Origin of the sequence: Psychromonas arctica DSM 14288 (assembly GCF_000482725.1) — a bacterium.
Classification (GTDB): domain Bacteria; phylum Pseudomonadota; class Gammaproteobacteria; order Enterobacterales; family Psychromonadaceae; genus Psychromonas; species Psychromonas arctica.
In genome coordinates this window covers 57672-105827 of record NZ_AXWP01000026.1, presented here as the reverse complement: position 1 = coordinate 105827, position 48156 = coordinate 57672, and the positions used below count along the sequence as shown (strand labels likewise).

Here is a 48156-nt window from a genome sequence, read left to right as displayed (position 1 = left end):
CAGGGCAAAATCATACTTGTTCAATAATTAGCCGAATATGATTTTTTCTCTAACTTCATCAGACCACCCGGCTTGCTTAAGCTTGCCTTTAATACTATCTTTTATTGGACTTAATCGTGCTAAATTCATAGAAAATCGCCTGAAAGTTGCCATATTTTCAGGCGCGTCTCCCCGACGAATTCGTGATTCATCTTCCTTAAAAGTCATATCGAGTACCCAATGCGACGAATTTTCAATCGCCCAATGCCCTCTAATTACTCTAGATATCTGAGCTAAATCTACTTCCAGTGAGCTAATATAATAGGATATTTCAGTTGTCTCTTCTTCTTTGATTATTCGCGTTCTCTCAACTTCGATAACCGTATTGAGATTAGCCCAACCTTTTCGCTCTTCCATCCACTCAGTAACCGGAAGTTGGGTGTAACGCCTAGACTCAATGCGACCATGCCCATCATTTATTATGGTAACGCTATTTGCTTCTATCTGTTGCAGGTTATCTCGATACGTTTTGTGGAAGTAGGCCTTTATTTCTCTTGCTAATTTTCCTTGATTATTTTTAACTTGTAACGCGTAATCCCCACCTTTTTTATCGACTGCTGAAGCCACTTTCTTCAAACAATGCATCGCATCAGCCGTGATAATACTGCCCTTTAATTCCAGTATTTCAATCAACTCCATGACTGTAGAGACCTCATTCTTTTTACTTTTAGATTTACATTGAGCCAACACAAGACCTTGCTCAACAGCATAAGCTGATACGCTATGAAGTGCCGTTTTCCTCTCTCCATTAAAAGAATGACGAAGGGTTTTACCATCGAATGCGATTATCGACTGACCATTATCTTCTCGTATTTCATTAACCCAGCTCATAAAGCAAGTTAGTAATGAAGAGGGCTCGATAGCACTGATGATACGGGCGATTGTGTCATCAACAGGGATCCCATTTTCAAAGGGTCTAAATTTTCGTAACCAATTCAGCTTGCTATCCCCAAACTGTTTAATATCTTTCCATCCTTCTGCACCAGATAGAATAGCGACAACGGTAAGAAACATGACGTCGATTAATTCATGTTTTTTATTGATATGAGAGCGAGAATCTTCAAGAGAAGTAAAATGATCGATAAATGCCATTAGCTATAACCTAAAATCATCTATTAGATCATAACTAATAATTATCCGTCAATTAAAGTATGATCTTGCCCTGCTATCTGGTTAGACACTGGGTTTATTTTTGCAAATGAATTGCAGACACAACAATATTAATTGGCTCAGGTGTGTTAAATGCTAATGTATTACTACGATTAATCAGGCGTAACTTCCCCCCTACTTCGACACTGGCCCGTAAAACATAACGACCGTTTTTTTCAAGCTTTTTAGGGTCATAAGTTAATATAAATGGCCATGGTGACGGAGCGCTTAAATGAATGGTTTGCTGTGCGATGGTTACCGATACCACATCTTGTTTTGAGGTATCTTCTAGCTTAATAATTAACTGCGCGTTTTCTGCTAAAAATTGTGGCCCATGATCAATAACAGCCCCAGATATCGTTAATTCGGTATTATTTAAATCATCATTTATTTCAACTTTCTTTTTGTTTTTTGAATGCGAACTACAAGCACTAACAGCAATGAGGGCAAAAAAAAGTGTAACGATTTTCCAATTAAACATACTATTTACCTTTTAAACTTGATTCACAAACAATGGATATAAACAGGCATTAAAGAGGCTAACTAGTTACATTAGCTACATAATAAATACCTAGCTAACATCCATACCTTGCATCATAAGTTAACCAATCCACAAAAATAATGCTTCGCGGATTAGTTATAATTTATGTGGGTTAGCAATTAGCTGCCTAAGATCATCAGTGGTAATGATAATAATTTGTCGCCTGTTTTAGCAAAGTAAAAAATAATGCCAATTAATGCAGCAACGGTTAATAAATACCAAGCGGCTGAAAATACTTGACCGTAGCGATCTAATGGTAATAAGTGACTATTAAAACGTGCTTTCCATTCAAACACTATTTCTACACTGCCTATTAATAGCATAAAACCTAATAATGCTAAGCCCAATGCATAACTAATAAAGACACCTGCGGCGGCACCTAACACACACGCTAACAATCCCACTTTACTGTTCATTGAAAAACTAATACTTTTTAAAATATGTCCTCCATCAAGCGGCAGAATAGGTAATAAATTGAACAAATTTAACAGTGCATTGAACGCTGCTAATCCCGCAAAGAATTCACTATCTGTGAGCCAATAAATAATCACACAAACTATCGACATGATTAAACCAAAGGTGGGCCCCATGATTGAAATAACAACATCTTGCCAACGGGTATTAATTTTCTCATCGGAAACCGCAAGCCCGCCAACAAAAGGAATAAGATAGATGCCTTTAGTTTTCATGCCAAAGTATTGCATTGCACGAATATGACCATATTCATGGAAAACTAAACAAGCAATCAATGCCGCGGCAAATTGAAAAGAAAAGAACCAACTATAAGCAGCAATACTCGCTCCAGCGAGCACGACTTTAATCAATTTTACACTCTTAAATAACTTCAGTGCTAAAGAGCCTATTCCTATCAGACTTAATTTTTTAGGGTCAGCAACCACTTTAACCGGTGTTTGTTGCTCAATATCTTTTTCATTACGTGAAGCTTGAGCGACCAACTGTTGATCAACATAAAACGAATAACTCACTAAAAAAGGCTGCCAAACAACGTCAACATCTAACTGACAAATAATGATATGCACATTAGATTGCTCTAGGTCATTGTCTGATTGCGCATCATCGAATGTTTCGTTATTTGAACCCGCTTTATCCAAAGACAACCGATCTTGTACTGTTTCCTGAGGGACACTCTGTTGACGCATTTCAAATTGGTGAGAACGTTTACCCTGTGCAAATTCACTGGCACTAATTTGCGAAACAATTTGGTCGCCCCAATACAATTGTTGCCACCCTGCCATCGATGCTTCGAGTCTTAATGTTTTTCCAAAATGTGTTAATTGCAATAATTCCATGATTTTTCCTTTTAAAGTCAGCGCGATTATGCCAGAAATAAAAACAACAACCTATAGCCGTTAACCTTCATTGAACAAAAATAGACAAGCTAAGAGGGTAAAAAAACGTCACTATTTGTCACTATCAATTATTGACTTAACCCGTATACTAAGCGTTTTTAGTTTCACCATTTCATGATAAGAGAGAAGTACCATGACCGAAAACACAGCCGCATTAGAAAAATTCCAAGATGACGTTAAAGAAAGTCAACTTTTATGGGCACTGCAAGACAAAGCGAGTGGTGATTGGGTTGTGATGGACTCAATGAATTACGAAGAAACTGAAGTAATGCCACTGTGGTCTTCTGAAGCACTTGCAAAAATACATTGTATTGAAGAATGGGAAGATTATGTACCAGCTTCGATTCCACTAGCGGAGTGGTTCGAATTTTGGCTTGAAGACTTAGTTGAAGACGATGTGATTGTTGGTCTTAACTGGGTAGGTGATGAAGATGATATCGAGTTAGGTTTATCTGAATTTACAGAATCACTTGGTCAAATCGAAGCACTATAGTTTTTTGTATTGGATGTTTTAGCAGTTGCAAGCCGCATAAAATATTTAATATTGAACATTTAGTTTTAAGTCAAAAACATATGCAGTGCCTTATAATAAGCAAGCACGCTTAGACAAGACACTGCAATTTAAAATAAACCGAGACAGTCAATAACACTATTAAACTAGCAGTTTAATAGTCAAACAGACTATTGTTTCCGCTTATATCCCCATTTAACATGTTCAAATGTGACTACATAAAAGTTATGGTTATAAAGTTATGTCAGAAAATAAAACAGCGTCAGTAACATCGCCAACAGAGTCAACAGCGCGCACTATTATTGCCCTCACGAACCCCAAAAGTTCATCCAATGTTGGCGGCGCTATGCGCGCAGCAGGTTGTTATGACGCACAAAAAGTAGTTTATTCCGGTGATCGTTTTAATCGAGCAGTACGTTTAGCCGCAGATACGCAAAAAGTACATGAAATAGTTCCTTTAGTGCATTATGAAGATCTATTAACCGCGTTAGAACCAGGCATGAAGTTAGTTTGCGTGGATTTAATTGAAGGTGCAATCCCGTTACCGAACTTTGAACACCCAGAAAATGCGATGTATTTATTTGGCCCTGAAGATGGCACCATTAAACAACAGGTGATTAATAAAGCCGATGCAGTGGTTTATATTCCCACTATAGGCTGTATGAATTTAGCAGCCTCGGTCAATGTGGTCTTATACGATAAACTAGCCAAATCGCAGCAACATCAGTTAGATAACGATTTAATTAAAAAAAGTCGTGATAGAAACAATAAGATTAAAGTAAAAGAATTAAAGTATCAAAAGAATGCAATAAAGGAAGCAAAAAGGCTTGAGCTAGAAAAATTAAATGCCAGTAAATAGTACAGCTTAATACTTTTAACAAGTCATTTTCAAAATGATTGACAGGCTGATTGGCAAGCTCACCAATCATATAATGAGCAGAAGGTACTCCGCTATCAACTGCTTATCGTCCTTTACACTGAGTTCAACGATTAAGTGAAATCTAGTTACTCGAAATACTGCGATTAAAGGCTTAACAACTTCTAAGCACGTTTATACCTTTAAGTAATGTTTGATAGTTTAATTGCCTTGTTTCGTCTAATTCCTAATACTGAAATATACAACAGCCAAATACCAACTCTTCTAGAAAAAAGATTGCAATAAAATACATGTTATAGGTGACTAAGATCACATTAAGATTTAACATACGCGCTTTATTACATCATTACTTTTAACATTCTATCAATTGAGTTCACAAGCAGTGCTTCTATAAATTGATGAATGTCGTAAGTAAGCATCTCCGCAAGGATATTCATGACTTTTTCTAACACAACACAACCATTAAATCGAACTGCAATTATGTTCGTATTGGCGTTAGGCACCTTTATTTTAGGCTTAACCGAATTTTCTATGATGCCAATGCTGCCTTTAATCAGTGAAACCTTTAATGTGACCCCTACACAATCAGGATACGCCATAAGTGCTTATGCTATGGGTGTTGTAGTCGGAGCCCCTATCTTAATGCTAACCACTGCCAACATGCGCAAACGTAAAGCATTGCTTATTTTCTTAACATTAATGTTTATTGCCAACGGATTAAGCGCCCTATCAAACTCATTAAACCAACTAATAATTTTCCGTTTTCTCAGTGGTTTACCGCACGGTGCATATTTTGGCGCTGCGATACTATTAGCGGCCGATATTGCCCCAAAGGGGAAACGCGCTTCTTTTATGTCTAAAATATTTATGGGATTAACCATTGCAACTATAGTTGGCGTGCCATTAGTCACTTTAGTTGGACAAAACCTAAGCTGGCGATACTGCCTAGGTGGCGCATCCGTTTTATCACTGATTGCATTAGTGTTTGTTTATAAAGTAGTACCTAACATCGACAACAGTAAACCGTCTAACTTGATCAATGAATTCAGTGTATTAAAAGATAAATTAGTATGGTCAATTCTAGGCATTGTGATCATTGGTTTTGGGGGCGTATTTTGTATTTATACCTACATTGCTGACACTATCTTAGATGTTACTCAAACACCTGCTTACACTATTTCGATTGCCATGGTGATGTTCGGTATCGGTTGTACTTTAGGTAATTATTTCTTGGGTAAAGCGGCTGATGTTTCAGCTATCAAAGCCACTGGCTTAAGCTTAATTTGCGCGATTATTTTTGCCATTGCTTACGTCAACGCGAGCCATAATATTTGGCAGTTATACGCCATTATTTTCTTAATTGGTTGCAGTATTGGTTTAGCTACTTTGATTCAAACATTATTAATGGATGTATCACCCGATGGGCATGCCATGATTGGAGCACTAGTTCAATGTGCATTTAATGTGGCGAATGCTATCGGGCCTTGGGTAGGAGGAATGGCCATTGCACAGGGTGCGCAACCCAACCAAACTGGTTATGTTGCTGCAGGCTTATTTTTTGGTGGATTTATTATGTGGGCATTAAGTTACATGCAATTAAATACCAAAAACAAACTAACCGTTTCTATTTAGTCTTAATACTTCGGGCTATTTAGTATTAAGGTTTCGCAAAAACAGAGTTGGTTTATCTGCCGACTCTGTTTTTATGTAAACATTGCTTCTCTGTACTTTAGTTTTAATCTTGTCAAACATATCCCCGATCTTAATTGGCAAGAAAGTTATTAACAACAAAGCTATTAGCAACAAGACCTTTGGACTTAAGCTTTACTTACACTTGTTTTGAATTTTTTCAGCTATCGAATCATTTAATCAATTTTGAGATATAGGGAATATTACGACACTTATTCCGCCAAGGTAAGCCATACCCCACCAGCAAATCATCATTGTCCATTTCGACAGCGTAGTATTGTTCAATCGGAATCACAGCTCGCCCCGGTTTAACAAAAAGTGTAGCAATCGATAAAGAATTAAGTCTAAAATTATCCGTTAGAAACTGGCAGATTCGTTTCATGGTGCCACCAGATTCAATGGCATCATCAATCAATACAACATGTTGGTTTTGTAGATCAATATTATGATGAAATATAATCTCTGAGCTATTATTTCTATCTTCAGGTGTATGTAAACAGGAAATATAATCCATACTAATATCAAACTTTAATTCACGTACTAAGTCTGCAGTGAATAATATTCCCCCTGGTACCACGGTGATCACAACCACACTTTCATTATTAAATTTTTGGTTTAATTGCAACGCAACGTCACTCACGCCCCGTTTAATTTGTTCAGTATCAAGTATGCACTCACCAATATGTAATGTGTTCATTGTTTTTCCTTCACAATGCCTAAACAACTGTTTGTAATGACACTTAGCCATACAAATAGTAAATTTATAGAAAATATTAATTATGTTTGTATCATGTCATAAAATGTTTGAGTATTACTTTTATTTTGTTGTAACTGGTCGATCATATTACATTCCCCCTAAACAAATTTAATAAGTGATCATAGATCAACACAAAAGATAGGAAAGATTAAAAAGCTCAATTATAAATGGTGTAATAGGCCTTAGTATCATTCAGCTACAGGGCAATATTGTAAATATCTCACGAACAACATCAGTGCTGGTGCTATGAAAATCAACCTCAACTTATCGTTTAAAAACAGTGGCATAATTTGTTACTAAAATGGCTTATAAACTAACCTTTATGTCAAAAAAAAATGTAAACTGAGAAATGTATAATCAAATAATTGGCGTGAAATAAATAATCTAAAGTAACAGAAGATATCGTGACATCACCACAGCCAAAAACTTACCTAGTCGTTTTTTTATTTCTTGAATTCAAGTAATAATTTATAAATCAAACTGATAATGAGCAAACAATGATAACTTTTATTTACACACTAATTCCCATAATAGCGCTTATTATTCTTGGATTTGTTTTAAAGCGCACTAAGTTCTTACCTGAAGATACTTGGCCTGGTATAGAAAAGCTCACCTATTTTGTGCTGTTTCCCGCCCTACTGATTAGAACACTTGGGCAGCAATCTATTGCAGGTATGCCTTGGGTTCTAATGCTATTGGTTATATTTGGTACCTTAACCATCTCTGCCATTTTATTAATACTGTTGCGTCCTAAACTAACAAAAGACAATGCAAGTTTTACATCAATATTCCAAGGTGGCATTCGCTTCAACACCTACATAGCCTTTGCCATTGCGCAAAGTTTGTATGGCGCAACGGGCGTGGCAATGAGCTCTGTCGCCGCGGGGTTTATGATCGTATTGATTAATCTTTGGTGTATATCGATTTTTGTTATTTGGGGAAAATCCTCAATTACTGGCACATTACAATTTATAAAATCAATTATGTTTAATCCACTGATTATCGGTTGTACTATTGGTTGGTTTTTAAGTTTAAGTGGTATCGGCGTACCAAGTATTGCTGGAGATATCCTAGAGATAGTAGGACGTGCAGCCTTACCTTTTGGACTATTAGCTGTTGGAGCGGCCTTAAAACCAGAATCCATCAATGGCCACTTCAAAGCGATTGTATGCTCATCACTTATACAGTTTGGGTTAAAGCCATTAATCGCAGTCGCGCTCATAACCTATACTGGCCTTAATGGCGTTGCAGCAGCCGTTTTACTTATTGCGTTTATAACGCCTACCGCTCCCTCTTCTTATATATTAGCTAGACAATTAGGAGGAGATATCGAATCAATGGCTTCCATTATCACTATGCAAACCTTACTCGCGTTTATTCTCATGCCACTGTTAGGTATGCTGTTACTTTAAAATAGGCGATGTAGACAGGTTCATTGAAAGGGGCTCACTGAAGGCAAACGGAGAGACGTCTGTAACGAATGCCACTTCCTCTAAATTGGTATATTCACAACTAGCAAACCAGAGAATCTGTTAAATATCAAACTAAAACCTTAATCATGTGAATAAACAAAATAATTCCGTACCAAAATACGGAATTACATATTCTACATAACTAACGGTATGAAGAGCGTTGTTTATTATTACAAATGTTCTTCAGCAAACTCTGCTAAACGGCTACGGATCACACCATTAAGGTAGATATTTGCACTGCCTTCGAATTGTTTAAAACGCTCAACAATATAAGTTAAACCTGAAGTGACAGGGGTTAAATAATTGCTGTCGATTTGTGCTAAATTACCAGAGCATACAATTTTAGTGCCCTCTCCACAGCGAGTGATAATAGTTTTAAGTTGTGAGGCGGTTAGGTTTTGGCACTCATCAAGTAAAACAAAACTGTTTTGAATGCTTCGCCCACGCATAAAATTCACCGACTTAAACTGTATATTCGCTTTATCCATGATGTAGTTTACTGAACTTGCACTGCAATTATCATTTTTATGTAAGACTTCCAAAGTGTCGGTAACAGAAGCTAGCCATGGCATCATTTTTTCTTCTTCTGTACCAGGTAAAAAACCGATATTTTCAGCCACATCGGGGGTGTTGCGTGTTACAATTATTTTGTCATATTGCTTCTTTTCAATAACAAGTTCTAACGCAGCAGCCACCGCTAATAATGTTTTTCCACAGCCGGCAGGCCCAGTTAAAATCACCAAGTCTACGGTTGGATCTAAGAGTGCATTAAGCGCCATGCCTTGATAAATATTCTTAGGGCTAATTCCCCAAGCTTGCTGTCCCATTAAACGTTCAAAACCGATATCTAATAACTCAATATTATCTTTAAGATGATCCGTCACTTTACCAACAAATTGAGACTTATCATCCACAATATACTGGTTCGGATAGGGATCGTTTATTTTATCAGAGGTTAATTGATGGTAGGTATCTTCACCACGATTGAAGGTTTCACACTGCTTTATATTTTCCCAAAACGCCCCCTCCACTTCTTGATAACCTTTACTCAATAAATGCACATCATCAATCAGTTGGTCAGTTCGGTAATCCTCTACACATTTAAGCCCAGCTCCTTTTGCCTTTAAGCGCATATTAATATCTTTGGTCACTAATACGACTTTTGCAGGGGCTTTGCTTTGTTGCAGATATAAAGCAGCATTAATAATTCGATTATCCGGCTCATCTTCAGAGAAAGCTTCTTGCATAAAAGAAGCATGGTGATCAGCAAAAATAGAAATCACTCCCCCTAAGAGCATACCTTTATGATCAATTGCGACTCCTTGTGAAATTTGTTCAGAACTTGCATCTTGGAATAGTTTTTCTAAACAGCGGATCGCCACTCGAGCATCACGACTGACATCTTTTTGTCTATCTTTAATGCGATCTAACTCTTCTAAAACCGTCATAGGAATAACAACATTGTGTTCTTGAAAGGAATAAATAGCTAAAGGTTCATGTAATAAAACGTTCGTATCAAGTAGATAGTATTTACGTACAACGTCCATCATATTTTGCTCCTCAGGTAAGTGAACTTTCATATAAACAGCTGAGGATGACATTTTTATTACAGAGTCATTAATTACAATAAATTATTGTTACTTCTAATAATTTGCAATTTTCGACATTTAAATCAAAAAATCAGTTTCGTAAATGTTTATGCTGCGTATAATTAAGTTATTAATATAAATCATTAATTTCTTAATTGATTTTAACGAATAGATCTATTTGTTATTATGTAACTGTCATTAAGTATATAAATCAAAAGGTGTCATAAATGAGTAACGTTCTAGAATTAGTAAAAAATACACGCCGTAAAAATAAGTTAAAGCGTGAAATCATTGATAATGAAAAGAAAATCCGTGATAATCGCAAACGTGTTGATCTATTAACAAACTTATCTGAATACATCACACCTAGCATGACGCACGAAGATATCGTTAATATCATCAAGAATATGCAGTCAGATTACGAAGATCGTGTTGATGACCATATCATCACAGGTGCTGAATTATCTAAAGAACGTCGTGAAGTGAATAAGAAAATTAATTCATTCAAGCGTCCAGAACCAACTAAATAAATAACTTGTTGGCTTGACCGGAAAAAAGATAGCTTAGCTATCTTTTTTCATTTCTAGTAAAGCAAGTTAACTAGTTTTAGTGACCAATGTGTTACCGCTCTCTAGTCATTAATCATGGTATGTTAGCTGTATATTTCGAAATGAGGGCTGAGGTTGTTTATCCTAAGCTGAATTTTTTTATGCTAAGCTAAGAGTTAATAAGCTATAGAATGCTTGCCTTTATCAAACAGGTCTACTCCGTGGATACTTTTACTTCAAATTTTCGTACCTTAAAAACTGATCATATTGATTTATGGTCTATTGACCCTACCCAGTTGTCTGAACAATCAATCACGTTTTTAACTAGTCTGCTGACAACAGAAGAATATGAAAAATTGTTAAAATATAAGCATAAAGTGGCTCAACATACTGCCTTAATTACACGCTCATTATGTCGCTTAGTCTTATCTCACTATACAAATAGTTCACCCATTGCATTACAATTTGTCCGTAATTCACAGGGTAAACCAGCACTGATTAATAACAACAATGATATACGCTTTAACCTAAGCCATAATAATCAGCTCATTATTATGGCAGTATGTGTTGGCGATGAAGTTGGTTGTGATATTGAAAATCCACTGCGTAAAGTTAATATTCCGACGATAACTAAACGTTATTTTGCAGCACAAGAACATCAACAGTTAAGTAAATTAACTGGAATGGAACAACAGCAACAATTTTTCAGATGTTGGACATTGAAAGAAGCCTTCGTAAAAGCAACGGGTGTAGGGATTAGTTTAGGTTTAGATACGTTTTATTTTAGCTTTACGGGCATCGCGCCTAGTGACAAAAGTGAAGCATCAGAATACGTGGCGAACGATATTCAACAATTGAGTTTAAAGGATAACATTGCAATAAATTTCAATTCACATTATCCCTTGAGTAAAGATGCACCGTGGCAGTTTTATCACACTTCTTTTAAACAACAAACCATGTCTATCTGTCGTTCAAGTAAACTTAATCAAACTATTGTTTATCGCGATGCGACTTCTTTACTTGGCATTTAATGAATACCTATAAATCAATCACTATGATCCAGAGCTTATTAATAAGCATCAATACTAACCGCAATAAACATACGATAGGCAATGGGTCGTTATTAAGTTAATGATAAAAACTCAACAGCGGCAGTATAATTACTAGGTCCAATTTCAGTCACACGAATTAATTTAGCTTCTGCATCAAGGGGAGGAAAACGTTCATCACCGGTGTTCAATTGAATATGAACCGTATCATCCGTTTTTAGCAAGTCAGCAGAAAAAGAAATACGCATTCCGGTACTACTTAAATCGATACAAATTCCTGCATATTCAATCTCACCTTTAATGATCTTAATAGGTAAGTTAAGTTCCATTCTATGAAATGATCGTTGATCATTTTGTGCAAAATACATATTCCTCTCCTTTATAAAATCACAAAATTACCTATAAAAAATATTTTCGCAAGTATAATCCATGCTGTTTGGGAGAAAGATAACATTGATATAAATTTTTACCTATAAAGTGAGATCAACGAAAAAGTTTAAGCATTAAATCAGTATTAGAAACTTTGATCACACTTTGTTTAATAAATTAATAATAGCTAATGGTAGTGGTTGAAGTTGTTTGTTTTTATCCAGACAGACCATTTCAATATCACCAATCACAGCGGGTCTAACTGCATTAGGTCGCCAAACTTCCTGACGCCACACTGTTTTATATTTACCTTCAATTTCAAAGTGAGTACGAATATCACAGACTTCAGCGAACTCCACCCCATCTTGAAAAATCATATTTGCTTTGTAAACAGCAAAACCGATCCCTTGTTCATTCCATAACTTATTAAGTACTTGACTATCGATGACGTGTTCACGAGCACGTTCAAAATACTTTAAAAAATTTGGGTGATATACCACGCCAGAGTGGTCGGTATCTTCATAATAAATTTGCACAGCATGGTGGTAGGTTTTATTGCTCATAGATTGATTAACTTATTTTATCTAATAATTGGTCACTGGCGGTTTCTAACAGATCTAATACTAATTCAAAACCTTGCTCGCCACCGTAATAGGGATCTGGAATTTCAGTTTCTTGAACTTCGGTCATGCTTAAGAACAGATCCACTTTGGTTTTAAATTGTAATGGACAACGTGCTAATAAATCGTATTTATTTTGTTTATCTGCAGCCAAAATATAATCAAAGTAGGCAAAGTCTTCAATTGTGACAGGACGAGAAGTAATCCCTCGAAAACTGTATCCACGCTTCTCACCTGTCTTCTTGGCCCTACTATCCGGTCCTTTACCTTGATGATAATCAGCAGTGCCCGCAGAATCGACTTCAATATCAATCTCACGCATTTTAGCTTTTGCCCTTAGCACTGCTTCAGCTGTTGGGGAACGACAGATATTACCTAGACAAACGATTAATATTTTCATGTTGAGCCTCTAAAATTCAAGTAATAACTAATTTTAAAAATTCTTATTTAATTCACTAATTGATACATACCTTGGTATTCAAAATCTTCAACACTTAAATCAGGTGTTCTATAGTGCTGCTGACATGCTAATAATAAGGTATTAGTGCGTGCTGAAAAGCCATTACTTAATAGCTTTAATACTTGTTGATATACTTTTTGTTTAAAAGCTAAACGGTTGATAACAATACCACTTAGGTTATCACTACTGACATCGAACTCAAGCCCACAGCTCACTGATAATGCCCATTCAATAGCTTGAGGCATTATTTCAACCTTTTCAAATTCAGCTTGCCGTTGTTGATCACGCCCATCGGGTTCATACCAGTAACCATAATCAAGTTGTAAGCGGCGTTTATCACCAGCAACTAACCAATGTGCTATTTCATGAAGAGCACTGGAAAAGTAACCATGGGCAAAAATGATTTGGTGGTGATCGCATTGTTCATTAGCGGGTTGGTATAGTGGTTCATTGCCACCCAGTACTAATTTAGTCTGGTGAGAAGTGTAAAAGGTTTGATTAAAGATATTAATAATATCTTCGCTTGAAAATGCTTCATTAAAAAACTTAGGCATGCACTAAAAATTCTCGTTCAATTGTATGTGACTTCAATAATGAGCAATAAAAACAAGCGCAAGTGAGATCATGAACGCCAGCATTTACTTATCATTAATGTGTTTAATTAATAAAGGGATAAATGTTCAAACTTAGTTATCAGGAAAAAGACATTAAGTTCGACAAGGTTAAATACAAATTATACACTTCAGCTCTCTTTCAATCTAACTAATTAAGATACGCTATGTCATTACTCACTAAACTTCGTTGTGCATTCACCTTGGGGCAAGGTGTTTTAATTGAAAATAAAGCATTAACCACTACTAACGACCCTATTGCTTTTTTTAAGGAGTGGTTAAAAGAAGCGGAAAAAACGGGTATTGTATTGCCTGAATCAATGTCTGTTTCAACTGCTACTAGCGAAGGTCGTCCTTCATCTCGTATGGTGTTATTAAAAGAAGTGGATCAACAGGGTTTTGTGTTTTTTACTAATTACAGCAGTAGAAAAGCAGGCGAATTAGAACAAAACCCCTTTGCTGCTCTGTTATTTCATTGGAATATGTTACAACGCCAAGTGCGCATAGAGGGTAGAATTGAGCGAGTTAGCCATCAAGAATCTGAAGATTATTTCCATTCTCGTGGCCGCGGTAGTCAAATAGGTGCATGGGCTTCAAGACAAAGCCAAGAACTTAATGAGCGCCAAACATTAGTCGATACCGTTAAATATTATGAAGAAAAGTTTAAAGGTGAACCAGTACCATTGCCTGAATTTTGGGGAGGTTACCGAGTTATTCCAGAATCAATAGAATTTTGGCAAGGTAAAGCGGACCGTTTACATGATCGCTTTGTATATAAAAATATAGATGGTAAATGGGCTATTACTCGTCTTAACCCATAAACATTAGCTCCTAACTCAAGCCTTAGACAGGTTTGTTAGCCATGTTGCTTTGCTTACAATCATTATTTGTGAGCAAAGTAATAAGATCAAAGCATAAGGTTATTCTTCATTCCAATACAGTACTAAGGTCGCACCACTGATTGAACTGCCATAATTAACTGATAGTCCAATCCCGATGTTGTCCAAAAATGGAATTTTATCTTGGGTATCTATTACCCAACCGACAGTGGTTTCATAATAGTAGCCATTATCAGCCATGGCCTCTAAGTCGCCCATTAAATCAATTCGCTTAAAGTCGACCGTGATAAAGTCATTAACCCCCCATAATTCAGGTACGTTAACTGTAAACTCAACCCCGTTGGTAATACGCCATCCTTCAGGATTAATACTACTTGGTTTATCAATTGAACCAGAGAGACCATGACCATAAATGTAATTGATTTGATTATGTGCTCGCCATTTTCCCCATTGCTCATCTCTTTCATACCCAATGCCTACTTCTGGTTCAGCAATTAAGGCCAAGGTGGTGACATTGAATGCAATATTATCCAATTCTGCTTTTGTTTCTTCTGGAAAACCATCGCCGTAAGAGTAAGAGTTCTTATAATAACTGAGGTGTGCACCTAAGGCTGAAGTGACATACCATTGATCAGTAACGTGGTAAAACTGAGAATAATTACCGTAAATTCCATAGGTATTTTGCTTTAATTTATCACTCACTTCACTAAATAACTGGCTGTCTCGTTTAGAAGCAATGTAAAAAGCACGTATCGTTATAGCATGATCCCAAGCTTTACTTTTAGGCTCTAAATCCCAGGTATAAGGGATCACAAACACGTCCAAGCTATTTTTAAGGTTGGTGCTTTTTTCGTTCCCAAAGCCTGGATCTTCAACTTCTAAATCTACATTTGCAAACCCAAAAGTAAGTGCTTCACTGTCGGACATCAGCGTAGCAATCGCCAATGCCTGCTCTACTGAACGCACTGCAACACCTAATGATTCACCATAAGCAGGCGCCGTTAAGCTAGATGCAAAAATTAATGGGGAAATAATTTTTAAATAACGATTAAAATACAAGACTACAACCACCCATGCTGTTCAAACATTAATGCTAATTTATCCAATTCTTTATCAACATGTGCTTTCCAACTAATACCATTTTGTGCTGCGCCGAGCTGTTGCATAAACCAATTATAAAAGACAGCATTGTCAAATAATCCATGTAAATAAGAGCTATAAATATTACCCTGTTGCCAGCCAATATTATCACTGATAAAAGGAGTTACTGCATCATTTAATAGTTGGCTTGCACCATGGTGAATTTCATATGCTTCTATACTTTGCCCTAACCAATCTATATTTCTCTGCTGTGTTGCCTTATTAGGTGCGAGGGTTGTTGTTAGCCCAATTAAACCAAGTGCCCTTTTGTCACCATCTTCTAATTGCAAAGGATCTTTAATTTCATCCCCTAATATTTGTAAACCACCACAAATACCAAGTACTAATTTGCCACTCTCTGCAAATGTCTTAATGGTCTTGTCTAGCCCTGTTAGTTGTAAAAAATGCAGACTTTTACCACTATTTTTACTACCGGGTAAAATAACAGCATCAAAAACGGATAAATCTTGATTTAACTGTATTGGAACTAAGTTAATATCATCTTGATAAATTAACGCATCAAACTCATCCATATTGGATGCATAGGGATAATATATCAGTGCAACATTAATTGCGCCCTGTTGCCAAGTTGTGCCTAACCTAAAGCTATCTTCTTCGGGTAATTGATGGCGGTGATAAGGCAAGTTAGCGACAGTAGGAATACCAGTTTTTTCCTCTAACCAGTCCATTGCATTACCTAACAACTTAGGGTCACCTCGAAACTTATTCAATACAAACCCTTTGATCAGTTTTTGTTCTTCTTCAGCTAAACATGCCCAAGTACCCAATAAATGAGCAAAAGATCCACCGCGATCAATATCTGAAACAAGGTATACATCTGCTTGGCAAGCTAATGCAACACTCATATTAACGATATCGCCTTCGCGCAAGTTTATTTCTGCGGGGCTACCAGCCCCTTCAATCACAACCTGTTGGTATTGTGATTGTAACGATTCAAGTGACTGTATGACTTTTGGCCATAATAGTTTTTTTCTTGCCATCCACGGCATATTGGAAATTTCAGTATCGACCTTGCCATTCACAATCACTTGGCTAAATGTGTCGGCACTTGGTTTTAATAGGATAGGATTCATTAATACTGATGGTTTCGCTTTAGCAGCCAATGCTTGCAGATATTGCGCTCGCCCTATTTCTAATCCGTCTTCAGTAATAGCGGCATTATTGCTCATATTTTGTGCTTTAAAAGGCGCAACACTGATACCTCTATTAGCTAATAATCGGCAAATAGCCGTCACGATCAACGACTTACCCGCATCACTGGTACAGCCTAAAATCATAATCGGTTTTTGTGGTACTGTCATTTCACTCACTTGCAAATAGTCTCATAAATTAAGAATAAAAATCACAAACGACTCCGTCAATTATCTAAAACCAAGTGGGTATTTGCTTGGGATTAAGTTTAAAAGACAAAAAAAAGCACTGTCTAAACAGTGCTTTAAATAAGCGTTAACACGTCCTTAACCACGACGAGCGATAACAGCCTCAGATAATTGTGCTAATAACGTCTCAGTTGCATCCCAACCAATACATGCATCAGTAATACTCTGACCGTAAGTAGGCGTAACACCTTCACATAGATCTTGACGACCTTCTACTAAATGGCTTTCAACCATAACACCTGAAATTGCACGGTCACCCGCTGCAATTTGACCACAAACATCGGTACAAACTTTCATTTGATTTTCGAATTTTTTCTCTGAGTTTGCATGGCTGAAATCAATCATTAATGTTTCAGTTAATCCTGATTTTTTAAGATCTTTTTTGATAGCGGCAACGTCTTCAGCGCTATAGTTAGGCGCTTTACCGCCACGCAAAATAATGTGACAGTCAGGGTTACCTGCTGTTTCAACAATTGCACTATGACCAAATTTATTAACAGACAAAAAGTGGTGAGAAGCATTAGCAGCACCAATTGCATCAACGGCCACTTTAATAGTGCCGTCTGTACCATTTTTAAAGCCAACTGGGCAAGATAAACCAGAGGCTAATTCACGGTGAACCTGTGACTCTGTAGTACGCGCTCCGATTGCGCCCCATGTCATTAAATCAGCAACATATTGCGGTGTGATCATATCTAAAAATTCAGTCGCAGCAGGTAAGCCCATTGCATTAATATCCAATAAAAGTTTACGACCTTTACGTAAGCCTTTATTAATATTAAACGTACCGTTTATTTCAGGATCATTGATCAAACCTTTCCAACCAACAGTCGTACGTGGTTTTTCAAAATAAACGCGCATTACTACTTCTAAAGAGTCTTTATATTTTTCACGTAACGGCATTAATTTTGCTGCGTAATCAAGTGCTGCTTCTGTATCGTGGATTGAACATGGTCCGATGATCACTAATAAACGGTCATCTTGGTTACTTAAAATTTTGCTAATTGCTTTACGTGAATCAGAAACCGTATGGCTGATTGCAGATGTAGCTGGAAATTTCTCTAAAAGCGCAATAGGGGGTAATAGTTCTTTAATTGCAGTTATATTCACGTCATCTGTTTTGATCATAATTTTTCCTGAGGCACATCATTGTGCTTATAGTTAGTATTTAATATATTTTTCATTAAATATACCCGTTGCATTTACGGATATAAGTCTCTTTTATGCCTTTGTATTTTTTGTACCAATACCATCAATAATCAAGCAACGATGTTGTTTATAATAATCAACTTTATCGGAGTAAATAAACAAGCAAGCTACTAACATTTTTATAAATGGCATAATCACTAAAAACTTCATTGTTTATGATTGTTCCTCTTTTCATGGGTTAACTGTATTACCCCACCAAAAGCTATAAAATATAGCCTTAAAACTTGCTTATCTCCCCCAATGCTACTTGCTCCACATGATTAATGGCGTTGGTCTTTTTTATCGTTATATTGGTGGCATTTTAAACGTATTAATCCATCAGAGGACTATACGGTTCAATCACCACTGTTTCACCTACGCTGATATTGCCACGGTCTTGCTCAAGCACAATAAAGCAATTTGACAGACTCATTGAACTAAACACACCAGAGCCTTGATTACCGGTTGTATTAACAACTAATTGGCCTTGTTCATTGACAGAATAGTTCCCGCGCTGAAAATCAGTTCTTCCTGGTGCTTTAGACAATGTATCGGTACAGATTGCATTGAAGCGAATAGCGGGTTTAACGACTTCACCACTCATTTTTGCCATTGCTGGCACTGCTAATTGGTATAGAGTCACGATAGCTGAAACGGGATTTCCTGGCAACCCAAAAAAGACACTGTTTTTCAACTTCCCAAAGGCAAATGGTTTTCCGGGCTTAATAGCCAGTTTCCAAAAACCGATTTCACCAATTTCATTGAGCACTTCTTTAATGAAATCTGCTTCACCAACAGATACACCACCGCTAGTGATCACAACATCAGCTTGTTGATCAGCACTGACCATCGCCTGTTTAATGGCTTCATAATCATCTTTGATAATACCAAAATCAATTATTTCAACATTTAAACGTGATAATAAAGCCATAATACTATAACGATTAGTGTCGTATATCTGCCCTTGTTGTAATGGCTCACCTAAACTTGTTAATTCGTCACCCGAGGATAAAACCGCCACTTTTAATTGACGGTATACAGCAACGGTAGCAATACCTAATGAAGCAAGTAATGGAATGTCACGAGGTGTTAATTTATGCCCCTGTTGTAATACTGCTTGACCAATACTTAAATCTTCTCCAGCAAAACGTACATTATTATGTTGTTTAGGTGCGTGGTTGAAGGTGATTTGTTTACCTTCTGCCACAGTGCGTTCTTGCATCACCACACAATCTAGGTCATCAGGCACAACGGCACCGGTCATTATTCTAATACAACTGCCTTTAGGCGTTTTACCGGCAAAAGGTGCACCCGCAAACGATTTTCCAATTTGGGTCAAGTGCACGGGATTATCCGTATCACAATTTTTTAAATCGCTAGCATGTAATGCATAACCATCCATTGCAGAATTATTAAATGCAGGGACATTTTTTTCTGAAGTTATATTTTCACTCAGCGTAAAACCTAGCGCCTCAGGCAAAGGTAAAACGATTTTCTCACACACATTAGTGAGGGACGCTTGCATCTTTTGTAGTGCATCAGAGAGCGGCATCAAGCCTTTTACATCACAACAACTCATATCGGGTTACTCTTTTAATTAGTTAAATAGCAGTAATTTTATTGTGTCTTTTTCTACAGTCCCGTGCAATTGAACAACTGAAATAAATGCCTTTTAGATCAATTAAACTGAATAAAGGATGTTAAGTGTTTATTTTTCATTCATTTATTTACAGGTTAAAAAATGCTGTCAAATCCATCCCTGTAATATCCTTGTTTTTAATTTTAAACCTACTAGCTTAACTCTAAGCTCTAAGCTCTAAGCTCTTAACCCTAAAACTATAATGGTTCACCTAGTAAATTGAGCAAGGCATTTTTATTCCTTTCAAGTTTTCAAAACAACTATCGATAGCCGTTGAGATAAAATCCTCAATAAATGCTAAAGACTGTTGTTCTTCTCGTACTGCTGCATATAAGGTTTTCCAGACGCCCTCTTTGCCTAAACGACGAGCAACCACGTAATCTTTTTGTAAATACTCAAATAATGCCCAATCGGGTAAACCGGCAACACCACGGCCACTTGCCACTAGTTGTAACATCATCAAGGTCATATCTGCATGACGAATATTGGCTGGCGATACGCCTTCCAGCATTAAAAAACCATTAAAAATATCTAATCGTTCTTTTTCAACAGGGTAAGTAATTAATGTTTCTTCGCTCAGATCTTCAGCGTCGATGTAGGTTTTGTTTGCCAAGCGATGGTGGCGACTTAACGCCAACATACATTGGTAACTAAATAATGGAATATAAGTGATGCCGGGAATTTGTTGTGGATCTGAGGTTACTACTAAGTCTAAATTACCTCGCTTTAATGCCGGTAATGGTAAAAAACTAAAACCACTGGAAAAGTCTAATTCTACCTCTGGCCAACTATCCCTGAACTTATCAATGGCGGGCATTAACCACTGAAAGCAGGAATGACACTCAATTGCCATGTGTAAACGCCCTGCATCACCGGAAGCGAAACGCGAAAGATCCCGTTCTGCTTGACGAATTTGAGGCAACACTTGGTCTGCAAGTTCTAATATACGGAGCCCAGAAATAGTAAAACGGATCGGACGCGATTTACGAATAAATAGTGAACAATCAAGGCGTTGTTCTAATTCTTTAAGCTGATGTGATAACGCTGACTGGGTTAAATGTAACTGTTTTGCAGCTTCTACTAAACTCCCTGCTTTACTTAATACTGATAATGTTTTTAAGTGTTTAAATTCAATCATATTTTGTCCTAACAAAAGCAAAGAAGTTGAAATTCTATTTTAATAATTAATTATATTAAAGCTTTTATATTATTAATTGAATTAAATTCACCATCAATTGCATTTATCCCCACATATTTTTTATTTCATCTTCACTAACGCATTGAGATGAGGTACTTTAACCCAATATCAAAAGCATTATGAAAATTAGGGTTTAAGGGGTTTAAATGTATTCAATTGTTCGTTCAAACAAACTAGATAACGTCTGTTATGACATTCGAGGACCAGTATTAAAGCAAGCGATGAAATTAGAAGACGAAGGTCAACGCATTCTTAAATTGAACATAGGTAACCCTGCCCAATTTGGTTTTGAAGCCCCAGAAGAAGTATTAATGGACGTGATCAAAAACTTGCCAAATAGCCAGGGGTATTGTGATAGTAAAGGTCTATTTTCTGCACGCAAAGCGGTAATGCAGCACTACCAAGCGAAAGGTTTATTATCTTTAGATACAAACGATATCTATATTGGTAACGGTGTCAGCGAGTTAATTGTAATGGCGATGCAGAGTTTGCTTAATAATGGTGACGAAATATTAGTGCCTGCACCAGATTATCCATTATGGACTGCGGCTGCGAATCTATCAGGTGGTAAAGCCGTTCATTATATTTGTGATGAGGAGTCAGACTGGTTTCCAGATATCGACGATATTAAATCAAAAATCACCTCTCGTACTAAAGGCATCGTGTTAATTAATCCAAACAATCCAACCGGTGCTGTTTATAGTAAAGAGTTATTAGAGCAAATAGTTGAGTTGGCACGTCAACACAACTTAATTGTTTTTTCCGATGAGATTTACTCAAAAATTGTCTATGATGATGCAGTTCATATTCCGCTTGCAACCTTAGCCGATGACATTTTGATTGTGACCTTTGATGGTTTGTCTAAAGCCTATCGCGTATGTGGATTTCGAGTAGGTTGGATGATGATCAGTGGTGCTAAAAAACAAGCACGTGATTATATTTCAGGCATAGAAATTTTAGCCAGTATGCGTTTGTGTGCCAATGTGCCAATGCAACACGCAATACAAACTTCATTGGGTGGCTACCAAAGTATTAATGAATTAACAGTGCCAGGTGGGCGTTTATACGACCAAACACAAACGGCTTGGAAATTATTAAATGATATTCCGGGTATTAGCTGTACTAAGCCCAATGGGGCATTATATCTTTTTCCTAAATTAGATCAAAAGCGTTTTAATATTAAAGATGACCAACGTTTTGCCATGGATTTATTAGTTGAAGAAAAAATACTAATTGTACAGGGAACCGGATTTAATTGGCACAAGCCCGATCATTTCCGTATCGTTTGTCTGCCTCGCGTTGATGAAATGGCTATTGCGATCAAAAAAATAGGTAGCTTCTTAGAAGGCTATAGCCAGTAAAATCAATACTATTACAGGTTAATTGCTCCCAAAATGTAAGTGCCTTTTTGAATAGCATTGATAATCATTGTTCTAAAAGGCACAGCGCATGTACACATAATGAATTGTAGTAGCGGGATCTAATGGCTATCTTCAGTAGCGGTAAAAGTAGGCAGACAAAATACATAAGTACTCAATAATGTAACAATAACCTTCTCATCACTAATCATTATCATTTCACTCCCATTGAGTTAAAAGATGTTTAAAAAAATAATTTTCGCTGGTTTGGCTGTCTGTGCTTTATTATTACTATTCATTGATGTGGGTAGCTTATTTTCACAACGATTAATTGAAGCATTATGGCCTATTGGTCATCTGAGTGTTTTTTGTTTTTGGAGTTTCTTACTACTGCATTACCACTCAACCATCAGAGCATTCTCCCTGCTAAAACAGTGCTTCACTCTTACACTATTATGTTTTGCTTTTGGCCTGAGCATTGAAATAATACAACCGTATTTTTCACGTGAAATGGAGGTACAAGACTTATTTCTCAATTACATGGGAGTATTATTAAGCATAATTTTATTTAGCAAACACCCTATCCATTGGCTATTTAAAGTCTCCTACTTGCTGTTATTAGGTTTAGTACTGCACCGTTCTGCATTATTGATTTATGATGGAGCAAAAGCACAAATAGATTTCCCCGTCTTAGCCTCATTTGATCAAGAGATCGAGCTAACTCGTTGGAAAGCAGATCAACCATTAATGATTAAAAAGCCAATTACACAACCAGTCTCAAGCAGTATGATGCAAATCACCTTTGTACCACGACAGTATAGTGGCGCCGCACTTCGTTACTTTCCGGGCAATTGGCAGAATTATAGCAAGATAACTATAGGCTTTTATAATCCCGCCCCTAACGCGTTACCAGTGACCTTAATTATTACCGATCGTCACTATAATAAAGGGCATCCAAATTACCGCGACCGTTACGATCAACATTTAACAATTGCCCCCGGTTATAGTGAGCAAAGTATTTTGCTTACGACTATTCAAGCGGGTGTTGAATTAAGAAAAATGGATTTAAGTAAGATAGCAGGTGTGGATTTTTATATGTACGAGTTAAGCAGCCCCATTTACTTGTATTTAGATACAATGTATTTGCAATAAATTTAAGCTTTGTGATGGGCGATATAATCGACTAGGTAGTGGCTATATGATTGACAATATAATTTGGGCATTTTAGCTCAATGAGTATCAGCGACTAAGATTGCAGAAGCAGAAATTAGCCACTCATTTAAGCAATATAAGGATTATAATGGGCCGTAGATTTTATCAGTTAGGCGTACATGCACGGTTATCTCTTCTCGGTCATGATATAAATGCTTAGCTTGTAATTCATAGTTAAAACCAGCTTGATCAATCATATCAGTTAATATTTTTAAATCGTCAGTGGCTTCTTGATAACGTTGTTTCATGGGTAACTTGAGATTAAAAATCGCCTCTTTACACCAACCATCAATTAACCATTGCGCCATTAATTTTGCAACACGCTTGGGTTTCTCAATCATGTCACACACTAACCAATGAATGTTTTTACGTTCAGGTTCAAATTTAAAACCATCTTCCATGTAGTGGGTAACTTGACCTGTTTCCATTAAGCTATCGGCCATCGCCCCATTATCGACACAACTAACGAACATACCACGTCTTACTAATTGATAAGTCCAACCGCCGGGACACGCACCTAAGTCAACTGCGCGCAAACCAGAATGAGCACGTAAAGCTTGTTCTTCTTTAGTCAAAAAGGTTTGGAACGCTTCATCCAACTTCAATGTAGAACGACTTGGCGCTTCATTGGGGAACCTTAAACGCATGATCCCCATATGTTCGTCACTGCGATTGTTGGGTAAAGAATAACCCACATAGGCAGTTTCATAATCCATAAAGCAAACATGTGTACGTCGCTTTTTATGGTTCTCTTTATTGGTCAGATTATTGTGTTTTTTTAATGCTTGTCTAAAAGGTACAGTAAATTTACGACAAAAAGTAAGCAGAGGTTTAGTTTCATCGCCTTCAGGACATTCTACATAAACATCGCCGGCCATTGGTAATTGGCGAGTAATGGCTAAAATCGGCGTAATACGGTCTTCAGCAGGCAACTCTTCTACTAACGCAACCGCCACAATCATTTGACGTGCAAAAATTAATTGAGCAAAGTTTAATTGCTCAGCTAATGCTTCAACTTGTGATGGGTCATAGCAATGATATAAAACAAACCCACTATTTTTTAACGTTTTAATATAACCAAATACTTCAAGCTCACTAGCTTTTGCTTGAATTTCATTGGCACAATCGTTTTCAAAACCTGGACGACAATATAAAAGAATACCTAACATATACCCCTTAGTTTATTGTTCATCAATAAACCTTTATTTTTGTTTAAAAATCATAGAAACAACAATAGATAACCAGCCACAAATCAGTAATAAACCACCCACGGGAGTGATTAAAACCAGCAGCTTTGAACCTAAAAAGACCAAATAATACAAGCTCCCACTAAAGCAAAAAATACCAAGCGTAAGACAATACTGACTTATTGTAAGTGAACGTTGAGAAAGCACAGGTAATGTAAACACACAGCCCAACACAGCAACCACCAATAACGTAATGGCATGGAATAACTGATATTGCGCAGCAAGTTGTACTTGTGACACTTGAGCGGGCGTTGCCCATAGCGCTAAACCATGGCTAGCATACGCTCCAAACATAACCGCCGTTGCGCCCAAAAAGGCAGCAACGGCGATAAAAGTACGCGCTTGTTTAGTTAATAACACAAGTAACCTTATTCAGTGATGATTGGCGCTAAACTTTTTGCTAAGTCATCCATTTGCTTCATTTGTGTTAGGAATGGCACTAGTTTATCTAATGGTAATGCACAAGGACCATCACACTTAGCATTACTTGGATCAGGATGAGATTCAAGGAATAGACCAGCAATTCCCTGCGACATGCCCGCCAAACCTAATTGTACCACCTGGCTTCTACGACCATCGGCACTATCACTGCGTGCACCCGGTTTTTGTAGAGAATGGGTTACATCAAAGATAACCGGATAACCGGTTTCTTTCATGGTACTAAAACCTAACATATCTACTACTAAATTATTATAACCAAAGCAGCTACCACGCTCACAAAGAATGATTTTGTCGTTACCAGCTTCTTTAAATTTAGTAATAATATGTTGCATTTCATGTGGCGCTAAGAATTGTGCTTTTTTTACATTAATCACCGCATTCGTTTCTGCCATTGCTTGCACAAGGTCAGTTTGACGACTTAAAAAAGCAGGTAATTGAATAACATCAACGACTTCAGCTACTGGCTTAGCCTGGTAAGGTTCGTGTACATCAGTAATAATTGGCACATTAAACGTAGATTTAATCTCTTCAAAAATACGTAAACCTTCTTCTAAGCCAGGACCACGGTAACTATTGATTGATGAGCGATTCGCTTTATCAAAAGAGGCTTTAAATACATAAGGGATATTCAACTTAGTAGTCGCTTCCACATAGGTTTCAACCATTTTCATCGCTAAATCGCGAGACTCTAAAACATTCATTCCACCAAATAATACAAAAGGAAGATCATTTGCAACGTCTATATTGCCTACTTTAATAATTTTCTGAGTCATTTTTTCTCTCTTGTTAGTTGTAACTTGTTATCCCAATATTACAGTAAATTCATTGTTGGATAACCAAGTATTCACGACATACCGGATCGTGATTAATGAATTGTCTGAGCACTGTGCTCATCTGTCATTTGCTTAATTTGTTGTTTTAATAAATTAACAATCGGGTCTTCTGGGCACTGTTCTATAAAATAGGTGAAATCATTGCACGCTAAGCGAAAACATTCTAACTGTTGAAATAAGAAACCTCGGTCCCTTACTTCAAAAGCATCTTCGGGATCAAGGCGTAATAATATATCACTACACAACAAGGCTAATTCGATATTTTCGGCTTGAATATAAGCCGCTTTTAAAACGCTAATATAACGTTTTATAATTACTTCATTTGAATCTGCATTGAGCATTTCAGCAGTTAGTCGAGCATGATTACCCAACTGACCACGCACTTTTAATTCTAGTTGCTTACAACTAACTAGTTCGCCGTTGAATGGGTCGACATAGATAACATCAAACTCTAATTCAACTTTAACAATAAACCCACTTGGAAAGCAGATCCCCTGTGCAGAAAAACCAGTCTCCTTTAGCATTTCAATCAATAAAATCCCCAAACTAATGGGAACGCCCTTACGACGCGCTAATACTTTAGAGACTAAAGCATTTTTAACTTCGAAAAAAGCTTTCCAATCACCACTAAAACCTTGCTCTTGATAAAGTGTATTTAACAGCACTTTTAGTTTATTAAGATCGTTCGTTGTTTCATGTTTTATTTGTGACTTGATCACAATCATCTGCAAACGCATTGAATCTTGAAATTGTAAAATCGACTGACCAGTAATTTCAGATTCCGCCATACTCGCCAATTGCAAAAGCGAATATGCACTATAGTCAATACCTTCATGAATAATACTTGTATTAAGAATGCGCTGTTCTATTGCATCTTGTTCATCTAATTCCACTTTTTACCCCACTAATAAAATGGCTTGTTTAGTGAATGCTAATTTCGCTATGTAGGCCAACCAACCGAAAGCACCAATAAACGCTAACCATTGAATATGTTTTTTAGTTTTTTCATTTAATGCGACTTGTACCATTGCAAAATAAGCAACAAAAGCAATGAGTTTTTCTAATAACCAATATCCACTTTCAACAAAAGGATTAAAGTGCAAAAGTCCCATTAACGCTAGTCCTAAAACGATAATTGTTAAATGAGTGTGTAAATGAATTTTTTTGTAAACGGCTTTTTGTGCATTTACATGCCCTGACTTTAGCCAGAAGAATCTTAAAATAAAGATAACTATAGCCAGCAGAATGAAGGTCATATGTGTGTGTTTTAAAATAGAATACATCTTTATCCTAGAGGTAAGTCATTAAACTTACAGTTGTTTTATTAATATTATTTAAAAATATAAATTTATAATATGAACGTTAACACGTTAAAAATCCTAGCGTCACACGGTCGTTATTTGCGTAATCTTGTTCCGTTCGTATACCTGTAAATCCATTTTCATGCAGAATCTGACTAACTAACACAGCTTGTTCAAAACCATGCTCAAATAACAGGCAACCATCAGCATTTAAATAACCTTTTGCTTGCTCGCAAATATGTCGTATATCAGATAACCCCTGTTCATTAGCGACTAAGGCAGATAGAGGTTCAAAACGCACATCGCCAAGGTTAAGGTGTTTATCATTAGCGTCAATATAAGGCGGGTTACTAACAATCACATCAAACCGCCCCTGCACATTTTCAAACCAATCGCTTTGGTATATCTGTACTTGTTTAAGCTCTAAATTATCTCGGTTTTCAGTGGCAAGTTTGACTGCCTGCTCACTAAAATCTACCGCTACGCAATGCGCTTGAGGTAATTCACTGGCGAGTGCAAGAATGATCGCTCCAGTGCCAGTGCCCAAGTCCAATATATGGGTATTAAGATGATTTTTTTCAAGTATCTTGTTAAGCGTAACCTCTACTAAGACTTCAGTATCTGGTCTCGGTATTAAGGTACTATTATTGACCTTTAACGGTAATGACCAAAACTCGCGCTGACCAACTAAATGAGCAACTGGGTGACCATTAACACGTTGTTCTATTAACGATTCAAAATGTGCCTTTTGCTGTGCACTTAAATCGCGCTCTGGCCATGTTATTAAATAGATCGTTTCTTTACCAAGTACAAATGCTAACAATACCTGTGCATCTAAAAGCGCAGAGTCACTATTTACAAGCGTGAACTCTGCCCATACCAAAGCATCATCAATACGCAATTATAATGTACCTTGTGCTAATGCCGCTAATTTGTCTGCTTGGTCTTCTTGTAAAATAGGATCCAGTAGTGCATCCAACTCACCTTCTAAGACTTCATTTAGACGATATATAGTTAAGTTAATACGGTGGTCACTAACACGACCTTGCGGGTAGTTATAAGTACGAATACGTTCGCTTCGATCGCCACTAGCGACTAAGCTACGACGAATATCTTGCTCTTCGGCATTGTTCTTTTCGTCTTCAGCTTGTTGTAAACGAGCTTGCAATACCGACATCGCTTGCGCACGGTTTTTATGCTGTGAACGTTGATCCTGGCATTCAACCACTGTACCAGTCGGTACGTGAGTAATACGAATAGCCGAGTCAGTTTTATTAACGTGTTGACCACCAGCCCCTGATGCACGGAACGTATCAACTTTTAAATCAGCAGGATTAATTGAAATCGCTTCAGATTCTGGAATTTCAGGCATCACTACAACAGTGCACGCAGAAGTATGTATGCGTCCCTGTGATTCAGTTTCAGGTACACGCTGTACACGGTGACCGCCAGACTCAAATTTCATTAACCCGTAAGCACCTTCACCTTCGATTTGCATGATCACTTCTTTGTAACCACCCTGCTCACTGACATTGCTATTCATGATCGTGACACGCCACTTTTTGCTATCGCAATACTTACTGTACATCCGGAATAAGTTGCCCGCAAAAATCGCCGCTTCATCACCACCGGCGCCGGCACGGATCTCAACAAAACAGTTACGATCATCATTAGGATCTTTTGGTAATAATAAAATTTGTAACTGATCAGCTAATTTTTCTACATTAACCTTTGCTTCAACAACTTCATCTTCCGCCATTGCACGCATATCTTCGTCATCGTCTTCTAACATAAGTTCAGCAGCAGCGAGGTCTTGTTGTGCACTTTGAAATGATTTAAAACACAACACTACTTCTTCCAGCTGTGAATACTCTTTCGTTAATTCACGATATTTTTGTTGATTACTAATGGTATCAGGATCGCCTAACAAGGCTTGAACTTCTTCGTAACGTTCAACTAAAATTTCTAACTTTGCAACAATTGATGCTTTCATCTTTATCTCTTTTTATGAACAGGTAAGTAGTCGAGCTACTTAATATATTCTTTATAAATCATCTTTTTGGTTTAAACCCAATGTTACTCTGAGTAACTCTAAATCTTGTTCATTACCGGTCTGGCTGACTGTAGTGAGAGCCTGACTAGGGTGATGGATTAATTTATTGGTTAATTTAAACGCCAGTTCTTTTAATACTTTTTCGCTATCATTGCCATTCGCTAATGAAGTAATAGCACGTTGTAATAATTCATCTCTTAATTGCTCACTGTTTTGACGATATAAACGAATAGTTTCAACCGCTTTTAAAGATTCTCTCCAAGCCATGAAAATATCAACGCAGCCGACAATAATTTTTTCTGCTTCAATCGCGGCTTCGGCACGAGCTTGTTTATTTTCTTCTATTATGCCCTGCAAATCATCCACACTATATAAATATGCATCGTTTAATTCTGAAACTTGTTGCTCGATATCACGAGGCACCGCAATATCAATAAATAACATGGGTTGATGACGACGATCTTTTAATGCACTTTCCACCATACCTTTGCCGATAATGGGCAATGGGCTAGCTGTTGAAGAGATGATAATATCTGATTTAGATAAGTGGTTAGGAATTTCGCCCAGTGTGATTGCTTTAGCATCAAATTGTTCAACTAAATCCATCGCACGTTCTAGGGTACGATTAGCAATAGTGATATTAGGCACTTCATGCTCAAGTAGATATTTACCTACTAGTTCAATGGTTTCACCGGCTCCGATTAATAAAACCCGACTTTGTTTTAAATCACTAAATATTTGTCTTGCTAAACAGACGGCTGCAAAGGCAACAGAAATTGCATTTGCGCCAATTTGTGTTTCAGTACGCACGCGTTTAGCCACTCTAAAAGAATGTTGAAACCATTTATTCAGTGTTTTACTGACCGCTTTGTATTGGCTTGCAGTAGCAAACTCTTGCTTGATCTGCCCTAAGATTTGCGGCTCACCCAGCACTAATGAATCTAAGCCACTGGCAACACGAAATAAGTGTGCTACTGCTTGCTGATCTTGATAGCAATAAAAATTATCATTCAAGCTGTCCGTTTCAATACCATGGAACTGCGTTAACCAATGTAATATTGAACTGGGATCTTCCTGTTCAAAATGACAATAGATTTCACATCGATTACAGGTTGAAATAATAACCGCTTCCTTGACAAAGGGTTGAGTCAACAAATCAGCATAGGCAATAGATAAAGAATCAGGCGAAAAAGCAACCTTTTCTCTCAGTTCTACTGATGCAGTTTGATGATTAATTCCTAACGCAAATAATGGCATTTATATAATTCACAGAGTCAAAAAGATTGGGATAAAATAAAAGAGCTGAATTCTACGTAATTTTACAACAAATTTAAAGCTAACTCTGTTTCTAGCACCTATTTAGTCTTATTTTTAAACAATTACTTAACTTGTTCTGCTTGATAAAACAGAAACACAAAATTTCTTCGCTTATATTTTTACATGTCTGCTTTGCTTGGGTATTATCAGCTTCATCATTTTCACCCTTTAACGATTGATGAGCCCATGAACATTAAAAAAATATTCGCTAGTATTATAGTTACCTTTTCACTTTCAGGTTGCTCTTATTTGTACGATACCTTTGTTTACCAAATTGATGTAGTGCAAGGAAACTATATTGACAGTGAAAAACTAGCCAAAATTGAGATAGGCATGACACAGGAGCAAGCTATTTACGTGTTAGGCTCCCCGATGTTAATCGATCAGTTTGATTCATCAAAATGGTATTACATTCGTTATATCAAACCTGGCGGTGAAGACATTCAGCAATCAGAAATTTTACTTACATTTAAAGATGGTCAGTTAAATGAAATTGTGAGTGACAATACTTCTGTCGAAAATCCTCTCATTAAGAACCCTAAAACTAAAAATGCGCCTAATGCAGCGGCACAAAGTGATCAAACCAAAGTGCCTTTAACCTCGGAATAAAATTTTATAGTGCGTTTTTTATAGCACGGTTAAAGTGTCACCCCATAAAAGGAATGCCAAATGCATTCCTTTTTTATTCGATCGCTTTATTGACAGTGTAAAATTAAGAAGTTTTATCCCGTATGCATAAAACAGACTAAATCTGCTATACTAATATCTGTTTAAGTGCGCTAAATCACCTTTAATAACAGAATATTACAGAGAATTGATCTAGCCCATGTTCCCTTCGAGTAAATTTTGCTTTTTATATAACAGGGCATATGATGAAAGTTCCTTAATACTATAGAAGTGAATTAAAGATGATTAAAACTTACTCTGATACTTTTTTCGAAGAAATGAAATTACTTGCTAAGTTCCCACAAAAATCACAATTAGAAGGATTAAAAATTCACAAAGAAGCATCCCCATCAGTTATCCAAGCCGCACAATCTCTTTTTGATAAAGGTCTTACTACGCAACATGACGGAGGTTATCTAACCGATAGTGGTTTAGAAACAGCCGAGCACTTACACCATGTATTAATCGCGTTAAATTAACAAAAAAATCAGGTTGATGATCCCAAGTTAATAAATTACCTTAAAATAACTAATTAAAAAATTGGCTGATTAAAATAATCAGCCAATGGTTAATGAAACTTTGTATAGAATGTTTAGAGGACATTTAATTCGATATCTATTCTACGTTTAACAAATGCACTTCTATCAAATGTATTTTGACTCAACGTAGATTGAATAAATGTTCTTTTAGTCATTGAGCTTGATTAAGCGTAGAGATAATCAAGCTCGATTCACTATTATTGGTACTGTTAACCTATTGATAAATAGATTAGTAAGCGATGCTCATATGTTGATTTAAATGCGCTGCATTTTCAGTTTCCTCTACCATCGCAATCGCATAATCAGTCGCTGATACTTTACTTTCACCGTCGGTATTAGTAAAAAATGTGTTATCGCCTATACGGTATTGACCTTCACTGCCCCCAGGATAAATAAACGCAGCCGGGCTAACAAATGTCCATGATGCATTACTTTTACTGTCTTTGAACACATTTAATGCTTCTACTTGCGCTAATGCTTCTTGCTTATAATCCTCTGGGAATTCAGGGGTTGAAACGAGTGTAACACCAGGCGCCACTTCTAAGCTTCCTGCGCCGCCTACCCAAACAATGCGAATATTACTGCCATCAAGTGCAGTCATCAAACGTTGTGCAGTATCAGCCACCAGCTGGTGATTACCGTTAGCACGTCCACCCACAGAAACAATCAAGACTTCAACATCACCTATCAAGGAGGTTATATCTTGCTCGCTTTGTAAATCAAACGAAACAACGCTCGTTTTTTGTTCACTGATTTTTATCGGATCACGTACAAGACTAACCACCTCATGACCACGCTTTACAGCTTGCTCCAAAATGTGGCTACCAATCCAACCCGTTGCACCTAATATTGCTAATTTCATTTTATGTTCCTTCTTTGATGTTTAACGCTGAGCGAGTAAAAGCAGTTTACTTGTTCGATTTACAATGATAAATATAGAATTAAGACACATATTGGTTCTAAAAAGGTTACTAATGGATAAGATAACGGCAATAAAGAGCTTCATCGAAGTTGCACGAACAGGCAGTTTTACTAAAGCTGCTGAACATTTATCTTTAAGCCGCCTACAGGTCAGCCGCCATGTACAAGAAATAGAACGATGGCTATCACTTCGATTATTTCATCGCACCACGCGTAAAGTAAGCTTAACCTTGCAAGGAGAAGAAGCTTTACTGTATTGCCAACAAATAATCAGCACGGTTTCAGACATGCAAAGTCGTGCTCATAGCCACAATAATGAGCTAGTGGGTACGATTCGAGTTGCATCACCCATTGGGCTTGGACAAGCGTTGCTTTTTGATAAAGTTGAAGCATTTTTGGCATTACACCCAAATACAAACATTCAACTTATTCTGTCGGATAACTTGTCACAGTTAGTTGATGAGCGCGTTGATGTTGCGCTTCGTTATATGCAACAGCCCGATGAGCAACTTATTGCTCGTAAATTGATGCACATCGACAGTGTATTATGTGCTTCAAGCCTTTATTTAACCAAGTATGCGGCATTAAAAACTCCGCAAGACTTAATCACTCATAACTGCTTGGTGCATAGCAGTGCCGCTAAATGGCGGATTACATCTGCCAACAGTGATCAAGAAATAACGGTCAAGGGGAACTTGCAATGTAATGAAATGGGCGTCCTTATTAATGCTACGCTCAGAGGTATGGGCATTGCTAATATTCCGTGTGATTTAGCAAATACCTATTTACAAAGCGGAGAGCTCGTTGAAGTACTACCTGACTATTATTCTCCTGGCCATAACTTATGGGCCGTTTACCTTTCGCGTAATTATCAACAATCAGTCGTGCGTGCTTTTATAGATTTTTTAGCAACACACTGGCAACAAGATATTAAAAAATTTACTGGAGCTATCTCCTAACCTAAGGGTAATCAGCCCATAAACTACATTGTTAAAGTTATTACAATTGTGAGTAGTTATACAAACAATGTAAGTCATTAGTCTTTAAAAAAGGCCGCAAGAAAATCACGACTAATGTTAATATAAAACCAGTTGAATACGCTGCGTAGGCTTTAATTATCATTACTCGGTTGAGTAAATAAGCACAACAAGGTACATTCAGCGTTTCGATTCTGTAAAGGCTATTATTTTATGAAAGTTATCTCCTTCAATATTAACGGGCTGCGCGCGCGTCTTCACCAATTACAAGCGATTATCGATAAACATCAACCAGATGTGATCGGTTTACAAGAAATCAAAGTACATAATGATGCCTTTCCAGTTGAAGCGGTAGAAGCGATGGGTTACCACGTTTACTTTCATGGCCAAAAAGCACATTACGGTGTCGCAATGTTATGCAAACAAAAACCAGCAGCGGTGCAATATGGTTTCCCTACTGATAATGAAGATCATCAAAAACGCATGATCATGGTGACGGTAGCCGATGAAGATGGACAACCAGTACATATTCTCAACGGTTACTTCCCACAAGGAGAAAACCAAACTCATGAAACTAAATATCCCTATAAGCGTCAGTTTTATAAAGATTTAAATACTTATTTACATGAGAATCACACAGCCGATGAGCAAGTGATAGTGATGGGTGATATTAATATATCTCCACTTGATTTAGATATTGGTATTGGTGAAGTGAATGCAAAACGCTGGTTACAAACCAAAAAATGTAGCTTCTTACCGGAAGAGCGTGAATGGTTAGCTACCTTAATGGATTTTGGGTTTACCGATACGTTCCGTTTATTACATCCAGAAGAAAATGAAAAATTTAGCTGGTTCGATTACCGCTCTCGTGGTTTTGATGACAACCGGGGGTTACGCATTGATGTGGTATTAGCAACACATTCATTAGCTGAAAAAACAGTAGAAGCAGATATTGATTATGAACTAAGAGGTATTGATAAACCTTCAGATCATGCGCCTATTTGGACTGAATTCGCTTAATCCAAATAAACCAAAAGCGTTAGTTTAACGATTAACGCTTTTGCTGCTCACAAGCACTTAGATTTTCGGCCACTGCAAATGTTCACACTCATTAACTTCTGCTAATTTAGCCTGACAAGCCGGTGCTAAAAATTCCACTCCAATATCAGGTTCGACACTAAAGCGATAAACTTGTTGCTCATAAGTAAATTGAATTTGATAAGCATGTAAATAACCTCTGTCATATCGATATGCATCTTCAGTCGCATAGATAGGATCGCCACAAATAGCACTTCCTACACTCTTCAATGCAACGCGAATTTGATGCGTTTTACCAGTTTTAGGCTTAACAATAAATAATCGTTTACCTTCACCTAGGGCATAACTAAAAAATTGTGTGATAGCGAGGTTATCTTGGTGACGTGTCAGTTTCCACATTGAACGACGCGATTTCTCCATGCCTCCTTTAATTAGCCCCTGTGTTTTCTTAGGCTTCTTATCAGCAATAGCAAGGTAATACTTTTGAACTTGTTGTGCTTTGAATAGTTCAGACAGACCATGCGCTACCTGCGATGATTTTGCCAATAATAACAGCCCTGAAGTCATTTTATCTAAACGATGTACACTATAAAGTTTTTTACCTAAAAATTTCTCCACAGCAACAACAACGCCATATTCACCGTCTTCACTGTGGAAATTAATGCCCGGTCGTTTATTAATAACCACAAAATGGTCATTTTCTGAGACTAATGAAAAGTATTCATTAGTGATTTCACTGTGTTCAAGCATGATTAACTCCAAGCATTAAAAAGTTGTTGATGGTTATGCATCAGATGATGATATTGACGCGGCACTGTAAGCTAAATTACTTAATAGTTGGGGCAAAATTTGTAATATTTCATCTGTCTCTGGTAATTGTTGAAAAAGATCTAATAACGTTTGATCCACGTCTTCTGCTGGTACCAGTTTGCTTAATAGTAAAATAGTGGTTTGTAGTAAATTTTGCGCTTCTGGTTGGTCTTCAAGGCCTAACCAATGGCTATTAAACAATTCAATAGCGGCTAAAAAACCTACTGAAAACTGCACTGCATTAACACTTAATATCTGTTCATTATCAATCCAAGTTTTACAATTTAATCCATTTAGAGGGATCGCTTGCTGATACAAGGACTGTAATTCTGCAACTAGTTTTAACACATTATTGGCAAAGTCAGCAGCTTGTTGTTGGTTCTCAAAAGTCATATCAGCTCCCTCTTGCCATAAATAACCTAACCACTGCTCGAGATCGATTAATTCAGGTAATGCTTGAATACTGCAAATAAAACCTAATTGATAATAAGTGGGTTGCAGTTGCTGCAATTGTTGACAGTTTTCACTATAACGAATGAAATCCATAAAAACGTTACTTTGATGATCGGGCATAGATAATCCTATCGATATAAAAAAGCCCACCCGAAGGTAGGCTTAGCCGATTATTATATACTACTGATGGCTTAGTATAATATTTTTGATAAGTCGTATAAATCTTGGCGAAATGGGCGTTGCATTGTTTGTAAACATTCAGCAATATCATGGTGAACCATTTGACCATTTTTAATACCGATACAGCGCGCGCTTTGTCCTTCTTTTAGCAATTCAACAGCATATGACCCCATACGACTTGCTAAAATACGGTCAAAGGCCATTGGAGAACCACCACGTTGTAAATGGCCTAGAATAGTTGCACGTGTTTCACGCTTAGTTCTTTCTTGAATACGTTTTGCTAACGCATTAACGTCAGTGATATGCTCGGTAATAGCAATAATCGCATGCTTTTTACCTTTATCTTCGCCGACTTTAAGTTGTCTAATCAAACTTTCTTCATCGAAGTTTTTTTCCGGAACAATCACGTACTCACTACCACCAGCAACAGCAGCCCATAGTGTTAAGTCACCACAATGACGGCCCATAATTTCAACAATTGAAATGCGATTATGTGACGAAGAAGTATCACGTAGACGGTCAACCGCTTCTACAATTGTATTTAAACACGTCATAAAACCAATAGTGTAATCAGTACCTGCGATATCGTTATCGATAGTTCCAGGAACACCAATACATGGGAAACCCATTTCACTTAATTTTAATGCACCCATGTATGAACCATCACCACCGATCACGATCAATGCATCAATACCATGCTTTTCTAATTGTTTAATCGCTTCTTTACGTACACTTTCTTCTTTGAATTCAGGGAAACGAGCAGACCCTAAAAATGTACCACCACGGTTGATAATATCTGAAACTGAATAACGGTCTAATTGTTCTATTTTTCCCGCATGTAGTCCTGCATAACCATCGTAAATACCAAACACTTCAATACCGTGTGAAAGACAAGTACGTGTTACTGCTCGGATTGCAGAGTTCATACCTGGCGCATCGCCACCACTTGTTAAAACACCAATTTTTTTAATCACAATTTACCTCAACCAATTACGCTAATTGACAAATAATATAAAACTAAGTTATTACGACTTATGAATAATTTCAGTAATCATTATTGTCTATAAAATTAAAACTTTTATTATTTTAACTCAACTTATATGCAGTTTTCTATAAATAATATAGACATCAAATATCACTGCGTATTTCGAATAATTAAAATAGCTATTTTTTAATCATTGGTTTTTCATGTAAACAACCGATGACACTCTGAGTGGTAAGCATACAATAACTGTGGCTACTACAATAACAATTTTATAAAGATTCTTACTAAAAAGATGTTTGTTTATTATTTTATTAACACCTTAATTTTTGCTACAAATCTTTTTTTAAATGTTCATAAAATTGTAATATTTACAGGTTATCGTGCTTACTAACTAAAAGGAGAATAAAATGAAAAATAGAAAGAAAACATTTCGAAACAAACATATATGGTTTTCAGTTTGGAATCCAAAATCCACACAACTAAGCCCTAAATGTGATGCAGACTACCGTCCTACCCGCCAATCAAACCGCTAAAACAAGCTCAAAAAATAGTTTCATATATTATAAAAGAATCAAACCATCAAACAAAAAAGCAGGCGATTATCCTGCTTAATACCCTACACCTTAAATACTAACCCTTCATCTGAATGTTAAAGGTTAGTATATCAATAAGGTTTATATAACCACTTAACCCAGTTGGTCTGATGCAACCGCATAAGATGGATCTTCAATTACATTCATTTCAACTAATACGCCTGCTTTATTCAATAGCTTACGACAATCTTTACTTAAATGACGAATATGTAATTTTTTACCTTCTTTAGTATAACGTCCATTTAACACACTGATTGCTTCAATAGCAGAATGGTCAACAACGCGACACTCAGCAAAATCAACAATGACATGGCGCGGATCATCTTTAACATCAAACAATTCTAGGAAGTTACTAACAGATCCAAAGAATAAAGGACCATTAATACGGTAAGATTTTTCACTACCATCTTCACTTATATCAATTTTAGAATGGATATGACGAGCATGCTCCCAGGCAAATACTAGAGCAGAAACAATGACACCCACAAATACCGCAATAGCAAGGTCAGTAACAACCGTTACACCACTCACTAACACAATAACAAATGCATCTTTAATCGGCACATTACGCATCATTTTAAATGAAGCCCATTCAAAAGTACCTAATACTACAATAAACATCACCCCCACTAAAGCAGCTAGTGGCACAATTTCAATGAGACCTGAAGCAAATAAGATAAAAGCAAGCAATGCTAAAGCAGCTGTCACACCCGATAAACGACCACGACCACCGGAGTTGATATTAATCATTGATTGTCCAATCATGGCACAACCCCCCATACCACCAAACAAACCATTAACCATATTAGATGCACCTTGTGCAACACACTCTTTATTAGGTCGACCACGGGTACCGGTCATCTCATCAACCACTGTTAATGTTAGTAGCGATTCAATTAAACCAACCGCCGCAAGAATCAACGCATATGGCAATATAATTTGTAGCGTTTCAAAGTTAAATGGCACAGCAGGAATAGCAAACGTTGGTAAGGAACCCGCAATGGTTGCATTTTGATCGCCCGTCATACTTTGCAGATAATCAAGTACTGTACGTGTATCTAAAGCAGGGACAAAATAAACCAATAATGTCACCACTAAAATGGCCACTAACGTAGAAGGCACCGCATTAGTCAATTTTGGTAAAAAATGAATAATAGCCATTGTTAATGCAATGAGGCCAAGCATGATGTACATCGCTTCGCCTTGTAACCACGTTAGCCCCCCGCTTGCATCTTTTACTTTGAATTGACCCAATTGTGCTAAAAAGATAACAATCGCTAAGCCATTAACAAATCCTATCATTACAGAATGCGGTACCATACGGATAAACTTACCCAAATGAAATGCGCCAAATAAGATTTGTAGTAAACCAGTTAATAACACAGCTGCAAATAAATATTGCACACCATGTTCACTCACTAATGCAACCATTACTACAGCCATTGCACCCGTTGCACCAGAAATCATACCCGGACGACCACCAAATATAGCAGTAATTAATCCCACCATAAACGCAGCGTATAAGCCTACCATTGGTTCAACACCAGCCACAAAGGCAAAGGCTACCGCTTCAGGGACCAGTGCTAATGCAACGGTTAAACCTGAAAGCACATCATTTTTAATACTGCTTTTATTAATTTGGGGGAATTCGAACACCGATTAGTTCCTTGTAAGGTCAAATATAGGGCGCGTATTATAGCGCCCATTGAAGCGAACAGCAAAACAAACAAAATTTAAGTGTCTTAACTCTCATTTTTATTAAATATTCAAGAAATATTTAAAAAATCGCCATTAACTTGTCACCTTTATAAAGCGACATGACCTTGTTTATTACCTTGTAAATGCATATCAATATAACGCTGTTGCTTTTTTTCTTTTATAAAGCTTAAATCAACCACCACTAACCCATCGACACAATGATTAAAGTCAGGGTCAATATTAAAATCAACAAACTGCACGCCTCCTTCAGAACAAAGCTCAGTATATTGTTTATATAGTGTTGGTACACTCACACCAATATTACTCATCATGGTTTTTAACTTCATAAAATCTTTTGCATAATTTTCGCCAGTAAAATAATTAAATAACTCGTTATCTAATTCATCGGATATTAAGTAAGCATTTCGTGCACTTGCCAAGGTACCTTGAGCAGGAAAATATAATTGATAAAAATAGACAAGATATGCATGAGCCTTCTTAGGTAGCGCTGAACTCAGCGAAACAGGCCCGAATAAATAACGGATATCCGGATTCATCGCTAAGTAAGCGCCAATCCCCTGCCACAAATATTCCAAACTACGCTTCCCCCAATAACGAGGCTGTACAAAGCTGCGCCCTAACTCAATCCCCCGTTCAAACACAGGTTGCATATCTGCTTCATATCGAAATAACTTACTGCTATAAAGTCCCTCTAACCCTTGACTCGAGATTATTTTTGAAGTGGGCGTGAAACGATAAGCTCCTACTATTTCCAGTTGCTCTTGGTCCCACAATATCAGATGCATATAATTAAGGTCGTATTTATCTAAATCTCGCTTTTTCCCAGTACCTTCTCCAACCGATCTAAAGGTGACTTCACGGCAACGACCTAACTCTTTTAAAATCACACCGTGTTCTGGTTTCTCTAATAAATAAATACTTTTATTATCTGATGTACAGCCCAACAGCTTACATTTTTCAATAGCTTGCTTTAAATCGACTCTGGCCACAGGATGTGCAATAACCGACTCCGTTTTAAAATAACTTACTTTACCTTTGGCGACTCTGATCACTTCATTTTGTAATAAATTAACTTTAACCTTAGTGGAAAGCTTGTTTTTACCATAACTATCAAAGGGGATTAATTTCCCAATACTAACTTGAATACTCTGCTGGTTGTGATTAAACATCTCCTGCACTAACAATAAACTAGCGAGTGGTTTATAGAACAAAGAGCATGCATAGAATGTCCAAGAATTTCGTGCTTTTATATGAACCGGTAAAATCGGTGCTTTAGCCCGTGATGCAATTTTTAAAAAGCCTTTATGCCAAGTGCGATCCTTAACCCCGGTAGCAGTAAAGCGAGACACTTCCCCTGCAGGAAAAATGATCACAGCACCATCGCAACTGAGAAAATCATGGATATTTAACAGGTCTTTTTTGGCGGTATTACCAGAGAAATTATTAACCGGCAATAATAATTCATGCAATGCCTCTATTTCCATTAAGAGTTCATTGGCCACTACTTTCACATCGCTGCGCAATTTCCTGACTAAATGTAACAATGCTAATCCATCTAACGTGCCTATTGGGTGATTTGCAACAATGACGACACGACCAGTGACAGGAATACGCTCAATTTGTTTATCAATAGTGGCAAAACTAAAATCAAAGTATTCTAGTGTTTTCTCTATTAGGTCAAACCCCTGTAGATTCGGATAACACTCTGCGAAGTGAATAAAGGTAGTTTCATGGAGTAATTTTTTACACACAGAATGTAACAGTTTATGTTTAAAAGATGTTTCTTTTAATTGAGGAAAGTACTTTTTAAAAATTTGCTGGCTTGAAATCATGTTATCTACACCTCTTATGCTTTTAAACTAGGATAAGAAATGACAATGACAATTGGGTTGCAAAAATAAGACGTATTTATGACCAAAGAAAAGGAAGCGACGATTAATTAATATTTATTTACAGTAATTTAAAGCCGATAAACAACCATTTCACATAAAAATCAATTAAAATCTGTGCTTATTGTTAATCCTGTCATTAGCGATGCTATAACACATGTACGCTTAGTTTTTACAACATTTCTGAAACTAGCTGCTAGTGTTGATCAACAGTTTCGTTATCAAACCGTCAGCAATAACCAAGCGTATATTAAACTAATAGATTGAGACCTTATAAAAAAGCTTGCATCAAAAAGTGTTAAAAATAAGCTAACTTGAACTACATAGAAGCGCTTAATTAGAAAACTCTGTTTCAACCTCCCAAGCCTGTTGATGGTATTGATATAAAGCATTACTGCCTAAATAATTAATTTTGATATTTGCTTTATCTGCATAAAAATCTTTATTAAATACAAATGACCCCGTTAATAACGGCAACGTTAACCATTTTGTTGAAACATCAATATCATTGAATGCAGATAATCGTTGTAAAGGAGGCAACCCAGTTTTACTTGCAATGGTCCACCCCCACTCTCCAAATGAAGGTACATTTTGATGATATTGTTGAGTTTGGTAGCCCGCTTGCTGCAAGGTTTTTCCGATTGAAATAAAGGCAGACTTTGCATGAAATGGCGATGTAGATTGAACTACAATCGCACCATCACCATTTAATAAATGCTGTAATCGGTAATAAAAATTCACACTGTACAATTTATTTAGATCAGGATGGCTAGGATCCGGTAAATCTACAATAATCGTATCGAAGTGAGTGTTAGCAGCTAACAAGCGATCAATCGCAATAAAAGCATCATCATGAATCACTTCAACACCTGGTTGATTAAAACTATCCAGTGTTAACGACTTGATCTTGCTGCTTAAATGAGGAGGCAAAAATTGCTCAGGTTGTTTAAACAAAGCGACTAAGTTAGGGTCAAGGTCAATTAGAGTAATGTCGGTAGGTTTCCATTTTTGTACTTCTCTTAACGCCAGACCATCACCCCCACCAATGATCAAAACACTGTCATGACGTGCAGACGCCAACATCGCAGGGTGCACTAAAAATTCGTGATAAATATGTTCATCTAAACTCGAAAACTGTAATCGACCATTAATATAGAAATTATAAATAGGTTCATAACCACCGCCTAGAAGACGCTCAGTAAAAACTAGATTCTGATAGGGTGTCTGCGTTTGATAAACCACCTTATCTAAATACAACATATTTTGCATTTGCTTTTGCCAATGCCCTCCAGAAACAAAAATTAATACAATTAACAGCCCTAACAACACATGCCCTAGGATCAGTTTAACTTTAAAACGAAGATAGCTTCTGAAGCGAACTAAAAAGATGAAACCTGCGATAAGGTTTAATGACGCAGTTAATGCTGCTGCTTGGCTGATTTCTATTTTCAGCATGAACAATACCCAGATAGCCGCGCCTATACCAGCTCCAATATAGTCGGCACCGTAAATAGTCCCTGCATTATGGGCGAGGTGATGACCGTAAACTGTCTCTCGAATACGCGCAATTAAGGGGATTTCCATGCCAATTAAAAAGCCCAGAATAAATGCAAAGAGGTAAGGTAGTTGCAGGCTTATCCAACTTAGCGTTGATAGAAAATCGCCATTCACTAATACATCATTAGGTATTTGATAGGTATCAGCGATAATTTGTGGCAAGGTTTGACTAAAACCGATCACCGAAGCAATTAACAACGTTGCACTGCAACCGATCAATGCAACGATTAACTCTAATACCACAAACCCTTGAAATGCATCCTTTATTCTTTTTGCAGCAAACGCTCCCAAGCCCATAGACACTATCATGATCCCGATGATGGCATAAATAACCGTTTCAACACTGCCTAAAATTCGAGCTGAATAATGGGATAAAAGATATTCGTAAATCAAACCACAGCAGGCTAAGGTAGCCATGATTAAAATTAATAGTGTATCGTCAACAAGGAGTTTTATTTTGTTATTTTTGTCAGCATTGAAGGACATAGATTGATATTCGCTTATAAAAAAGGCCATCTTAAAGATGGCCTGATCGATTTAGGAGGTTGTAAATTACGACATTAATGCCATTAGTAATAAAGCAATAGAAAATGAGGTTGTTAACTCAATCGTTGCAACACCGATATTTTGCTGATCTTCAACTTCTTGTCGACGGTCAATGCCCCATAACACTAATAATTTAGCAACGGTTGTTAACAGAGTTAATAGCACCATTAATACCACACTGATCACGACCCACTGTGCTAGCCCTAACCATAATTCGTCGATATTAAATTCAATAAAGTAACTAGCTGCCGTAACTGACATTGCCGTAGAGATTAAATAGCCGCTGTAGCGAATGGATAATGCAAGATGCTCATTCACTAATGCAGTTTGAAAGGTAATACCGTTGTTTTTCGAGTACTTCCATTCAAAAATACGCGTAATAATCACTAGCATTACCTGTGACACTATCCACACGCACGTTAATGCAATAAAGGTATCAACACTGATCCCTTCTACCCAAATAATGGCAGCACGCACCACAATAGCCGTTGCAATAGCAGAAGCAGCATCAACTAAACCAACAGCAATATTTCGATTACCGATCAAATCTTGTTTATTAAAAGAAGGTAAGGCAAATTTATCGTGAATATAGCGGCCTGCTTTAATCAAGACTAATGCCGCTATTCCGTAGCTGAGCATACCAATTAACTCTATTTTATAAGAGCCTGCCACTTCGCCAGTAATTGCACCACTTAGTGCGATGCCCATAGCCGCGACACCGCCAGCCATACTAATACCAAATGCAAAGTTGTCCTTGGTAGCCAGTTCATCGGTAGTATCTAACTTATTAAACAGCCCCATCATATAGCGAATACAGCCGAGAAAAAACATCGCGACTGCCATATCAATAGCTAAGTAACCTATTAGGGAACTATTGTTTTCCAATGTTGTAATTAACTCATTCATATCAATACCTTATTTACCGCGACTAACGCCGCGTGACGTGGTCGATTTACTATTTCTAAAGCTACTACTGCCTGTACTGGTAGACTTTTGCTTAGAATAACTAGACTTAGATGCAAAACTTGGGGCTTTTTGTGCTTTTTTACTCGCTGTAGACATCCGACTCGCGCCCGTTTTTGATTTGGCATAAGGGCTATTAAAACCGCCTTTATTGGCAAACTGTTTTTTAGTTCGTTGTGCTAAATCATTTTGAGACTGTTTTTGTTGTGGTGAGGTATAACGTTGGCGACCAACATCATTGTAATAACTATAATCACGTCGAGATGACCAGTTATGGTAACCAATCGGACGTGGGGAAATAGCAGAAAACAGAGAGTACGCAGCGTACCATTGCCAAAATGAACCGCCACTACTATTTGTTTGCCACTGCCCGTAACTTGGATTACCTACTAACTGACTCCCCGCCCCATTATTTTCTGCCGCGTTCGCTTGCAAACTTTGTGCTTGACTGATGGCATTAACACGCGCTAGCTTTCCTTCAGACATATCTGCGATTACATTGATTGGATCTGACAATGCATCACTGAACAAGTTAGGGTCGGACGCTTCTATTAAGGTATCACTTTCTGACAACTGCGCATCAATATCACCCAATAATTCAGGCTTTGATTGCAACGTAGACAAACGATGACTCAATGAATAATACATTGGTCCAGATCGACTCGCATCCTTAGATAGCTCAGTAACTAAGGGTTTAAGTGACGGTTTTTGTGCTGCGAGTAACTGAGCGTATTGTTGTAAAATAATCGCATTACGGACACGCCCGGCATCTAAGTCTGAGCCTAGATTCTCGATCAAATAATCAGCGGTTTTAATATTTGCTTGTAAACGATCATCTCGCTCATCACCACAAGCGATTAATAACCAACTCACACAGCAGATAATAAAAATACGCATAAGTGTTATAACTCCATAGTGTGTTGGCTTGTATTTGCTAAAACATCAATCACACGCTGTAGATCCAGGGCTGTATCAACACCAGCAGGAGGTATTTCACAAGCGACCTCTACGTGGATCTTAAAACCATGCCATAATACGCGCAATTGCTCCAATTTTTCTATCACTTCTAATGGTGAAACCGATAGTTCAGCATATTGTTTTAAAAAACTAACTCGATAGGCATAAATACCAATATGGCGTTGTAAGTGTGCTAAATTAACCTGTTTGGCCTGTTGATTTTGTGGCGTAAAGTTATCTCTATCCCACGGGGTTGTTGCTCGGCTAAAATATAATGCGAGGTTATTTTTATCTGTCACCACTTTGACCGCATTAACATTAAATGCATCATCTTGGTCGGTAATAGGCGCACTTAATGTTGCAACACTGGCCTGTTGATTAGCAAATAAATTATTGGCGACTTGCTCTATAACAACCGGTGGAATAAGCGGTTCATCACCCTGCACATTGACAATAATTTCATCATCGGCAAACTGATAAATAGCACAAACTTCAGCAAGACGATCAGTGCCTGACTCATGGTCTGGAGACGTTAAACAAACATCGATATTTTGTACATTCTGTAACGCATCCACAATCCGTTGATCATCAGTTGCAACAATAACTAATTTTGCTCCACTCAGTAGAGCTTGATTTGCAACGCGTTCAATCATGGTTTTACCCAAAATATCCGCCAGTGGTTTCGCTGGTAAACGTGTTGAATGATAACGGGCAGGAATGACAGCAATAAATGACATAGTTATTCCTCGTCTGCGCTCTGTTTTCGTGCTTCAACATACAATAAAGCCGGGATCCCGTCTCGAACTGGATAAGCTAAATGATCAAATTTACAGATTAATTCATTATTAACTTTGTCATAAGCTAATTTACCTTTGCACACTGGACAAGCAATAATATCCAGTAATTTAATATCTAACATTTTGATTCCTTAATCTGTTTTAATTTTTCTAAAAAAGGCTGAGTAAAGTCAATGGATAGTTGTCCATCAATAGGTAAATACCACCAATTTGGTTGCGCAAATGCGACACATTTAACGGCATCTTTTTCTGTCATCAATAATGGCATATTAGCGTCAAATTGTTTGAAATCCTCTTGGCTGTAGGGGTGGTGGTCAGCAAATGCCACCTGTTTTTTAACACTAAAACCTTGTTTTACCAAGGTATCAAAAAAACGCGGAGGATAGCCAATAGCAGCGCAGGCATTCACTTCTTGTACAGCTAGAGAAGCCCCCTCTCCATTCACTTTCCTAGCAGCAGATGGAGCTAATAACATTGTGAATTCACCTGCGTGCTGTTCGCCGTTATTAATAATAAAATCTACACTATTTAAACGACTGATTGGTTCTCTTAAAGGCCCCATCGGCATAATGTGTTGGTTACCGTAACGACGTTTACCATCAACGACTACAATTTCAATATCGCGTTGCAATGCATAATGTTGTAGACCGTCATCGGTTATAATGACATCAACATCACAATGTTGATTAAGATAAGCCGCCGCATTTGCACGTATTGGATCAACCACTACCGGAATATTTAAGCGTTTGTGGATTAAAACAGGCTCATCACCCGCTTCTTTTCCCGTGCTATCTATAGTCACCAACAAAGGATAACTGTTTGCTTTACCGCCATAGCCTCGGCTGATCACACCCGGTTTATAACCTTGTGCCATTAATAATTCACACAAGCTGATCACAAAAGGCGTTTTGCCATTGCCACCTACGGAGATATTACCAACCACCACCACGGGTAATGCACTTTGATAACTTTTTAACCACCCTTTTGTGTAACAATAGCTGCGAAAAATGTTAATAAATTGCATTAACAACGCAAAAGGCCATAGGCACCATGCCCACCAACGTGTTGGTTGATACCAAAATGGCATTACAACTCTCCCGATGCTTGCATCTGGTTTAAGCTATGATAAATCTTTCTTTGCGCTAATAATTCTGCATGCGTACCCTGCTCTACAATTTTGCCATGGTCAATCACTAAAATTTGATCTGCATGCTCAATAGTAGACAAACGATGCGCAATGACGATCGAGGTTCTATTTTTCTGTAATTCATCTAATGCAGCTTGAATATGACGCTCAGATTCAGTATCAAGTGCAGAAGTCGCTTCATCTAAAATCAAAATAGGTGCATCACGTAATAACGCACGAGCAATGGCTAAGCGTTGACGTTGACCACCAGATAACATTGCCCCATTTTCACCAATAATGGTGTTCAGTCCATCGGGAAATCCATTAATAAATTCCATCGCATGGGCTGTCGTTGCAGCATCGATGATATCTTGTTCAGTGAACTTATCTTCACTGGCGTACGCAATATTATTAGCAATTGTGTCATTAAACAAATGTACATTTTGAGACACAATAGCAACTTGGCTACGTAATGAGGTTAAACGATATTCTTCTATATTTTTACCATCTAATCTAATTTCACCGGAGTCAATGTCATAAAACCTAGTTAACAAATTAGCAATGGTGGACTTACCACTACCAGAACGACCTACTAACGCCACAGATTGACCTGATTTAACTTC

48 protein-coding genes (1 of these 48 cut by a window edge) are annotated in these 48156 nt (G+C 37.3%); 13 read left to right on the top strand and 35 right to left on the bottom strand.

The features are described 5' to 3' along the window. Nucleotides 1-27: 27 nt before the first annotated feature. The 3 genes from H592_RS0104680 to H592_RS0104670 all read right to left on the bottom strand — a co-directional run bounded on the left by H592_RS0104680 (nt 28) and on the right by H592_RS0104670 (nt 3039). Nucleotides 28-1131, bottom strand: a complete 1104-nt coding sequence (locus tag H592_RS0104680; RefSeq protein ID WP_028867145.1) for an ISAs1 family transposase — start codon at nt 1129-1131, stop codon at nt 28-30. 94 nt (nt 1132-1225) lie between these two features. Beyond that, entirely contained in the window at nt 1226-1669 is a 444-nt protein-coding gene (locus H592_RS23160) for a YbaY family lipoprotein (RefSeq protein ID WP_051368985.1), read from the bottom strand. Between the two features lie 179 nt (nt 1670-1848). Beyond that, the gene (locus H592_RS0104670) at nt 1849-3039 is read right to left on the bottom strand and encodes a site-2 protease family protein (RefSeq protein WP_028867755.1); all 1191 of its coding nucleotides are present in this window, start codon (nt 3037-3039) and stop codon (nt 1849-1851) included. A 193-nt stretch (nt 3040-3232) separates the two neighbouring features. On the opposite strand from H592_RS0104670, the gene H592_RS0104665 reads away from it, so the two are divergent. The 3 genes from H592_RS0104665 to H592_RS0104650 all read left to right on the top strand — a co-directional run bounded on the left by H592_RS0104665 (nt 3233) and on the right by H592_RS0104650 (nt 6119). Next, entirely contained in the window at nt 3233-3592 is a 360-nt protein-coding gene (locus tag H592_RS0104665) for a DUF2750 domain-containing protein (RefSeq protein WP_028867754.1), read from the top strand. A 259-nt stretch (nt 3593-3851) separates the two neighbouring features. Then, nucleotides 3852-4469, top strand: a complete 618-nt coding sequence (locus H592_RS21490; RefSeq protein WP_051368983.1) for an RNA methyltransferase — start codon at nt 3852-3854, stop codon at nt 4467-4469. A gap of 453 nt (nt 4470-4922) precedes the next feature. Beyond that, nucleotides 4923-6119, top strand: coding sequence for an MFS transporter (locus tag H592_RS0104650; RefSeq protein ID WP_028867753.1), 1197 nt, complete (start codon nt 4923-4925; stop codon nt 6117-6119). Nucleotides 6120-6348: 229 nt separating this feature from the next. Here the strand turns inward: H592_RS0104650 and H592_RS0104645 are convergent, their stop codons facing one another. Then, nucleotides 6349-6873: a phosphoribosyltransferase gene (locus H592_RS0104645; RefSeq protein WP_028867752.1), complete on the bottom strand. Its 525-nt coding sequence runs from the start codon at nt 6871-6873 to the stop codon at nt 6349-6351. 557 nt (nt 6874-7430) lie between these two features. On the opposite strand from H592_RS0104645, the gene H592_RS0104640 reads away from it, so the two are divergent. Next, nucleotides 7431-8345, top strand: a complete 915-nt coding sequence (locus H592_RS0104640) for an AEC family transporter (protein ID WP_028867751.1) — start codon at nt 7431-7433, stop codon at nt 8343-8345. A gap of 230 nt (nt 8346-8575) precedes the next feature. On the opposite strand, the gene H592_RS0104635 is transcribed toward H592_RS0104640, so the two are convergent. Continuing rightward, nucleotides 8576-9955, bottom strand: a complete 1380-nt coding sequence (locus tag H592_RS0104635; RefSeq protein ID WP_028867750.1) for a PhoH family protein — start codon at nt 9953-9955, stop codon at nt 8576-8578. Between the two features lie 266 nt (nt 9956-10221). Here H592_RS0104635 and H592_RS0104630 point away from each other — a divergent pair, with 266 nt between their 5' ends. Both H592_RS0104630 and H592_RS23155 read left to right on the top strand, forming a co-directional pair. Then, nucleotides 10222-10524, top strand: coding sequence for a DUF496 family protein (locus H592_RS0104630; protein WP_028867749.1), 303 nt, complete (start codon nt 10222-10224; stop codon nt 10522-10524). Nucleotides 10525-10763: 239 nt separating this feature from the next. After that, entirely contained in the window at nt 10764-11573 is an 810-nt protein-coding gene (locus H592_RS23155) for a 4'-phosphopantetheinyl transferase family protein (protein WP_169727639.1), read from the top strand. 92 nt (nt 11574-11665) lie between these two features. On the opposite strand, the gene H592_RS0104620 is transcribed toward H592_RS23155, so the two are convergent. The 4 genes from H592_RS0104620 to H592_RS0104605 form a co-directional block, all read right to left on the bottom strand. Continuing rightward, nucleotides 11666-11959 carry a PilZ domain-containing protein gene (locus tag H592_RS0104620; RefSeq protein WP_028867748.1) on the bottom strand — a complete coding sequence of 98 codons (294 nt, stop codon included), beginning with the start codon at nt 11957-11959 and terminating at the stop codon, nt 11666-11668. Nucleotides 11960-12118: 159 nt separating this feature from the next. Beyond that, nucleotides 12119-12523 (bottom strand): acyl-CoA thioesterase, encoded by a 405-nt coding sequence (locus H592_RS0104615; RefSeq protein WP_028867747.1) that lies wholly within the window; start codon nt 12521-12523, stop codon nt 12119-12121. A 7-nt stretch (nt 12524-12530) separates the two neighbouring features. Then, entirely contained in the window at nt 12531-12980 is a 450-nt protein-coding gene (locus H592_RS0104610) for a low molecular weight protein-tyrosine-phosphatase (protein WP_028867746.1), read from the bottom strand. A 47-nt stretch (nt 12981-13027) separates the two neighbouring features. Further along, complete coding sequence (locus tag H592_RS0104605) at nt 13028-13594, bottom strand: elongation factor P hydroxylase (RefSeq protein ID WP_028867745.1); 567 nt, start codon at nt 13592-13594, stop codon at nt 13028-13030. Between the two features lie 224 nt (nt 13595-13818). Between H592_RS0104605 and pdxH the strand changes: the two genes are divergently transcribed. Beyond that, a complete protein-coding gene (pdxH, locus tag H592_RS0104600; protein ID WP_028867744.1) occupies nt 13819-14472 on the top strand; it encodes a pyridoxamine 5'-phosphate oxidase in 654 nt (217 codons plus the stop codon). A gap of 99 nt (nt 14473-14571) precedes the next feature. On the opposite strand, the gene H592_RS0104595 is transcribed toward pdxH, so the two are convergent. From H592_RS0104595 to H592_RS0104570, 5 genes are all read right to left on the bottom strand, one after another. Continuing rightward, a complete protein-coding gene (locus tag H592_RS0104595; protein WP_028867743.1) occupies nt 14572-15549 on the bottom strand; it encodes a Solitary outer membrane autotransporter beta-barrel domain in 978 nt (325 codons plus the stop codon). A 2-nt stretch (nt 15550-15551) separates the two neighbouring features. Continuing rightward, nucleotides 15552-16952 carry a cobyric acid synthase gene (locus tag H592_RS0104590; protein ID WP_037070911.1) on the bottom strand — a complete coding sequence of 467 codons (1401 nt, stop codon included), beginning with the start codon at nt 16950-16952 and terminating at the stop codon, nt 15552-15554. Nucleotides 16953-17108: 156 nt separating this feature from the next. Continuing rightward, entirely contained in the window at nt 17109-18161 is a 1053-nt protein-coding gene (aroG, locus tag H592_RS0104585) for a 3-deoxy-7-phosphoheptulonate synthase AroG (protein ID WP_156916070.1), read from the bottom strand. 388 nt (nt 18162-18549) lie between these two features. Further along, a complete protein-coding gene (gene moeA / locus H592_RS0104575; RefSeq protein ID WP_028867740.1) occupies nt 18550-19797 on the bottom strand; it encodes a molybdopterin molybdotransferase MoeA in 1248 nt (415 codons plus the stop codon). A gap of 271 nt (nt 19798-20068) precedes the next feature. Beyond that, nucleotides 20069-20995, bottom strand: coding sequence for a LysR family transcriptional regulator (locus tag H592_RS0104570; protein ID WP_028867739.1), 927 nt, complete (start codon nt 20993-20995; stop codon nt 20069-20071). A 206-nt stretch (nt 20996-21201) separates the two neighbouring features. On the opposite strand from H592_RS0104570, the gene H592_RS0104565 reads away from it, so the two are divergent. Further along, on the top strand, nt 21202-22416 hold the full coding sequence (locus H592_RS0104565; protein ID WP_028867738.1) for a pyridoxal phosphate-dependent aminotransferase: 1215 nt from the start codon (nt 21202-21204) through the stop codon (nt 22414-22416). Nucleotides 22417-22653: 237 nt separating this feature from the next. After that, a complete protein-coding gene (locus H592_RS0104560; protein ID WP_028867737.1) occupies nt 22654-23565 on the top strand; it encodes a VanZ family protein in 912 nt (303 codons plus the stop codon). A gap of 143 nt (nt 23566-23708) precedes the next feature. On the opposite strand, the gene rlmM is transcribed toward H592_RS0104560, so the two are convergent. From rlmM to hemA, 8 genes are all read right to left on the bottom strand, one after another. After that, nucleotides 23709-24794: a 23S rRNA (cytidine(2498)-2'-O)-methyltransferase RlmM gene (gene rlmM, locus H592_RS0104555; protein ID WP_028867736.1), complete on the bottom strand. Its 1086-nt coding sequence runs from the start codon at nt 24792-24794 to the stop codon at nt 23709-23711. 33 nt (nt 24795-24827) lie between these two features. After that, on the bottom strand, nt 24828-25232 hold the full coding sequence (locus H592_RS0104550; protein WP_037070901.1) for a DUF423 domain-containing protein: 405 nt from the start codon (nt 25230-25232) through the stop codon (nt 24828-24830). Nucleotides 25233-25240: 8 nt separating this feature from the next. After that, nucleotides 25241-26086, bottom strand: a complete 846-nt coding sequence (gene kdsA / locus H592_RS0104545; protein ID WP_028867734.1) for a 3-deoxy-8-phosphooctulonate synthase — start codon at nt 26084-26086, stop codon at nt 25241-25243. A gap of 92 nt (nt 26087-26178) precedes the next feature. Further along, nucleotides 26179-27039, bottom strand: coding sequence for a SirB1 family protein (locus H592_RS0104540; protein WP_245600362.1), 861 nt, complete (start codon nt 27037-27039; stop codon nt 26179-26181). 3 nt (nt 27040-27042) lie between these two features. Next, nucleotides 27043-27429, bottom strand: a complete 387-nt coding sequence (locus tag H592_RS0104535; RefSeq protein ID WP_028867732.1) for a SirB2 family protein — start codon at nt 27427-27429, stop codon at nt 27043-27045. A gap of 79 nt (nt 27430-27508) precedes the next feature. After that, the gene (prmC, locus tag H592_RS0104530) at nt 27509-28348 is read right to left on the bottom strand and encodes a peptide chain release factor N(5)-glutamine methyltransferase (protein ID WP_028867731.1); all 840 of its coding nucleotides are present in this window, start codon (nt 28346-28348) and stop codon (nt 27509-27511) included. Continuing rightward, nucleotides 28349-29440, bottom strand: coding sequence for a peptide chain release factor 1 (gene prfA, locus H592_RS0104525; RefSeq protein WP_028867730.1), 1092 nt, complete (start codon nt 29438-29440; stop codon nt 28349-28351). A 51-nt stretch (nt 29441-29491) separates the two neighbouring features. After that, on the bottom strand, nt 29492-30757 hold the full coding sequence (gene hemA, locus H592_RS0104520; RefSeq protein WP_028867729.1) for a glutamyl-tRNA reductase: 1266 nt from the start codon (nt 30755-30757) through the stop codon (nt 29492-29494). A gap of 246 nt (nt 30758-31003) precedes the next feature. Here hemA and H592_RS21480 point away from each other — a divergent pair, with 246 nt between their 5' ends. Both H592_RS21480 and H592_RS0104510 read left to right on the top strand, forming a co-directional pair. After that, nucleotides 31004-31426, top strand: coding sequence for an outer membrane protein assembly factor BamE (locus H592_RS21480; protein WP_051368989.1), 423 nt, complete (start codon nt 31004-31006; stop codon nt 31424-31426). 299 nt (nt 31427-31725) lie between these two features. Then, nucleotides 31726-31962 carry a TIGR02647 family protein gene (locus H592_RS0104510; RefSeq protein ID WP_028867728.1) on the top strand — a complete coding sequence of 79 codons (237 nt, stop codon included), beginning with the start codon at nt 31726-31728 and terminating at the stop codon, nt 31960-31962. 289 nt (nt 31963-32251) lie between these two features. Here H592_RS0104510 and H592_RS0104505 read toward each other — a convergent pair whose 3' ends face one another. Further along, nucleotides 32252-32884 carry an NAD(P)-dependent oxidoreductase gene (locus tag H592_RS0104505; RefSeq protein ID WP_028867727.1) on the bottom strand — a complete coding sequence of 211 codons (633 nt, stop codon included), beginning with the start codon at nt 32882-32884 and terminating at the stop codon, nt 32252-32254. Between the two features lie 112 nt (nt 32885-32996). Here H592_RS0104505 and H592_RS0104500 point away from each other — a divergent pair, with 112 nt between their 5' ends. Both H592_RS0104500 and xthA read left to right on the top strand, forming a co-directional pair. Beyond that, nucleotides 32997-33902: a LysR family transcriptional regulator gene (locus tag H592_RS0104500; protein WP_028867726.1), complete on the top strand. Its 906-nt coding sequence runs from the start codon at nt 32997-32999 to the stop codon at nt 33900-33902. Between the two features lie 231 nt (nt 33903-34133). Further along, a complete protein-coding gene (gene xthA / locus H592_RS0104495; RefSeq protein WP_028867725.1) occupies nt 34134-34940 on the top strand; it encodes an exodeoxyribonuclease III in 807 nt (268 codons plus the stop codon). 57 nt (nt 34941-34997) lie between these two features. Here xthA and H592_RS0104490 read toward each other — a convergent pair whose 3' ends face one another. The 12 genes from H592_RS0104490 to msbA form a co-directional block, all read right to left on the bottom strand. Beyond that, nucleotides 34998-35708: a TIGR01621 family pseudouridine synthase gene (locus H592_RS0104490; protein WP_028867724.1), complete on the bottom strand. Its 711-nt coding sequence runs from the start codon at nt 35706-35708 to the stop codon at nt 34998-35000. Nucleotides 35709-35741: 33 nt separating this feature from the next. Further along, nucleotides 35742-36341: a UPF0149 family protein gene (locus H592_RS0104485; RefSeq protein ID WP_028867723.1), complete on the bottom strand. Its 600-nt coding sequence runs from the start codon at nt 36339-36341 to the stop codon at nt 35742-35744. Nucleotides 36342-36412: 71 nt separating this feature from the next. Next, nucleotides 36413-37375, bottom strand: coding sequence for a 6-phosphofructokinase (gene pfkA / locus H592_RS0104480; RefSeq protein ID WP_028867722.1), 963 nt, complete (start codon nt 37373-37375; stop codon nt 36413-36415). A gap of 697 nt (nt 37376-38072) precedes the next feature. Next, a complete protein-coding gene (locus H592_RS0104475) occupies nt 38073-39635 on the bottom strand; it encodes a SulP family inorganic anion transporter (RefSeq protein ID WP_028867721.1) in 1563 nt (520 codons plus the stop codon). 149 nt (nt 39636-39784) lie between these two features. Then, nucleotides 39785-41530, bottom strand: coding sequence for a bifunctional ornithine lipid synthase OlsF (olsF, locus tag H592_RS0104470; protein WP_028867720.1), 1746 nt, complete (start codon nt 41528-41530; stop codon nt 39785-39787). 390 nt (nt 41531-41920) lie between these two features. Then, nucleotides 41921-43660 (bottom strand): polyamine aminopropyltransferase, encoded by a 1740-nt coding sequence (locus H592_RS0104465; RefSeq protein ID WP_037070898.1) that lies wholly within the window; start codon nt 43658-43660, stop codon nt 41921-41923. A 36-nt stretch (nt 43661-43696) separates the two neighbouring features. Further along, nucleotides 43697-44596 carry a DUF350 domain-containing protein gene (locus H592_RS0104460; RefSeq protein WP_028867718.1) on the bottom strand — a complete coding sequence of 300 codons (900 nt, stop codon included), beginning with the start codon at nt 44594-44596 and terminating at the stop codon, nt 43697-43699. A 9-nt stretch (nt 44597-44605) separates the two neighbouring features. Next, on the bottom strand, nt 44606-45550 hold the full coding sequence (locus H592_RS0104455; protein ID WP_028867717.1) for a hypothetical protein: 945 nt from the start codon (nt 45548-45550) through the stop codon (nt 44606-44608). A gap of 5 nt (nt 45551-45555) precedes the next feature. Then, nucleotides 45556-46347 (bottom strand): 3-deoxy-manno-octulosonate cytidylyltransferase, encoded by a 792-nt coding sequence (kdsB, locus tag H592_RS0104450; RefSeq protein ID WP_028867716.1) that lies wholly within the window; start codon nt 46345-46347, stop codon nt 45556-45558. A 2-nt stretch (nt 46348-46349) separates the two neighbouring features. After that, nucleotides 46350-46529: a Trm112 family protein gene (locus tag H592_RS0104445; protein WP_028867715.1), complete on the bottom strand. Its 180-nt coding sequence runs from the start codon at nt 46527-46529 to the stop codon at nt 46350-46352. Next, nucleotides 46523-47494, bottom strand: coding sequence for a tetraacyldisaccharide 4'-kinase (lpxK, locus tag H592_RS0104440; protein ID WP_028867714.1), 972 nt, complete (start codon nt 47492-47494; stop codon nt 46523-46525). The genes H592_RS0104445 and lpxK overlap by 7 nt, the downstream gene beginning before the upstream one ends. After that, on the bottom strand, nt 47494-48156 hold the 3' end of the coding sequence (gene msbA / locus H592_RS0104435; RefSeq protein WP_028867713.1) for a lipid A ABC transporter ATP-binding protein/permease MsbA. The gene runs 1089 nt beyond the window's last position; the window shows 663 of its 1752 coding nt (coding positions 1090-1752); the start codon falls outside the window, past its right edge; the stop codon is at nt 47494-47496. Before msbA ends, lpxK begins: the two co-directional genes overlap by 1 nt.

What these genes read in the sequence shown, in the direction of transcription:
- H592_RS0104680 (WP_028867145.1), bottom strand. Translation starts at nt 1,131, where the DNA reads ATGGCATTTATCGATCATTTTACTTCTCTTGAAGATTCTCGCTCTCAT.
- H592_RS23160 (WP_051368985.1), bottom strand. Translation starts at nt 1,669, where the DNA reads ATGTTTAATTGGAAAATCGTTACACTTTTTTTTGCCCTCATTGCTGTT.
- H592_RS0104670 (WP_028867755.1), bottom strand. Translation starts at nt 3,039, where the DNA reads ATGGAATTATTGCAATTAACACATTTTGGAAAAACATTAAGACTCGAA.
- H592_RS0104665 (WP_028867754.1), top strand. Translation starts at nt 3,233, where the DNA reads ATGACCGAAAACACAGCCGCATTAGAAAAATTCCAAGATGACGTTAAA.
- H592_RS21490 (WP_051368983.1), top strand. Translation starts at nt 3,852, where the DNA reads ATGTCAGAAAATAAAACAGCGTCAGTAACATCGCCAACAGAGTCAACA.
- H592_RS0104650 (WP_028867753.1), top strand. Translation starts at nt 4,923, where the DNA reads ATGACTTTTTCTAACACAACACAACCATTAAATCGAACTGCAATTATG.
- H592_RS0104645 (WP_028867752.1), bottom strand. Translation starts at nt 6,873, where the DNA reads ATGAACACATTACATATTGGTGAGTGCATACTTGATACTGAACAAATT.
- H592_RS0104640 (WP_028867751.1), top strand. Translation starts at nt 7,431, where the DNA reads ATGATAACTTTTATTTACACACTAATTCCCATAATAGCGCTTATTATT.
- H592_RS0104635 (WP_028867750.1), bottom strand. Translation starts at nt 9,955, where the DNA reads ATGATGGACGTTGTACGTAAATACTATCTACTTGATACGAACGTTTTA.
- H592_RS0104630 (WP_028867749.1), top strand. Translation starts at nt 10,222, where the DNA reads ATGAGTAACGTTCTAGAATTAGTAAAAAATACACGCCGTAAAAATAAG.
- H592_RS0104620 (WP_028867748.1), bottom strand. Translation starts at nt 11,959, where the DNA reads ATGTATTTTGCACAAAATGATCAACGATCATTTCATAGAATGGAACTT.
- H592_RS0104615 (WP_028867747.1), bottom strand. Translation starts at nt 12,523, where the DNA reads ATGAGCAATAAAACCTACCACCATGCTGTGCAAATTTATTATGAAGAT.
- H592_RS0104610 (WP_028867746.1), bottom strand. Translation starts at nt 12,980, where the DNA reads ATGAAAATATTAATCGTTTGTCTAGGTAATATCTGTCGTTCCCCAACA.
- H592_RS0104605 (WP_028867745.1), bottom strand. Translation starts at nt 13,594, where the DNA reads ATGCCTAAGTTTTTTAATGAAGCATTTTCAAGCGAAGATATTATTAAT.
- pdxH (WP_028867744.1), top strand. Translation starts at nt 13,819, where the DNA reads ATGTCATTACTCACTAAACTTCGTTGTGCATTCACCTTGGGGCAAGGT.
- H592_RS0104590 (WP_037070911.1), bottom strand. Translation starts at nt 16,952, where the DNA reads ATGACAGTACCACAAAAACCGATTATGATTTTAGGCTGTACCAGTGAT.
- moeA (WP_028867740.1), bottom strand. Translation starts at nt 19,797, where the DNA reads ATGAGTTGTTGTGATGTAAAAGGCTTGATGCCGCTCTCTGATGCACTA.
- H592_RS0104570 (WP_028867739.1), bottom strand. Translation starts at nt 20,995, where the DNA reads ATGATTGAATTTAAACACTTAAAAACATTATCAGTATTAAGTAAAGCA.
- H592_RS0104565 (WP_028867738.1), top strand. Translation starts at nt 21,202, where the DNA reads ATGTATTCAATTGTTCGTTCAAACAAACTAGATAACGTCTGTTATGAC.
- H592_RS0104560 (WP_028867737.1), top strand. Translation starts at nt 22,654, where the DNA reads ATGTTTAAAAAAATAATTTTCGCTGGTTTGGCTGTCTGTGCTTTATTA.
- rlmM (WP_028867736.1), bottom strand. Translation starts at nt 24,794, where the DNA reads ATGTTAGGTATTCTTTTATATTGTCGTCCAGGTTTTGAAAACGATTGT.
- kdsA (WP_028867734.1), bottom strand. Translation starts at nt 26,086, where the DNA reads ATGACTCAGAAAATTATTAAAGTAGGCAATATAGACGTTGCAAATGAT.
- H592_RS0104535 (WP_028867732.1), bottom strand. Translation starts at nt 27,429, where the DNA reads ATGTATTCTATTTTAAAACACACACATATGACCTTCATTCTGCTGGCT.
- prfA (WP_028867730.1), bottom strand. Translation starts at nt 29,440, where the DNA reads ATGAAAGCATCAATTGTTGCAAAGTTAGAAATTTTAGTTGAACGTTAC.
- hemA (WP_028867729.1), bottom strand. Translation starts at nt 30,757, where the DNA reads ATGCCATTATTTGCGTTAGGAATTAATCATCAAACTGCATCAGTAGAA.
- H592_RS21480 (WP_051368989.1), top strand. Translation starts at nt 31,004, where the DNA reads ATGAACATTAAAAAAATATTCGCTAGTATTATAGTTACCTTTTCACTT.
- H592_RS0104510 (WP_028867728.1), top strand. Translation starts at nt 31,726, where the DNA reads ATGATTAAAACTTACTCTGATACTTTTTTCGAAGAAATGAAATTACTT.
- H592_RS0104505 (WP_028867727.1), bottom strand. Translation starts at nt 32,884, where the DNA reads ATGAAATTAGCAATATTAGGTGCAACGGGTTGGATTGGTAGCCACATT.
- H592_RS0104500 (WP_028867726.1), top strand. Translation starts at nt 32,997, where the DNA reads ATGGATAAGATAACGGCAATAAAGAGCTTCATCGAAGTTGCACGAACA.
- xthA (WP_028867725.1), top strand. Translation starts at nt 34,134, where the DNA reads ATGAAAGTTATCTCCTTCAATATTAACGGGCTGCGCGCGCGTCTTCAC.
- H592_RS0104490 (WP_028867724.1), bottom strand. Translation starts at nt 35,708, where the DNA reads ATGCTTGAACACAGTGAAATCACTAATGAATACTTTTCATTAGTCTCA.
- H592_RS0104485 (WP_028867723.1), bottom strand. Translation starts at nt 36,341, where the DNA reads ATGCCCGATCATCAAAGTAACGTTTTTATGGATTTCATTCGTTATAGT.
- olsF (WP_028867720.1), bottom strand. Translation starts at nt 41,530, where the DNA reads ATGATTTCAAGCCAGCAAATTTTTAAAAAGTACTTTCCTCAATTAAAA.
- H592_RS0104465 (WP_037070898.1), bottom strand. Translation starts at nt 43,660, where the DNA reads ATGGCCTTTTTTATAAGCGAATATCAATCTATGTCCTTCAATGCTGAC.
- H592_RS0104460 (WP_028867718.1), bottom strand. Translation starts at nt 44,596, where the DNA reads ATGAATGAGTTAATTACAACATTGGAAAACAATAGTTCCCTAATAGGT.
- H592_RS0104455 (WP_028867717.1), bottom strand. Translation starts at nt 45,550, where the DNA reads ATGCGTATTTTTATTATCTGCTGTGTGAGTTGGTTATTAATCGCTTGT.
- kdsB (WP_028867716.1), bottom strand. Translation starts at nt 46,347, where the DNA reads ATGTCATTTATTGCTGTCATTCCTGCCCGTTATCATTCAACACGTTTA.
- H592_RS0104445 (WP_028867715.1), bottom strand. Translation starts at nt 46,529, where the DNA reads ATGTTAGATATTAAATTACTGGATATTATTGCTTGTCCAGTGTGCAAA.
- lpxK (WP_028867714.1), bottom strand. Translation starts at nt 47,494, where the DNA reads ATGCCATTTTGGTATCAACCAACACGTTGGTGGGCATGGTGCCTATGG.